The 57,671-nt window shown below is 47.8% G+C and carries 50 protein-coding genes and 1 riboswitch (2 of these 51 cut by a window edge); of the genes, 17 read left to right on the top strand and 33 right to left on the bottom strand.

From position 1 onward, the window contains the following. Together RQP52_RS22965 and RQP52_RS22960 are read left to right on the top strand one after the other, a co-directional pair. A protein-coding gene (locus RQP52_RS22965; protein ID WP_315954003.1) for a PAS domain-containing sensor histidine kinase crosses the window boundary here: on the top strand, positions 1-38 show its end. Its footprint begins 1,654 nt before the window's first position; 38 of the gene's 1,692 nt are visible here — the last part of the coding sequence; the start codon falls outside the window, past its left edge; it ends in the stop codon at positions 36-38. Then, positions 35-829, top strand: a complete 795-nt coding sequence (locus tag RQP52_RS22960) for a TIGR01457 family HAD-type hydrolase (RefSeq protein ID WP_315954002.1) — start codon at positions 35-37, stop codon at positions 827-829. Before RQP52_RS22965 ends, RQP52_RS22960 begins: the two co-directional genes overlap by 4 nt. 351 nt (positions 830-1,180) lie before the next feature. Here RQP52_RS22960 and RQP52_RS22955 read toward each other — a convergent pair whose 3' ends face one another. Together RQP52_RS22955 and RQP52_RS22950 are read right to left on the bottom strand one after the other, a co-directional pair. Continuing rightward, positions 1,181-1,759, bottom strand: coding sequence for a PadR family transcriptional regulator (locus tag RQP52_RS22955; protein WP_315954001.1), 579 nt, complete (start codon positions 1,757-1,759; stop codon positions 1,181-1,183). A 12-nt stretch (positions 1,760-1,771) separates the two neighbouring features. Further along, complete coding sequence (locus RQP52_RS22950) at positions 1,772-3,298, bottom strand: MDR family MFS transporter (RefSeq protein WP_315954000.1); 1,527 nt, start codon at positions 3,296-3,298, stop codon at positions 1,772-1,774. A 223-nt stretch (positions 3,299-3,521) separates the two neighbouring features. Between RQP52_RS22950 and RQP52_RS22945 the strand changes: the two genes are divergently transcribed. Together RQP52_RS22945 and RQP52_RS22940 are read left to right on the top strand one after the other, a co-directional pair. Then, positions 3,522-4,424 carry a LysR family transcriptional regulator gene (locus RQP52_RS22945; protein ID WP_315953999.1) on the top strand — a complete coding sequence of 301 codons (903 nt, stop codon included), beginning with the start codon at positions 3,522-3,524 and terminating at the stop codon, positions 4,422-4,424. Positions 4,425-4,450: 26 nt separating this feature from the next. After that, positions 4,451-5,257 carry a histidinol-phosphatase gene (locus RQP52_RS22940; protein ID WP_315953998.1) on the top strand — a complete coding sequence of 269 codons (807 nt, stop codon included), beginning with the start codon at positions 4,451-4,453 and terminating at the stop codon, positions 5,255-5,257. Between the two features lie 54 nt (positions 5,258-5,311). Here RQP52_RS22940 and RQP52_RS22935 read toward each other — a convergent pair whose 3' ends face one another. After that, on the bottom strand, positions 5,312-7,606 hold the full coding sequence (locus RQP52_RS22935) for a bifunctional diguanylate cyclase/phosphodiesterase (RefSeq protein WP_315953997.1): 2,295 nt from the start codon (positions 7,604-7,606) through the stop codon (positions 5,312-5,314). Between the two features lie 218 nt (positions 7,607-7,824). Here RQP52_RS22935 and RQP52_RS22930 point away from each other — a divergent pair, with 218 nt between their 5' ends. Both RQP52_RS22930 and RQP52_RS22925 read left to right on the top strand, forming a co-directional pair. Beyond that, on the top strand, positions 7,825-8,709 hold the full coding sequence (locus RQP52_RS22930) for a helix-turn-helix domain-containing protein (protein WP_315953996.1): 885 nt from the start codon (positions 7,825-7,827) through the stop codon (positions 8,707-8,709). A gap of 28 nt (positions 8,710-8,737) precedes the next feature. Further along, complete coding sequence (locus tag RQP52_RS22925) at positions 8,738-9,796, top strand: ParB/RepB/Spo0J family partition protein (RefSeq protein ID WP_315953995.1); 1,059 nt, start codon at positions 8,738-8,740, stop codon at positions 9,794-9,796. Here the strand turns inward: RQP52_RS22925 and RQP52_RS22920 are convergent. The 3 genes from RQP52_RS22920 to RQP52_RS22910 form a co-directional block, all read right to left on the bottom strand. After that, positions 9,788-10,291 (bottom strand): GNAT family N-acetyltransferase, encoded by a 504-nt coding sequence (locus tag RQP52_RS22920; protein ID WP_315953994.1) that lies wholly within the window; start codon positions 10,289-10,291, stop codon positions 9,788-9,790. The genes RQP52_RS22925 and RQP52_RS22920 overlap by 9 nt on opposite strands. A gap of 50 nt (positions 10,292-10,341) precedes the next feature. Further along, positions 10,342-10,848, bottom strand: coding sequence for a CYTH domain-containing protein (locus tag RQP52_RS22915; protein ID WP_315953993.1), 507 nt, complete (start codon positions 10,846-10,848; stop codon positions 10,342-10,344). 78 nt (positions 10,849-10,926) lie between these two features. Further along, a complete protein-coding gene (locus RQP52_RS22910; RefSeq protein ID WP_315953992.1) occupies positions 10,927-11,745 on the bottom strand; it encodes an AraC family transcriptional regulator in 819 nt (272 codons plus the stop codon). Between the two features lie 113 nt (positions 11,746-11,858). On the opposite strand from RQP52_RS22910, the gene RQP52_RS22905 reads away from it, so the two are divergent. Then, a complete protein-coding gene (locus RQP52_RS22905; protein ID WP_315953991.1) occupies positions 11,859-13,565 on the top strand; it encodes a glycoside hydrolase family 2 protein in 1,707 nt (568 codons plus the stop codon). Positions 13,566-13,958: 393 nt separating this feature from the next. Here the strand turns inward: RQP52_RS22905 and RQP52_RS22900 are convergent, their stop codons facing one another. Both RQP52_RS22900 and RQP52_RS22895 read right to left on the bottom strand, forming a co-directional pair. Next, the gene (locus tag RQP52_RS22900; RefSeq protein WP_315953990.1) at positions 13,959-14,738 is read right to left on the bottom strand and encodes an APH(3') family aminoglycoside O-phosphotransferase; all 780 of its coding nucleotides are present in this window, start codon (positions 14,736-14,738) and stop codon (positions 13,959-13,961) included. 22 nt (positions 14,739-14,760) lie between these two features. Beyond that, the gene (locus tag RQP52_RS22895) at positions 14,761-15,345 is read right to left on the bottom strand and encodes an AAA family ATPase (protein ID WP_315953989.1); all 585 of its coding nucleotides are present in this window, start codon (positions 15,343-15,345) and stop codon (positions 14,761-14,763) included. Between the two features lie 241 nt (positions 15,346-15,586). On the opposite strand from RQP52_RS22895, the gene RQP52_RS22890 reads away from it, so the two are divergent. The 5 genes from RQP52_RS22890 (at position 15,587) to RQP52_RS22870 (ending at position 21,835) form a co-directional block, all read left to right on the top strand. After that, a complete protein-coding gene (locus RQP52_RS22890; protein WP_315953988.1) occupies positions 15,587-16,870 on the top strand; it encodes an erythromycin esterase family protein in 1,284 nt (427 codons plus the stop codon). 129 nt (positions 16,871-16,999) lie between these two features. Further along, the gene (corA, locus tag RQP52_RS22885) at positions 17,000-17,950 is read left to right on the top strand and encodes a magnesium/cobalt transporter CorA (protein ID WP_315953987.1); all 951 of its coding nucleotides are present in this window, start codon (positions 17,000-17,002) and stop codon (positions 17,948-17,950) included. 30 nt (positions 17,951-17,980) lie between these two features. Then, on the top strand, positions 17,981-18,661 hold the full coding sequence (locus RQP52_RS22880) for a response regulator transcription factor (protein WP_315953986.1): 681 nt from the start codon (positions 17,981-17,983) through the stop codon (positions 18,659-18,661). Continuing rightward, a complete protein-coding gene (locus RQP52_RS22875; protein ID WP_315953985.1) occupies positions 18,658-20,040 on the top strand; it encodes a sensor histidine kinase in 1,383 nt (460 codons plus the stop codon). The genes RQP52_RS22880 and RQP52_RS22875 overlap by 4 nt, the downstream gene beginning before the upstream one ends. Positions 20,041-20,131: 91 nt before the next feature. Further along, complete coding sequence (locus RQP52_RS22870) at positions 20,132-21,835, top strand: S41 family peptidase (RefSeq protein ID WP_315953984.1); 1,704 nt, start codon at positions 20,132-20,134, stop codon at positions 21,833-21,835. A 2-nt stretch (positions 21,836-21,837) separates the two neighbouring features. Here RQP52_RS22870 and RQP52_RS22865 read toward each other — a convergent pair whose 3' ends face one another. Beyond that, positions 21,838-22,341, bottom strand: a complete 504-nt coding sequence (locus RQP52_RS22865) for a DinB family protein (RefSeq protein ID WP_315953983.1) — start codon at positions 22,339-22,341, stop codon at positions 21,838-21,840. Between the two features lie 215 nt (positions 22,342-22,556). Between RQP52_RS22865 and RQP52_RS22860 the strand changes: the two genes are divergently transcribed. Then, a complete protein-coding gene (locus RQP52_RS22860; protein ID WP_315953982.1) occupies positions 22,557-23,483 on the top strand; it encodes a phosphotransferase family protein in 927 nt (308 codons plus the stop codon). A 64-nt stretch (positions 23,484-23,547) separates the two neighbouring features. Here RQP52_RS22860 and RQP52_RS22855 read toward each other — a convergent pair whose 3' ends face one another. The 15 genes from RQP52_RS22855 to gcvH form a co-directional block, all read right to left on the bottom strand. Beyond that, on the bottom strand, positions 23,548-25,392 hold the full coding sequence (locus tag RQP52_RS22855) for a hypothetical protein (RefSeq protein WP_315953981.1): 1,845 nt from the start codon (positions 25,390-25,392) through the stop codon (positions 23,548-23,550). After that, a complete protein-coding gene (locus tag RQP52_RS22850) occupies positions 25,389-26,102 on the bottom strand; it encodes a formylglycine-generating enzyme family protein (protein ID WP_315953980.1) in 714 nt (237 codons plus the stop codon). The genes RQP52_RS22855 and RQP52_RS22850 overlap by 4 nt, the downstream gene beginning before the upstream one ends. Before the next feature lie 62 nt (positions 26,103-26,164). After that, a complete protein-coding gene (locus RQP52_RS22845; protein ID WP_315953979.1) occupies positions 26,165-27,664 on the bottom strand; it encodes an extracellular solute-binding protein in 1,500 nt (499 codons plus the stop codon). Between the two features lie 221 nt (positions 27,665-27,885). After that, a complete protein-coding gene (locus RQP52_RS22840) occupies positions 27,886-28,572 on the bottom strand; it encodes a FadR/GntR family transcriptional regulator (RefSeq protein ID WP_315953978.1) in 687 nt (228 codons plus the stop codon). 420 nt (positions 28,573-28,992) lie between these two features. Beyond that, a complete protein-coding gene (locus tag RQP52_RS22835) occupies positions 28,993-30,699 on the bottom strand; it encodes a dienelactone hydrolase family protein (RefSeq protein WP_315953977.1) in 1,707 nt (568 codons plus the stop codon). After that, positions 30,696-31,592: a ribokinase gene (rbsK, locus tag RQP52_RS22830; protein WP_315953976.1), complete on the bottom strand. Its 897-nt coding sequence runs from the start codon at positions 31,590-31,592 to the stop codon at positions 30,696-30,698. The genes RQP52_RS22835 and rbsK overlap by 4 nt, the downstream gene beginning before the upstream one ends. Positions 31,593-31,617: 25 nt before the next feature. Continuing rightward, a complete protein-coding gene (locus RQP52_RS22825; protein ID WP_315953975.1) occupies positions 31,618-33,723 on the bottom strand; it encodes an ADP-ribosylglycohydrolase family protein in 2,106 nt (701 codons plus the stop codon). 15 nt (positions 33,724-33,738) lie between these two features. After that, the gene (locus RQP52_RS22820) at positions 33,739-34,899 is read right to left on the bottom strand and encodes an ADP-ribosylglycohydrolase family protein (RefSeq protein WP_315953974.1); all 1,161 of its coding nucleotides are present in this window, start codon (positions 34,897-34,899) and stop codon (positions 33,739-33,741) included. Positions 34,900-34,980: 81 nt separating this feature from the next. After that, positions 34,981-36,453 carry an extracellular solute-binding protein gene (locus RQP52_RS22815; RefSeq protein WP_315953973.1) on the bottom strand — a complete coding sequence of 491 codons (1,473 nt, stop codon included), beginning with the start codon at positions 36,451-36,453 and terminating at the stop codon, positions 34,981-34,983. A gap of 31 nt (positions 36,454-36,484) precedes the next feature. After that, positions 36,485-37,369, bottom strand: a complete 885-nt coding sequence (locus tag RQP52_RS22810; protein WP_127458487.1) for a carbohydrate ABC transporter permease — start codon at positions 37,367-37,369, stop codon at positions 36,485-36,487. Positions 37,370-37,381: 12 nt separating this feature from the next. Further along, positions 37,382-38,266: an ABC transporter permease gene (locus RQP52_RS22805; RefSeq protein ID WP_315953972.1), complete on the bottom strand. Its 885-nt coding sequence runs from the start codon at positions 38,264-38,266 to the stop codon at positions 37,382-37,384. A gap of 38 nt (positions 38,267-38,304) precedes the next feature. After that, entirely contained in the window at positions 38,305-38,616 is a 312-nt protein-coding gene (locus RQP52_RS22800) for a DUF4387 domain-containing protein (RefSeq protein WP_315953971.1), read from the bottom strand. Between the two features lie 2 nt (positions 38,617-38,618). Next, on the bottom strand, positions 38,619-40,004 hold the full coding sequence (locus RQP52_RS22795; RefSeq protein ID WP_394358172.1) for an acyclic terpene utilization AtuA family protein: 1,386 nt from the start codon (positions 40,002-40,004) through the stop codon (positions 38,619-38,621). A 16-nt stretch (positions 40,005-40,020) separates the two neighbouring features. Beyond that, the gene (locus tag RQP52_RS22790) at positions 40,021-41,025 is read right to left on the bottom strand and encodes a LacI family DNA-binding transcriptional regulator (protein ID WP_315953970.1); all 1,005 of its coding nucleotides are present in this window, start codon (positions 41,023-41,025) and stop codon (positions 40,021-40,023) included. 765 nt (positions 41,026-41,790) lie between these two features. Then, the gene (gene gcvH, locus RQP52_RS22785; protein ID WP_315953969.1) at positions 41,791-42,180 is read right to left on the bottom strand and encodes a glycine cleavage system protein GcvH; all 390 of its coding nucleotides are present in this window, start codon (positions 42,178-42,180) and stop codon (positions 41,791-41,793) included. 161 nt (positions 42,181-42,341) lie between these two features. Then, positions 42,342-42,439: riboswitch (glycine riboswitch) on the top strand. A gap of 206 nt (positions 42,440-42,645) precedes the next feature. Here gcvH and gcvT point away from each other — a divergent pair. Genes gcvT through gcvPB form a run of 3 tightly spaced genes read left to right on the top strand, consistent with a single transcriptional unit; the run spans position 42,646 to position 46,607 of the window. Continuing rightward, a complete protein-coding gene (gene gcvT / locus RQP52_RS22780; protein WP_315953968.1) occupies positions 42,646-43,740 on the top strand; it encodes a glycine cleavage system aminomethyltransferase GcvT in 1,095 nt (364 codons plus the stop codon). 24 nt (positions 43,741-43,764) lie between these two features. Continuing rightward, entirely contained in the window at positions 43,765-45,117 is a 1,353-nt protein-coding gene (gcvPA, locus tag RQP52_RS22775) for an aminomethyl-transferring glycine dehydrogenase subunit GcvPA (RefSeq protein ID WP_315953967.1), read from the top strand. Continuing rightward, positions 45,114-46,607 carry an aminomethyl-transferring glycine dehydrogenase subunit GcvPB gene (gene gcvPB, locus RQP52_RS22770; RefSeq protein ID WP_315953966.1) on the top strand — a complete coding sequence of 498 codons (1,494 nt, stop codon included), beginning with the start codon at positions 45,114-45,116 and terminating at the stop codon, positions 46,605-46,607. Before gcvPA ends, gcvPB begins: the two co-directional genes overlap by 4 nt. Before the next feature lie 58 nt (positions 46,608-46,665). Here the strand turns inward: gcvPB and RQP52_RS22765 are convergent, their stop codons facing one another. The 4 genes from RQP52_RS22765 to RQP52_RS22750 all read right to left on the bottom strand — a co-directional run bounded on the left by RQP52_RS22765 (position 46,666) and on the right by RQP52_RS22750 (position 51,164). Beyond that, positions 46,666-47,175: a DinB family protein gene (locus RQP52_RS22765; RefSeq protein WP_315953965.1), complete on the bottom strand. Its 510-nt coding sequence runs from the start codon at positions 47,173-47,175 to the stop codon at positions 46,666-46,668. A gap of 77 nt (positions 47,176-47,252) precedes the next feature. Continuing rightward, positions 47,253-48,227: a helix-turn-helix transcriptional regulator gene (locus RQP52_RS22760; protein ID WP_315953964.1), complete on the bottom strand. Its 975-nt coding sequence runs from the start codon at positions 48,225-48,227 to the stop codon at positions 47,253-47,255. Between the two features lie 729 nt (positions 48,228-48,956). After that, positions 48,957-49,880, bottom strand: a complete 924-nt coding sequence (locus RQP52_RS22755; RefSeq protein WP_315953963.1) for a Gfo/Idh/MocA family protein — start codon at positions 49,878-49,880, stop codon at positions 48,957-48,959. A 9-nt stretch (positions 49,881-49,889) separates the two neighbouring features. Then, the gene (locus RQP52_RS22750; RefSeq protein WP_315953962.1) at positions 49,890-51,164 is read right to left on the bottom strand and encodes an MFS transporter; all 1,275 of its coding nucleotides are present in this window, start codon (positions 51,162-51,164) and stop codon (positions 49,890-49,892) included. Between the two features lie 171 nt (positions 51,165-51,335). Between RQP52_RS22750 and RQP52_RS22745 the strand changes: the two genes are divergently transcribed. Beyond that, positions 51,336-51,848 (top strand): hypothetical protein, encoded by a 513-nt coding sequence (locus RQP52_RS22745; protein ID WP_315953961.1) that lies wholly within the window; start codon positions 51,336-51,338, stop codon positions 51,846-51,848. Positions 51,849-51,901: 53 nt separating this feature from the next. On the opposite strand, the gene RQP52_RS22740 is transcribed toward RQP52_RS22745, so the two are convergent. From RQP52_RS22740 to sigI, 5 genes are all read right to left on the bottom strand, one after another. Next, on the bottom strand, positions 51,902-52,441 hold the full coding sequence (locus RQP52_RS22740) for a CPBP family intramembrane glutamic endopeptidase (protein ID WP_315953960.1): 540 nt from the start codon (positions 52,439-52,441) through the stop codon (positions 51,902-51,904). Between the two features lie 141 nt (positions 52,442-52,582). Next, positions 52,583-54,091, bottom strand: a complete 1,509-nt coding sequence (locus RQP52_RS22735) for a leucyl aminopeptidase (RefSeq protein WP_315953959.1) — start codon at positions 54,089-54,091, stop codon at positions 52,583-52,585. A 21-nt stretch (positions 54,092-54,112) separates the two neighbouring features. Further along, a complete protein-coding gene (locus RQP52_RS22730) occupies positions 54,113-55,174 on the bottom strand; it encodes an aldo/keto reductase (RefSeq protein WP_315953958.1) in 1,062 nt (353 codons plus the stop codon). A gap of 647 nt (positions 55,175-55,821) precedes the next feature. Beyond that, the gene (locus RQP52_RS22725; protein WP_315953957.1) at positions 55,822-57,261 is read right to left on the bottom strand and encodes an anti-sigma-I factor RsgI family protein; all 1,440 of its coding nucleotides are present in this window, start codon (positions 57,259-57,261) and stop codon (positions 55,822-55,824) included. 29 nt (positions 57,262-57,290) lie between these two features. Then, positions 57,291-57,671, bottom strand: the final stretch of a protein-coding gene (gene sigI / locus RQP52_RS22720; RefSeq protein ID WP_315953956.1) for an RNA polymerase sigma factor SigI. The gene runs 399 nt beyond the window's last position; 381 of the gene's 780 nt are visible here — the last part of the coding sequence; the start codon falls outside the window, past its right edge; it ends in the stop codon at positions 57,291-57,293.

Genomic DNA, 57,671 nt, shown 5'->3' with positions numbered 1-57,671 from the left:
TACAAGTTAAAATAACCGAAGGAGTGTCTGTTACATGAACGGTTTTCTCATAGATTTGGATGGTACGTTATATCGGGGACATGAACCGATTCCACATGCAGCTACTTTCATTCAGTGGCTGCAGCAGCACCAATTGCCCTACTTACTGGTGACGAACAATTCGTCCCGTACTCCTGCACAGGTCGCCGAACATCTGCTGGCGTTCGGCATCGAAGTGCCGGAGACGGCGGTCTATACGTCCTCGCAGGCCGCCGCCAAGTACTTGACCGAGCAGCGCCGAGGCCGCAGCGTGCATATGGTCGGCGAATCCGGACTACGGATCGCCCTGGAGGCGTCCGGCTTCGATATGGAAGGGACGACGCCTCCGGATTACGTCGTCCAAGGCATTGACCGCAGCTTCACTTATGCGAAGCTGACCGAAGCGGTCCGCCACCTGAAGGCCGGCGCGACCTATGTGTTAACCAATCCCGACCGCATGCTGCCGTCGGATGGAGGGCTTATGCCAGGGGCTGGCTCCCTGGCCGCTTCGATCACCGCCGCTTCCGGCGTGGAGCCGGTGGTGATCGGGAAGCCTTCGCCGATCATCATGGCTTACGCCATCGAGCGGCTCGGTCTACCTGCCGCCGATGTCTGGGTCATCGGCGATAATGTCCATACCGACATCCGCGGAGGCGTGGTGTCGGGGTGCCGCACGGCGCTCGTGCTGACCGGCGTCGCAACGCCGGAGAACGTGCACGAGCAGATGGCGTCGGCGGGCGTGACGCCGGACCTTGTTTGCGATGATTTGGCACATTTCATCGATCAGTTTACTCGGCTTGGCGGGAAATAAGCCGCAAATTTCAAAAACCCTAGCGGGAATAACGCTAGGGTTTTTACTTACGGGAACTACAGGCCTCTATTTGCAGGATAAACACGCTGTTTCCTCTTGGAGCGGAACTACAGGGCTTTATTCGGCCTCCATCACCCGATTTTCAGCTCATTCCTTCAAATAACGGACTGTAGTTCCCCTCACGGGTGGAAAATGTACCTTTCTACGAAATAGCGTACCCTAGTTCCCTTTGCAGGTGTGCAGCAGCCATACTGGGGCACTGGAAACAAAAAACCTCCAACCCACAGACGTGGAATTGGAGGTTTCTTGTGGTTAACTGTTTCCAGCGGCCTGCGGTTTCTTACGTTCAGTTCAATCCAGATGGTCCCAGTCCACCTCAGGCGGGGAGCCCTTTTCCTGCAAACGGCCTTCCCTTGCATCCTTTTGCAGCTGCTCCAGCCATTTTAACTCGCTGAACGAACGTTTATAGGTGCCAATCATCATCTGTAAAATAACGCGAGGAACTACGTTCAGATGTTCTTCATACAAGCTTTTCATTCTGTTCATGCTCATTTTCTGAGCCAATATTTTATTTTCCAAGATATCAGCTATTTTGGCCTGATCGCCATGTACGGAAAAGGGCAGAGCGACGTAGAGCGGGTGATAGTGTTTGATTTCTTCATGAAACTGCTCGATCAACAGCTCTTGAAATTTAAGCTTCCCAGCCTCTGTAATTTGAAAGACGGTTTTCTCCGGACGATTCGTATTGCGTACAACTTCAAGTGCTTCCACATGACCGTCTTTGCGCAGTTGATCCATCGCATAATAAAGCGAGCCGTCTTGCAGCTTCATATAATTATGCATGCCTCTTTCTTTCATCGTTTGCCGAATCTCATACGTATGCCGGTTGGCTTCCATCAACAGACCAAGTATGACGAGCTTCATCGACATAGCGGTTACCTCCTAGTGCCCTACAGGTGCACTCCCTTTGACAGGAGCTTTCCCCACTTCCAGCTTCGCATTCCCCATAAGTAAGATAAACGCGAGTCCAATTACAGCTAAAACAATCGTTGTTTGGAAAACAACCGCAATAGAATCAGCAAGTGCGGCCAGCAGCTTGTGCAGCACATCGGCAGGAATACTGGCACGAACCTGAGGCTGCAGCAAGGCGCGCGCATCATGAAACTTTTCAGCCATAGCCGGATCTTGTAGGGATTGTGTAATGTTATCTCTAAGTGAGTTTACCTGAATACTGCCAAACACCGCAACTCCGATGGCGGAACCTACGGAACGAAAGAAGCTAACAAGTGAAGTCACTGTGCCTCTGCGTCGGAAGTCTACTTTATGCAAGGCGGACATAGAAGTAATCGGGAAGCATGCTCCGATGCTAAGTCCCATTAGAATCATAAAAGTCGTGATGACCCAGCGCTTGGAATCAATCGAAATGCCTCCCAAAAGCGAAGTTGCCACAATCAACAATGCGACGGATACCAACATCACGTTACGGTAAGAGAATTTTCCAATGAAACGTCCGCCTAACGCAGAGCTGACAACAACACCCAGCATCATCGGCGTGAGTGTAGACCCCGCGCTTGTTGCAGAACCTTCAAATACACCTTGAATAAATAAAGGAATATACGTCCCGCCTGAAATCAAAACAGCCCCATAAGCGAAACTGACACCCATGCTTGCGGTGAAGAGACGGTTTTTGAACAAGTCGAGCGGAACGATCGGTTCGGCTGCAAATTTTTCCACCGTCAAGAAAACTGCCAAGAGTACGGCAAACCCTGCAAAAAGACTAATAATTTGCCACGAAGCCCACGCATAGTCTTTACCACCAAGCTCCAGTGCAAACATCAGGGACACAATCGCTGCTGTCAGTAAAATCGTACCGCCCCAGTCGATTTTGGCCTTGCTGTGCTCCACTGACTCATGGTAGGAGAAAATAATAAGCAACAAGGACACGATGCCGAGCGGTAGATTAATGAAGAAAATCCATTCCCATGTGACATAGTCCGTGAAATAAGCGCCAATGATCGGACCGAGTACGCTCGATAAACCGAATACGGCCCCAAAAAGCCCTTGCATTTTACCCCGTTTCTCCGGTGGGAAAATGTCAAAAATAATCGCAAAGGTAATCGGCATCAAGGCACCGCCTCCGATACCTTGGATCGCGCGATACACGATGAGTTGGGTCATCGATGCAGCGGTTCCGCAAAGTGCAGATCCGATCATGAACACGATGATCCCGATGATGAAAAACAACTTACGCCCGTACATATCCGAGAGCTTTCCGAAAATCGGCATGGCTGCCACGTTAGCAATCAAATAGGCTGAGAAAACCCAGACATACTGGTTGAATCCCCCTAGTTTGGACACAATGGTTGGCATCGCCGTAGAAACGATTGTCTGATCCAGCGCAGCCAGCAAAAGTCCTAACATCAACCCGACGACTGTCCAGGTAGGGTTAGACTTGCGTGTTAACGACATGAAATAAATCTCCTTTACCATTCAATTTATTATATATTAATTATTATAATCAAATTTGAGTATATGGCAAACAAATTCAACAGGCGATTGTCCGTGTTTTCTGAGAGACATTGCCGACCGCCTCCCTCCTATCATATAATAAGGTTAGAAAAGGTTTTTATGCCCTTTACAATTTCGATAAATTTTATTTGTAATTACAATTTGAATAGCAGGAGGTAATCGCATGAATATGAACCAGTTGGAAACGTTGCTCACGATTTCCAAGACGATGAGCTTCCGTAAAGCTGGCGAAATTCTTAATTTGACCCAACCTGCCGTTTCCGCGCAAATCAAGAGCCTAGAAGACGAATTCGGCACGATTCTCATTGATCGCAACCAACCTGTCACGTTAACCGATAGTGGAAAGCTATTTCTGGAGCATGCTGAGAAAATGCTACGGATCGCCAGTGACCTCAAGCAGCGCCTGTCAGATCTACACCAAACACCGCAAGGCCATATCCACATCGGCACGACGACCTCAATTGCCATGCAAATTTTACCGCGGGTGCTTTCTTATTTCCAAGACCAATTCCCTTTGATCAAAACGACCATTCACTCCATGACCTCTTCGCAAATTATGACCTCAGTTGAGAATAGTCAAATCGATATCGGGATTACTTATTTATTTGAGAAAAATCAGGCCTTAGAAACTTCCGTGCTGTATTATGACAATTTCGAGCTCGTTGTATCGACGCAGCATCCACTCAGCCGATTCGCCCATTTATCCATTGAAAAACTGCGCAATATTCCATTCATCATGCTTTCTCCAGAGACCGCTGGGCGACGCTTTGTCGATCAAGTTTTCAAAAACTATGATGTCGCGCCGCATATTGTCATGGAGTTGTCCAGCAGTGAAGAAGTGAAGCGCATGGTTGAGTTAAACCTCGGCGTCGCCATCATTTCCAAGCTGTCTGTAGCGGATGAACTGCGGCACGGCACTTTGAAAATTGTAAAAGTAAATGAGTTGGATATTACCCATCCTGTAGGTGTAGTATATAAGTCGGGACGTTACTTAAATTCTGCCATGCAGCAGTTCCTTCGAGATTTAAAAGGTATGCCGGAAACTCAATTTCTTGGCTCAGAATAAATAACAGGCTTAGGAGGTTTTCTCGTATGAAATTCGACCTACATACCCATCACGATCGGTGCGGGCACGCCCAGGATAAAATTCGCGACTATATCGAAGCCGCCATTGCCGGCGGTTTGACGGCGATTGGAATCTCGGACCACTCCCCTTATTTCGGAAGTCCGGAAGATCACGCACAACCTTTAATCGCCATGGCCAAAAGCGAATTCCCTCGCTATATCGAGGAAGTGCTTCAGCTTAAAAAAGAATACGAAGGTAAAATTGATGTCCTGTTAGGCGTAGAATCCGATTATTTCCCAGAGCATGTTGATATTTACCGTCAAGAGTATGCCAAATACCCATTCGACTACATCATCGGTTCGGTGCATTTGTCCGGCGGCGTCAGTATTTTCAATCGCAACAGATGGAAAAATTTGAATGATGCGCAGAAAATCGAGCATAAGGAAGAGTACTATCGCCTCATTGCTGAATCCGCCCGCTCCGGCATGTTCAATATCCTTGGGCATATTGATGCTATGAAAGGCTTCTACCCGGCATTCTCTGACATTCCGACGCCAGCCGTCAACGAAACATTGAAAGTCATTGGCGAATCCGGTGTAGCTATCGAAATCAATACGTCAGGCAAAACCAAAGACGTAGGTGGTTGGTACCCTTCGCACGCGATGTTAGAGCAAGCCCTTCACTACGGCGTTGAGGTTACGTTCGGCTCCGATGCGCATATCCCAAGCCGTGTTGGAGATGACTGGGAAGAAGTGAGCAAAACGCTGAAAGAGATCGGCTTCAAACATTGGGTTTATTTCAAAAACAAACAAAAACAAGTTGTTCCTCTATAAAAAGGAGGCTGCTCCGCAAGTAGATATTTCTACTTCGGTGCAGCCTCTTTTCATTTAAATCCTATTCATAAAATCGAGCTTCGATTGCATACTCATCTGCAAGGTAACCTGCGTCTGATCGGCCGACATCGGTTGGAAGAAGTAATAACCTTGAATTTGGCTGCAGCCATTCGCGACCAAAAATCTGGCCTGCTCTTCCGTCTCAACCCCTTCAGCAATGATTTGCAGTTGAAACGATTTGGCCACGGAAATGATCGCTTTAATCATTGCCCTGTCCTTGTCATCGGTTTGTACGCCGCGAACAAACGATTGGTCCAGCTTGATTTTGGTAACGGGAAACCTTTTTAAATAGCTGAGCGAAGAATAATGCGTGCCGAAATCGTCAACGGATATTGCAATACCTAGCTTACGCAATCGTCCGAGAGCCTCCAGCTGGTCATCACGCATCGCGACATTTTCGGTAATTTCAATTTCCAGATACTTGGCCTCCAGGCCTGTTTCCTCTAGAATTTGAATCACTTTATCGACAAAACGTTCATCATTCAGCTGTTTAACGGAGAGATTAACGGATACCGTCAAAGGTTCTTGCAACATGTTATGCCAATCCTTCATCTGCTGGCAGGCTCCCCGCATCACCCACTCACCGATGGCGACAATAAAGCCCATTTCTTCGGCAATCGGAATAAATTCTGAAGGAGATATATACCCCTTCGTCGTGTGGTTCCAGCGCAGCAAAGCTTCAACACCAATGACTTTCCCCAGTTGGCAATCGATTTGCGGCTGATAGACAATCTCAAGTTCGTTCCTATCCATGGACTGACGAAGGTGGTTCCCCATTTCAAGCTTGGATACGGAATTCATCGCCATTTGTTTATCGAAGAAGCTATAGGAGCTGCCACTCTCTTTCTTGGCCATATACATGGCGATATCCGCATTTTTAAGCAGGGATTCCCATGTCAATCCACCATACGGATACTGCACAATTCCTATGCTGGCACTGATGAAAAAAGCACGACCCAATAATAGGCACGGTGGCTTCAAGATCTCCATCAATTGCTCGCAGAAATCCCGAACGTCCTTCTCATCCGCACAATCTTCGAGCAGGATCGCGAACTCATCCCCACCGAATCTGGCGAATGTATGATAGGAAAGCTCAGATTGCTGAATCCGGTTTACAACCTCACGCAGCATCAGATCCCCCATATGATGGCCATGCGAATCATTGATCATTTTAAAGTTATCCAAGTCAAAAAACAGCACCGCCAGCGAGGTATGACTGATTTCGTTATAGACGATCTGTTCCTTCAAAACCATTTGAAAATACGTACGATTATGAATCCCTGTCAGTACATCATGATAGGCCAGATAGGAAAGCATTTGTTCGGACTCCATTAGTCTTTTGGTCGATTCTTGCAGTTCCTGTTGCCCGGCCAGCAGTTCCTCATTCACCGCCGTCAAATCTTCATTCGCGAGCTGCAATTCTTGCGTTCGTTCATTCACTGCTTTACTTAATGTGTCTCGCTGTCTAAGCATATAAAGGAAGAAAAGCAAGCCGAGAACCAATATCGTAATGAATGATGCACGCGTCACTAAAATCTGCTGCTTGATGCTCTCAACCGCACTGTTCGGAGGAAGCGCACCCAGCTCCCAATTATGATCCGCAAGCTCTATGTTGGCCTTCATGTGCCACTCTTGAAATACCGAATCATCCCCAAAAAAGGCAGGTTGGCCTGGATTGCGGATCGCAAGTCGATCATTTCTGGGGTCCCCGTTCTTAATGCCCGCTTCCGCAAGCAATTGATCCACATCGACTCCAACCGATACGAATCCCCAGAATTCCCCGTTTTGATAAATCGCTTTGCGCGCAATTAACCCGTCCATCCCCTGCAGCAGCTTAAACGGACCATCCATGGTCATCCTCTTCGTTGTTAGCGCGTTTACAATTTGCTGCTGTACGTTCGGGCGAGGGTCGTTCAACAAATCCCAATTCATTATGCTTTCATTGCCCTTAAGCGGAAAAACGTCCTTCACAATCCCTTTGGGGGCAATGAGTAGATTAAGTGCAGAAGCTTGAGCCCCAAGATATAGAGAAGCAATGTAATTCAACACTTCTTGATCATCTTTGTTTTGCAAATAATTTGAACTCACATAGGCTTCCAGACTGACCATTAAGTTAAAATTGCGGTCAATGACCGATTGCAATACCAAAGCCCTTGAGGATAATTGCGACTGTTCGGTCATTCTAAGCTCATTCAATAAGGAGTTTTTGTACTTACCGAGAACGAACTCGGAAGATGAGACCAATATGACGAAGACTAGAGCTATTATCGTGTATTGCATCGCTTTCATGAGACTCTACTCCCGTCATCCTTAAACTTTAAACGTCATAATTCGACATCTCCTCTCTATTATTTCATCTGCGAACCGCTAGATCAATCTTTTTATATGAAATGGATGTCATCCAAAATCAGGACATAGAAAAGAGTTTACAGTCCGAATAGGTCTTGCACTTTTCACAGATAGTGTGAAACAATAGAGGCAAGTCACACCCTTGTGGGGGGATGTCCATGAAGACGCATCTCGGATCTCTCGGAAATCTGCGTCCTACGGTCAATTTCAGTAATTATTTCCAAGCTCCAGCAGGTACGTTCTGGGGGCCGCGCACGATTCCCGACTGCCAGCTCATCCTCTTGGTAGCTGGATCCGCCAGTTTTGAATTCGCAGGAAAATGCCTGAATTTGCTGCCTGGGAATTGCCTGTTCTATGGCTCAGACACACCCCATCGACTAACCATTTCTTCCGACGGTCCCTCGACGCTGGGGAGCATCCATTTTAGCTGGGACTCCGCCTCGACCGAAGCCATACATCCAGAACCGACAATCATTTTACATACGAAAGAACATTTAGTGAGACCTGCCAAAACCTATACCGTTCATGTGGAAGGTCACGGAGATGTGGATATGTGGCATTTCTACGAGTTTACGCAGCTGGAAAGCCTGTTTGCCCGGATCGCCAAGGAATTCGTCCATCAGGAGCCTGGTTATGGTTCGATTGCCCGCGGTTACCTCATCCAAATCCTTACCACTTTGTTGCGCTACCAAATGGACAAACGTTTTCGAGCTGCAACCGAGCATAGCAAAATTGCAGCATCCATTGAAGCGATTCAGCAGGATACGTCCCGCAATTGGTCAACGCCCGAGCTTGCTGCTATAAGCGGCTATCATCCTACCTACTTCGCAGAGCTGTTCCGCGAAGCAACCGGCTATGCCCCTAAGCACTATTTGGTTCTGGAAAGAGTGAAGCAAGCGCAGCTGCTTTTGCTGCACGAATCCACGATTGAAGCCGTAGCCATGAAATTAGGGTATTCCAGCATTCATTATTTTTGCAGAAATTTCAAGGCGGTTACCGGATTGACCCCAACGGAGTTTAAACAACGCAATGTCGCGCTTTAGATGAAATCTGAACGATTGGAGATTTGTTATGGATATTATTGAAATTCCTATCGCATTAATTGATGAAGACACGGATCAGCCCAGATATCAATTCGATGAAGAAGCACTTCAAGAACTTATGAAAAGCATTGAGGAAATTGGTCTGCTTTCTCCGATTAAAGTACGAACGACGGCAAACAACCGCTACAAAATCATCTATGGAAACCGCAGGTACAAAGCTAGTAAAATGCTCGGAAAGGCTACCATGTCCTGCATTGTATCTAATGTGACAGATGAGATGGAAATCTATTTGGAGCAAATTGCGGAGAATTTGACGCGGGAAGGCTTTTCGCCGATTGAGGAAGCCGAGGCTTTTCATAAACTGATGAACGATGCGAAGTTCAGTTCTTCTATTAAGTACCTCTCCAGCAAACTCGGCAAACCCGAGTCCTATATCAAAAATAAATGTGATCTATTAAAATTTGGCAACGCCGTCAAAAAGCTGATCGTCAGCGGCACAGAAATTCGCAAGGACAAGCTGACCGAAGATCAGCTGCTGCCTATCAAAGATTTAGCCATCGAGCATCGTGACCCGCTTGCATTGATTATTGCAAGAGACGAAATGCCGGTAAGCGATGTGAAGAAAATCGCAAAAATGTTCAAAGATAAAGAGATTTCGGAGAGTACGAAAGGGAAGCTTTTATACAAATCGGGGCACGAATTAGTCGAAACGTGGTCTGTTTTTCAAAACAACCGCGCAGAACGGGCTAAACCTGCTCCGGCTAAGGCACCCGCCAAAGCGCAAAAAGCAGAAAAAGCCAGCACAGCGATTGATACGCCACTGTCGGAGCAAAGCGGGCTCTTGCCAAGCAGCCAATTTCAACAAGATGAGACTGCTGCAATGACAGTGACGCCTATTCAAATTAAACTGCAGCAACTTCTCTCGGTTGTACAAGCTCCATCGGAAAGCGATTTGCAGAGCGCTGCTTCCAAGCTCGACGCCGGCGAAAAAGACAAGTTTCTAAACGATGTCGATACGTTAGTCGAGCATTTGGAAAAACAGTTAAGCCAGTGGAAAAAAGTCAGAGAATTGGCTTATTCAAAATAACTTTTTCGCATAACAGTGCCTTGGTAAACCACCGTACATCGGGCGGGAGAACTGCAGCGTCAACCCAGCGGACTCTAAATTTTGGCGGCTTATCACATTGTCCGGGTGAACGGTCGCATATAAATAGAGCATGTCCTTCTCCCGCGCGCGCTGTTCTCTCCAGGCATGGAAACGCCGCTGCAGTCCTTGTCCTCTCACCGACTCGTGGACAATGGATCCTTCCAGCGAAGCAACTCTTGGCAGCTCTGCCTCCGGCACGCCAAACTCACGTCCGAGATTGCCGGCGCTTAGCCCAGGGAATGCAATCACCGTATAAGCAACGAGTGTATTCCCCTGATAAGCGCCGTACATCTCGCCTTTTTGCTCAACATATTCATATAACGCTTCTAAACGATCCGTCGAATAATAAGCACTGGACGGCAGCCGTGAAACCACATCCATCAAAAGTGCTTGCACCTGCGGCACATCCTGCTCCCCTAATCGTTGTATGTCCAAAATCAATGGATCCTCCTTCAGCAGAATGCTCTAATGTGCACTAATGTGCTCTAATCCCCCATGGCCGACTTTTTTTGCAAAGCAACCCACATCGATTTATTACGGAATTCGTCTTCTGAGCCAAGTTCGCGTCCAAACCAGGCTGGCGCTTCAAATTGCTCCGCCGCTTCAATGCTTGGAAACTCGACCTCAACCACTGCTAAATCCACTTGCTTGTATTCATCAATTTCATAATAAAGTCCCGCATGTTCTACCGTAGTACGAATCTTCTCTAACGGAATCAAGCCCGTGTGATCCAAAAGTTGTTTATAAACCGGTTCAGAGATGTTGTACTCAATTTCTTCACGAACCATCCCATGACCGGACTTAAACGTATGAGTAAAATGCGACTCGCCAGAGCTATCGACCAGCTGACGCACTCGAATTTCTTGATCCTCCGAAAAAGCCAAATACGTTTGATAAATGTACTGCTTGGACACCAGCTTAATGTCTTGATTCTCCAATTCACTCGCAGGGAATGCAGGCAATAAAAATTTTTTCTCAATTTCAGCACTCATAGGTAAGCCCCTCTCCCAAACCAATCTTTATTTTAACCACCATTTTACCATAAAAATGCTTACGTAACCTGCTGCCAGTTATTTGTACAAGGCTCTGAAACGAGCCGGAGAAATGTCATTCCATGCCCGAAACATTTTACCAAAATGAAACTCGTCGGCAAAGCCGCAAGCGACCGCGATCGCTTTCATGGGTTCCTCTGTCAGCAGCAGCAGTGTTTTGGCTTTCTCATTGCGAATTCGGTTCAAGTACTCTTTGGGAGATATGCCCATTTGCTGCATGAACATTTTCCGTAATTGGGAAACGGAGATATGAAAATTCCGCGCCAGCTCCTCCATCTTAAGTGGACGATTGTAGCAGGTTTCCATCCAAAACTTTGCTTGCTGAAAAGCTTTCATATACGGGTCCGTCGACTCCTGCGTATCTCTCATATAATGAAGCAATTTGGAAAGCACGTATTGAAACTCGGCTTGTCTTTCATGCGGATCAGTCCCTTGAATCGACCACATTTGCTTAAACTGCTCATGAATCCAAACCGCTTGCTCCGGAGAATATAGTTTGATAAAAGGCAAGTTTAGCGTGTCCAGGTACACAGGCTTTTGCCAAATGTCCTGCTCATAAGGCACATCGAAAGCATCAAATAAAAGCATACGGATGTATAGCGGTTGGTCTATGGAAGATGACATCGTAAGGGTAAAACCCGGCTTGAGATAGATCAGCGTCCCTGTTCTCACTTGAATGGGCTTCTCATCCGGTGAATGCGAGAATTCCCCCTCCCCGCTCATAATCCAGTAAAGCGAATGAACATCCATCGTATTGCGAATATCCTTCCACCCAGGCACGGGAAGCTTCTCATAGGTCAGGCGAAGATGATAAATTCTGTGCGCTTTCGATTCCATATAACCACCACCTGCAAAGCGATTTTGACAAATGATAATACCCTTTATCCATAGATTATCCCCATTCCTCCATGATACGCTTTACGAAACAGACATGAAAGGGGCTTTTTCCTTTGATCCGTACTTTTGGACAACATATCCTTCGCAAAACACGCACACTTGATGGACTATGGGATTTTGTCACAGATCCAAGCAATTTAGGCACTACAGAGGAATGGTACAAGAAATTTCCTTCCGATTCCCGTAAGCTCGTTGTTCCTTCCTGTTGGAATAATGAATTAGGCTTATTTGAATACATTGGCGTTGCATGGTACCGTACCTATTTTGATACAACCCAAGACAGCAATATTCGTTTGATCTTTGAGGGCATTCTTCATCATGCCGATATTTATGTGGATGGTCAGCATCTTGGTTATCATTTTGGTGGGTATACACAGTTTAGTACGCTGCTTCCTCATTTGGCCCAAGGCCAGCATGAACTTATTATTCGTGTAGACAGCACTTTAGACTGGCAGACACTGCCTACCGATGTGGCGGATTGGTACTCCTACGGCGGTATTATCCGTTCCGTAGAGCTGCAAGAGCTGCCTGACGTCTATATTGATACGATGAAAATCGATTACCATTTGACAGGTGATCAAGCGGATATCAGCTTGCAAGTACAGGTCAACTCGCTCAGCGATACAGACAGCGAAGTCGAGGTTAACGCTTCTACAAACGGACTCGTTTTCCCCGCTGTCACCGTACAGCTGCTAGCAGGCCAATCCACCCAATTAACCCTGCGTGGAACCCTCGCTAACATCCGTCGATGGGATGTAGGCCGCCCCGAACTGTATACGTTCACCGTTCAGGCTGGCGAAGACGACCTTATCGACCGTACAGGATTCCGAACGGTTGCGGTCGACAATGGCCAAATCCTTTTGAATGGGAATAAGCTCTATCTGCAAGGTGTTAATCGGCACGAGGAGCATCCGGAGTGGGGCTTTGCTTTCCCACCGAAGCTCATGCTGAAAGACCTTGCCATTTTACAGGATCTGGGCTGCAACATCGTGCGCGGTTCGCATTATCCGCAAAGCCAGTTCTGGATGGATCTGCTGGATGAACACGGCATGCTTTTATGGAGCGAAATCCCGATGTGGGGCTGTTTCATGAGCACAGATACGCTGGCTAGTCCTCTTTTTGCAGAACGTGGCGTTAAGATGCTGGATGAAATGATTACCCGCGATTATCATCATCCGTCAATTATTTTCTGGGGAGCTCATAATGAAATCGATACACGCACGACAGAGGCGCTTGAGTTAACGAAAAAGTTCGTAGGTAAAATCCGCAGCATGGACGAAAGCCGTCTAGTCACTTATGCAACCATGCACCCTGTTGAAGATATCGTCCTGTCCTACTTCGATGTCATCGGCATCAATAAATATTACGGCTGGTACGAAGGGAACGTAAGCGGATTCCGCGATATGCTGCAAAATTACTACCGTAATGCCGAAGCACAAGGCGCTGGGGACAAGCCTTTGATCATGAGCGAGTTCGGTGCGGCCGGTATTTTTGGAGACGCAGGCTGGGAGCCGCGCTTGTTCAGCGAAGATTACCAGGCTGACGTTGTGCAGCAGGCGCTGCATATTTTCCGCGAGGATCCACGTATCGTCGGTACGCTGATCTGGCATTTCGCCGACATCCGCGTCGATGTTCGCAGTGACCGCCCATATTTCCGCGATCGTGCGCGGAGCTTTAACAACAAAGGATTGCTGAATGAATACCGCAAGCCTAAGCTGGCTTACCGGATCGTGAAGGATATCTATCGTTCTAAGCGATAATAGGAAGGGACCCGGCCTTGGTGGCTGGGTCCCTTTTTTTGCTGCGGGATTGGCGGGCTGAATTTCGAGGGCAACTGCAGAGACTAGTAACTCGAGGGCAACTTTAGTAGCTCAAGTGCAACCCCGGTACCTCAAGTGCATCCTCAGTACCTCTAGTGCAATCCCAAGATCTCATACAACTTCAAAATTTTGCTCCAATTAAGAGTATTGGGGAACTACAGGGCGTTATTTGAGCAAAATCAGCCGTTATTCCCTTGTAGCGGAACTACAGGGTCTTATATGCGGCCAGACGGCTGTACATCGGCCGAAATCGGCAAAATAGAGGACCGTAGTTCCCTCTGAGCTGCGATCTCGCCATTTTCGGGCAAATAGAGGATTGTAGTTCCTCTTCATTCAAAAGAACTCATCCAAAAGTTGATAATAATGAACTTTAGCCTCATCTAATGTTGGCATGCCATAAGCATCCAGGAAAGTTTGCACATATTCATGACCAAAGTTATATCGGATACTGCGAATCGCCAAGGCTATATCCTGATATCGATCTGCCATCCCCGCCCTGCCCCAATCAATAAAACCGTGCACCCTTCCATCTTTGAGGATGATATTGGGTAAGCAGTAGTCGCCATGCGTAAAAACCAAATCCTCGGTCTCGGGCCTCAGGCGCAGAAGCTCCTGTGCTAAATCCTCAGCTTTTCGCCCTTGTCTCTGCGAATCAAAATCTTCTTCATCAACAAGCTGCTGTTCCACTCGTCTTGTAGCTTCAACGATCTTCGATTCCAGCGTTTGATCAAAAGGGCAGCCAACAACGGGGACTTCATGGACGCTTCTAAGTCCAATGGCTAATTGCTGCATTAATTGCGGCAGCATGCTTTCATAGTACTTGTCCGAGGCGTTGACTCCTTCAATCTCCGTCATTAGCAAGTATTCATTGGCATCGTCTTGTCCATAATATACGAGCTCTGGAACAGGCAGTTTACCTTGCAGCCAAACCAGCCTTTCCTTCTCGTGATGAAGACTTTCAACCGCCGTGCGGGACTGGATTTTTATGTATAAGTTGGAGGTGGCACCTGACAAGAAGTACGTTTGAGATTGAGATAAACCAAGGGTGATTCGTTGCCAGTTGTAACCGTTTGTCAATTTCGACAAGTCCTCTGGGAGCGCTATATTTTGCAAACTGAGATCCCCCACTTCTGATTTAGTTGATTTGAGAATGCAACAAAGTCATCTGTATCGATTTAATTAAAAGTGCATAATCAAAACTGTCAGGTGACGTTGTGTCTATTTCTATCATTGTACCACCAAGAGTTAGCGGTGTAAGGTCGCCCCGCGAGATTCTTGCTTTATTTTCCTCCTGTTCAATCCATTCCAAATCAGCATGAGCAGCATGGCGTTCTTTTGCCCCCATACGTGTAAGGAAGCGCTCAAGAAGCACTTTGCCCTCTGTTCTGCACAGGATTTGAATGGGCTCGAATCCGGAAGCACGCTGTAATTTTAAAAATTCAGCGCTTCTTAACTCAGGTCGGCCAAAAAATCCTTCAATCATCATGGATTGACCCGCTGATAACAAAGTGCTTGCAATGGCGTAAAGCATAGTAAAAGAGGCCGGTGCCATCAAAGGAGGGCAACCGTTGTTCTGGCAGTCTAACGCATCGTACAGGGTCTCATATATACCATCCCGCGAGAATAATGGGATACGCAGGTCTTGTTCAAGCCGCTTCGCTAAGGTTGTTTTTCCTGTACCAGGAAGTCCGTTAATGATGATGACGAAAGGTTTTGACATGAGCACGAGCTACACCTCCATAGATTAAAAAAGGGACCTAGCCAACGGGGCCAGGTCCAAAGTTTATATTAAAAAAGGGGGTCTTGTTTATTATAATACCCCACATATATTAGAGGACTGTAACAGAAATATTCCAATTGTGTTACAAAAAAATGGTTTTATGACGAATCGCCTTTTGATCATGCCAAATTTGTACATACTACAGAAGAAAATCCAGAGGAGAGGAGTTTGCCAGATAACCATGAAGATGAACGAGAACGTCCAAGAAGCCATCGTGGAACAAATCAAACAGCAGGCTGTTCCTCTTAACACGCCAGATGATCTAGATGTGCTTATCGAGGCCATCGGAGATAAGAAATATGTGCTGTTGGGCGAGGCAACACATGGCACATCCGAGTTTTATAAATTGCGCACGGAGTTAACTCGCAAGCTTGTACAAACGAAAGGGTTCTCCTTTATCGCCGTCGAAGGCGACTGGCCCTCCTGCTACGAGGTCAACCGTTATGTCAAACAGTATAAAGATGCAAAACCAAACATCCGTGAAGTGTTAGAAGGATTTAACCGTTGGCCGACTTGGATGTGGGCCAATGAGGAAGTAGGAGAACTTGTCGATTGGCTTGAGCGGCACAATGCAGATAAACCCGTGGATCAGCGCGTAGGCTTCTATGGTCTCGACGTTTATAGCTTGTGGGAGTCCTTCGAGGAAATCGAACGCTATTTGCTGGAAAAAGGCCTGCCTGAGCAGCTCGCGATCGCACGCTCGGCATTCGCCTGTTTTGACTCCTATGACAAGGAGGGGCAAAACTATGGCGCTTCCGCAGCTTTCTACGGAGAAAGCTGCAAAGACGAGGTCGTGAAGCTGCTGAAAGAGCTTCACGCGAAGCGCGTGCGGTACGACGAAGACAGCGAAGCGGCCCTTAGCGCGGAACTCAACGCGCTTGTTGCCGTGAACGCGGAGGACTACTACCGCACCATGGTCCGCCACGATGCGGATTCGTGGAACATCCGCGATCGACACATGACCGAGGCGCTGCGCCGCCTCGTACAGTATCATGGCCCAGACGCCAAAGTCATCGTCTGGGAGCATAACACGCACATCGGCGATGCGCGTGCAACGGATATGCAGGCCGACGGCATGGTCAACGTCGGCCAGCTCGTGCGCGAAGCGCACGGTGAAGCCGATGTGTTCGCCATCGGCTTCGGCACTTATCGCGGCACGGTCATAGCCGCGAAAGATTGGGGCGCGCCGGTGGCGGCGATGCACGTGCCCGCTGCCCAGCCGGGCAGCTGGGAGGAGCTCATGCACCGCGCCGGCGCGCACGATCAGATCCTCCTGCTGCGCAGGGAGGATCCTGTTCTCGGGCACGAGGTGCTGGGGCACCGTGCCATCGGGGTCGTGTACCGCCAAGCCTATGAACGCGGGAACTATGTTCCCTCGGTGATGGCGCGGCGGTACGACGCCTTCGTGCATGTGGATGAAAGCCGTGCGCTTCATCCGCTTACCATCGAAAAAGTGCTCGTGTGAATTCACACGAGCACTTTTTCTTGCTTTTACCACAAAAATCGCCCGATTATTGCCCAGGAAATTCTGATCTCGCCTCTTTGTATGGTAAAATATGTAGTTAATAACGTATTTCAACCTAGGAGTTTTATTATGATTCGTTCATTAGCGGTTACGACTGATTTTACCGTACATCACGATGTTCCTCTTCGCCAGCTCGATGACGCCAACATTAAGTGGTATTGGGTTGATTTTCACAATCCCAGTGAAGAAGAAGCGTTGGAGCTAAAAGACCATTTTTATTTTCACCCCTTGGCTATTGAAGACTGTTTTTATTTGCTGCAAAGACCGAAAATGGACCATTATGAAAATGTCCATTTCTTTGTCATGCATGCGATGAATGCGAAGACGCTGGATGCAGAAGAGGTGGATATGTTTCTGGGGAGCAACTTTATCGTCACCTTCCATCAGCATGACTCCAGAGAAATTGAGGATGCTTGGTGCCGTCTGTCCGAGCAAGAAAACCTGCGAAGCGAAGGCCATATTTACGCCGCCTATTTAGTGCTAGATAACTTAGTTGACCAGTATTTTCCCAGCGTTTATCAATTAGAGGATCAACTCAATGAGATTGAGAATAATGTGCATTCTGAGTCCATTGAGGTGCTCATGAATGATATTTTTGAAATTCGCTCCAAGTTGTTAAAAATACGCAGAACGATCGTGCCTATGCGCGATCTTCTATACAGGGTCATCAATACCGATCGGATTGAACAATTTCGCGAGCACATTGTATTTTTTACGGACATTCATGATCATTTGCTCAAGCTTTCAGAAATGATTGAATCCAACCGTGACATGACAGCCGATATGCGTGACAGCTACATCTCCTTGAATTCCAATCGCATGAATTCGATTATGAAAACATTGACGGTGATAACCACGATCTTCATGCCCTTGACATTCATTGCCGGCATATATGGAATGAATTTTGCGCACATGCCCGAATTAGAATGGCATTGGGGGTATTTTGCCATCCTCCTCATCATGTTCGGCATAGGGCTTGGCATGTTCGCCTGGTTCTGGAAAAAAGGCTGGTTTAAGTAGCTTATCTCATAAAAAGGAGTCAGAAAGTAAATGAGCAAAATACTTATTGTTGATGATGACGCGCACATTCGTGAGCTGATGAGCCTCTTTCTACAGAATGAAGGCTTCGACGTTATAGAAGCGGAGAACGGAGAGCAAGCAATCTCTTTACTGGAAAATACGGTCGTTGAGCTTGTCATTCTTGATATTATGATGCCGCTGGTGGATGGCTGGGATTTGTGCAAAGAGATCCGAAAGCGAGATCCTCATATCCTCCTTTTAATGGTGACGGCCAAGGGGGAATCGGCGCATAAAGTAAAGGGCTTCCAGCTAGGGACAGACGATTATTTGGCGAAGCCGTTCGATCCGGTGGAGCTCGTGCTGCGCATCAAAGCACTGTTGAAGCGATCCCGGATCTCATCCTCCAAGGTCATACAATTGGGTGAGGTTCTGCTAAATCTGGGTACCTACAAAGTCGTGCGTGGGAATGAGGAGCAAGCCCTTCCTCTAAAAGAGTTCGAGCTGCTGTTCAAGCTGGCCAGTTACCCGGGCCAAATTTTCACACGAGAGCAACTGATCACTCAAATTTGGGGGATGGACTACGAAGGCGATGACAGGACCGTCGATGTGCACATCAAGAGGCTGCGGCAGAGATTTGCCAGCGATATCAAACACTTTTACATTGAAACGGCGCGTGGTCTCGGATACAGACTTGTGGTTGTGGCAGGATGAAGAGCTTATATGTACGCATAGTGCTCACTTTTTTAGCTGCAATTGTAATCGGCTTAATCTCCTCTTTTATTATCGGAATTGCCATATTTCAAAAAGAGTTAAACGAGTTGGGACAAAACGACATGATCAAGGTAAGCGACAACATCGTTGAACTTTATAAACAAACTCAGCCTCAAGATCTGGATGCCTTCATGGAAAAAGCATCCCAGTTAACGGTGTACCCGATTCAACTATTTGCTGCCTCAGGCGAAAAGAAACTATATGGATCAGACAATAAAGAGCAGTTCATTGCTATTGATAAGGAACCCGTCCAACAGGTGCTGGAAGGCACACGATACCGATCGAAGGTTAAATCAGAGGGGGACTTGTATGTAGGGCTTCCGTTTGCGTTTGAAGGTAAGAACTATGCCCTCTTCTTGCAATCTTCCACCAAAAATGAAAAGGCAGTAATCCGGTTATTGATCACTATTCTGTTTCTTGTGCTTGTTATAGGAAGCTTATGTATTCTGATTGCCGCCCGATTCTTGGTGAGGCCCCTTAAGCTATTGACGAAAGCAACCAAAAGACTCGCTAAGGGCGATTTCGATGTGGAATTGAAGCTTAAGCGAAAAGACGAACTAGGGATCCTTGCCCGAAGTTTCAACGAGACAGCCCGTGAGCTGAAGCAGTTGGAGATGATGCGTCAGGACTTTGTCTCGAATGTTTCCCATGAGATACAATCGCCGTTAACTTCCATCTCGGGCTTTGCGAAGGCGCTAAAGCTCGACCATCTGGTAACAGCGGAGAAACGGGGACGGTATTTGGACATCATTCTGAAGGAAAGCGATAGACTGTCCCGACTTAGCGATAATCTACTCAAGCTTGCTTCTCTTGAATCCAAGCATCATCCCTTTGTAGCAAAAACGTTTAACCTTGATGAACAAATCCGACAGGTCGTTGTTTCCTGCGAGCCACTCTGGTCTGTCAAACATATTCGTATCGACCTGAAGCTGCCCATTGGCGCCAAAATCACGGCAGATGCCGATCAACTCAATCAAGTGTGGATTAACCTGCTTGGAAACAGCATCAAATTCACGCCTGACAATGGAACGATTCGTATCGAACTCCACGCTAACAACCATTCGTATACAGTTATCATTAAAGATTCAGGGATTGGGATTACGCCTGAGGAACTAAATCAAATCTTCGTGCGGTTTTACAAAACGGATAGATCGCGAAACAGTACGGGAAGTGGTCTAGGCCTCGCTATTGTGAAGCAAATTGTCTTACATCATCATGGAAACATTGAAGTAGAAAGCACAGTCGGACAAGGCACGAAATTCACCCTGCATATTCCGAGTTCTCCGCCAAACACGCTTTCAACAAAAGCCGGTACCTGATGGTGCCGGTATTTGTGGCGTTCACGCTCCGTTCATATTTCTTTTCTAATCTTTAAATGCAACGTAAAGACTTAGATGAAGGAGATGAAACATGAGCATGATTGGAGATTTTTTAGGTTCATTGAAGTGGTTCACAATTTATGAACTGCTGTTGTTTGCCATCATTTTAACTGTGTTAGTCTGGTATGCCATACCAATTCAAAAACATGTCACATGGTTTGATCTTTTGCCAAGCGCCGGTCTCCTTATCGCCATTGCTAGTGTACTAAATGGTGATACGACCCTGCTGGCATTAATATTCTACGCAGTTGCCGCGGTTCTTTTCTTATGTACGGTCAAGAAAGTATTTAGACCGGTTCGTCACATCCCTGTGCCCTTGCCCAAGTATAGAATTATAAGAGTCGCCCTGTGTCTACTCGGTATGCTCCCTCTTGTCTTTTCGTTGATACTGGCGGGTGAGTCACGTTACAATCCAGTGAGTCATTTCAGTCATATGAGCTATTCGCAAGCATTTGTTCAATTAAATGAGCGGCTATCCCGGGAGTACCCGTTTGGTGATTGGAAAAAGGTAGACTGGGCAGCAATGAAAAATAAGTATGAACCTCTATTTCTACAAGCAGAACAGCAAAAGAACAAAGATTTATACTATACAACGTTAAGATCGTATCTTTATTCTCTTCGAGACGGGCATGTCAAAATCGTGAATGAGAAATTGTACGATGATAATCACGTTTTTAAACAAGAAGTCGGTGGTGGTGTTGGTCTAAGTACGATTCAATTAGATCAGGGCAAGGTTGTGGTCAATTTGCTCTTAGTGGGCAGTCCCGCTGAAAAAAGCGGGATCCAGCTTGGGGCTGAGATCATTTCTTGGGATGGAAAAGAGGCACAAGAAGCTTACCATGCCACCTACTGGAGTGAAAACCCGATGGCTACGGATGGAGACCGGAACGATAATCAAGGAAGGTTTATGGTAAGAACGTCCATTGGGAAAGACGTCCAGGTGGCTTTTAAAAACAAAGGGGAGACTGAAATAAAAAAAGTAACTTTAACGGCTTATGACGACAATTACGAGACGCTAAAGAAAACAAGAGTGAAACCAAATAAAACGGATGCTCCAGTGGAAAGCGAAGTTCTAAGTAACGGATATGGCTATGTGAAGATCAGATATTTTCTCCCAAGCGCGACAATGCCTCATCCGGATAAAGTATTGGGAACCAAACTGAAAGAGTTTCAGGAAAAGCAAATAAATGGCCTCATCATTGATGTTCGTGACAATCCGGGGGGAAGTGATGACCTGGTTATTGCAATGGCAGGTTATTTTGTAAATAAGCCGAAACTTTATGAGTATGTGAGCTATTACAATCGAATGGCTGGCAAGTTTGAAATCAATGCTATTGAAACTCGTATAATCAAACCTGCAGAGCTTTACTATGGCGGTAAGTTAGCTATTCTGATCAATCAACGAACGGGAAGTTCCGGAGAAGGCTTACCTCTTGTGGTGAAGGGCTTGCCCCATGCTCGAATTGTTGGATTTACCTCTACAAATGGATCATTTGGGGTTGTTTCAAGCCCTATACAGGTTGAAATGCCGGAAGGCTATCTCTTGCAGCTGCCGGATGGCAGGTCGCTAAATCAAGATAAAATGATTCAAGGAGATAGTGACGACAAGGGGCAAGGCGGCGCCATTCCCGATATTGACATTCCCTTAAATGAACAGACTTTCGAGCAAAAATATATACAAGGACAAGATGTTGAGCTGAACTATGCGATTCAAGCTATGGAGAACATGCAGTAAAGCTATCCGGCATACCAGAACAGACCGTACTCCGTCATTACAGAGGCGTGCCCCATTTGGCGCAGCATCGCTGTAATATTTCCGCGGTGATAGGTGCCATGATTGACCACTTGAAGAAGCATTTCCGCACGGCTGGTTTCCCGCACCCCTGCATAAGGATTATCCAGCACAATCGTTTCCTCCAAAGACGCATGCTCATCCAAAAAAGCTTTGAACCTCTCCGATAATTGAACATACATCGTTTCAAGCTCCTCCATGCTCTTGGACTCCGCATCAGCCGTCAACTGAACCGAATCCGCCATGGCTTCGTTCATGCTTTTACCTTGCATCATGTCTAACCAACCGGCATCCACAACATAGATGTGTGCGATAACCTTCGACACCGTAGGAAAAACACTTTGTATCTCACGTGTGTACACATCTTTTCCTAACTTTTTCAAGTGGGTCAGCATCGTTTGATTCGCCCATACATGGAAATCATACATGTTCCGTATCTGCTGCGTCATAAGTATCTCTCCTTTAGCTCAAGGCCATTTCTCATTGTTATCATAATCATACAGGAGGATCCCTGACAGCATACTGTCAGTTATTATTTCAGAAAATTGTTTTATTTTTCCTGTTTTTAATTTTCGTGATAGACTAGAAAGTATCCTGCTTTCATGTTTCATATAGCCAGGCTGCGAATAAAAAACATAGGATGAATAAGGGACGGTGATGGCAAATGTCCGGGATTAAACCCAACATGGATACCCGATCAGCAGAAGCTTTCTTGCAGCAGTTTTTGAACAAACCCGTGACCGATGTCCGGCCGATTGAGCAAGGCGAAGTGAGCAAAGTGTTCAGCTACTCTCAAGACGATGAGGAATTTATCATTCATTTTAACAGTGGCCGTGAAGGGTTTGTCAGAGAGCGTTATGTGCATGAAACATTTTCACCCCAGGGTCTGCCGGTTCCTCGAGTTCTGGAGATTGGCCGTGCGAACGAAGAGCTATGCTTTTCCATTGCCGAAAAGGTACCGGGACGTACCGTCATCTCCTATCCGGAAGCTGAGATCAAGCGGATTCTTCCCGATCTCCTCCACCATTTTAAAAATATGAATGAAGTCCAGCTTGGTGAAACCAAAGGGTATGGCTGGATTCAACCTTCGGGAGACGGCACTCACGAGAGTTGGCCTGATTTCCTGGCTTCCTTCTTTCGGGAGGAGCAGACGGGCTTTTGGCATAACTGGTATACGCTATTTACGGACACTTTCTTGGAAAAGGATGTTTTTCAACGCTTATATGACATCATGATGGAGTTGTCGACCTATTCACCGCAGCAGCGATATCTCGTACACGGTGATTTCCATCTGGGGAATATGCTGACGGATGGGCATCGCGTTACGGGAATCGTCGATTGGGAGATGGCCTTCTATGGCGACTTCGTGTTCGACTTGGCGACGCAACATCTATGGACGCCACAGCTGCAAATTCCAGAAATGGTGCGCAGCGCTTGGGCCAGTGAGGAGCGAGACATCCCGCATTTCGAGGAGCGGTTGAAGTGTGCGCTGCTTTTCAAAGGTGTAGACGGCCTCCGATTTTATGCTAAAAAAGGCGACCGGAACGCTTACGAGAGTGTGAAGGCGGAACTTTTGCGGTTGGTGGATTGAGGAACAAAAGAGCTAAGCGATATGAAATTCGCTTAGCTCTTTTGTTATGGCATCCTTACAACGATCACAAACCCACTCTAATAATCGACAACTCTTTAGACTTCACAGTCCCTCGAATTAGGTCATATCCCTCCAGCTGCTTCACTTGCACCGGAAGATCATCCCACAACTCTGTAACACTCATGATTCCCAAGCTTGCGCTTTTCAACAAATCCCCACGAATCTCATTATCGGTATCATTATAAATCGTATAAATAATGCTCGTTCCATCATCGGACGGGAAGGCATTGCAATATAATCCACTCTGTAGCATCGGATACAACGGAACAGGACTTGAGCTCTGGTAGTTCGCCTTATGCTCCCGCCAGATGTGCTTCCACTTCTTTATTGCTGCCTGCTGCAGTTTGTTATAAGGCAGCCAACTGCCGAAAACATCCTGCCAGACCAGTATGCCAGTACCATTAAAAATAGCCCGTTTGATGAGCAAATCCTTGCGAATGCCTACATGCCAACGCGAAATAATCGGCGAGAAATGCTCGGTCATCACATAGCGGAAGATATCGGTTTCCGGCATCGATTCTTTATTTTTAAACTGGTTCCACGAACCCGTAATGATTTCAATTTGATGTTTCTTTTTCGGACGCCCTTCGGAACAGAACACGAAGTCAGGTTTGATTTCATGAACAGCATCACGGAAACTGTCGGGAACACTGTCCATGGTGTCTAGGAATACACCGTCAATATTCGTTTCTCTCACGATCTCCACAATACTCAGGGTGGACTGTTTCACCGACTCGTCAAAGCCAATATCCCAGGGTTTAAAAGGTAAAAATACTTTTACACCGCGCTGGTGGAATTGCTCAACCGTTTTAATCAATCCCGGCATGCCTCCAGGAAATTGCCCGAAAAAGTCCCACTGATTTCTGCTGTCTACACCAAGGCGCGGATATTGATGCCATAACAGCACGGAATCGTAGCCTCCGAATGCTTCACCTTGCTGAAGTAAACGTTCCACATCGATCTGATTCTTCTCAAAATCATACACTTCTTTGCTGAAGATGTACGTAAAATGCTGCAGGAACATATCTTTATACCATTTCAATTCCGGCCGCTCATACTCTTTATAAGATATCGGCTTACGAGCATTCTGCCTCCAACTAGTGAAGAACTCCACCCACCCGCGCTCGATCGCCGAGAACTTGATTTCCATCACATCCGCTGGCACCGGATCAGGACGGAGCAACAACCAATGATGTTTCAACTCCGTAAGAGAGGTAATTTGTTTTAACTCCATGTTGCGGTTTTGCACCCAAATAAACCAATATTCGTTCAAATTGGGGAACTCCAAGCTGAAACCATGCTGCTGGTTGGGATGGAAAATCCCGAGTGGCATCGTAAACTCAACGTGCATCTGCATAATGCTGCTGCCATCTCGTTTCGCTTGCGGATTAGACGGAAAATAGTAATGATTCGCCTGTTCTTCGTCCCATCTAAAGTTCGCCAGGAATGGCATGTGTAAATAAACTTCCTTCGGCCCCATTTCATCCCATTTAGCGCCAAGCTGAATCAGGTATCGAATCGATTGATCCTCCAGATGATGAAGGAAAATGACTTTGGCCATCAATTCATCCTGCCCACATTGAATCGATAGTGAAACGGATACCAGTTCTTCCGTTTGATCACCGCCCGACTCCATTCCCGTAATGAGCCACTGGCTGCAAGGAAGCAGGTGCCCCCCTTCAAGCTCCATCGTGAACAGCTCAGCTTCTTCAGCCGTCAGTTCAGCGCGCTGCGAGATGGCACGATGAAACACCTGATGCAAAGAGAGATGACCGTTATGCTTGACGGCAAACCCCATCTTCTCATTTTTAATCGTCGTGATGTGAGTGGCTTTATCGCTCAAAATCATCGTGTCACCTCGTAAACGCAGCGGAAACCAACGGTTTCACAGCGGTTTAACCCTTCATTCAGCAGTTGGAATTTCAGATGATAATCTGTCGGATGTGGGCCGCCCTCCGCATGCCATGTATGTGGCGCTTTATAGTAAGATCCTCCCCGCAAAAAGGTGAATTTGTGCTGTTCATCGTTTACGGTATCATCCATCCATTCCCAGGTATTACCAGATAGGTCAACACAACCATAAGGGCTACTGTTGGAGGAAAAAGCATCAACCGGCATTGTATCCGAACCGGAAGAATGGCACTTGTCGGCGTTAAAATGATCGCCCCACGGCCACTTTAATTTCTGGCTGCCTCCAGCCGCGAGCTGCCATTCCGTCTCTCTCGGAAGCCTTCCGCCCTTCCATTTGGCATATGCTCTTGCATCCTCTTGACTGACCCAGATGACCGGATGATTCTCTTTACCCTGAGGGATGCCGTTTTCTTGCCAATGCTTGATGAAATTGTGACTGTCTTCAGGATAATAGCCGCTTTCGTCCAGAAACAGTTTGTACTGCTCATTCGTAACAGGGTATTTGTCTATATAGAAAGCCTCTACCGTAACCAGAAAAGGCCCGTGATCACACTGGCAATCCCCTTCCATTATGCGATGTTGAACACGATAAAAGTACGATGTTTCCGGAATGAACAATCGATTGTCATCTCCAGTATGAAATTCCATTGCTTTCACCTCTCTATTCATGGGTAAAAAGTGGGGCTTGCGCCCCACTTGCCGTCTGTTGTTTATTTAATCGTTTTGTTAGCGTATTCTGTCATTTCTTTACCGCCTGCTGCGTTCCACTCTTGAACAAACTTATCGAAATCCGCCGCGCTTTTCTTACCGGTTACGAGATCTGCCGCAAACTCTTTGTACTTGGCAGAGGCAGCATCCCACTTGGCAGCGAGTTCAGCAGGAATCACAAAGCTGTTGTCTTTGGTCGACATGGAAGCGAACATTTGTAGAGATTTACTTGCCGGCTCAGAGAAATATGGTGTTGCTGGATCAAACTCTTTATCCGGTTTGAAGTTCACTGTCGACTCTACAAAGTGCGGGAACCAAGACGCAAATTTATCTGTTAATTTGATTTTGTTATTGACGATTTGGTATTCGTCGCCTTCAACGCCTAACTTATCCAGCATCTGACCTTTTTGGCCGGCCATATATTCCAGCACAGCAAAGGCCATTTCTTTATTCTTAGATGTCTTAGCGATGGCAAAACCGCGGCTTTCTTTACTGATATCAACCGGGGTATATCCTTGTGCTTTCCCTTTCGCCGGCGGCAATGTCATGACTTTGGCGGCCGCTCCATTTTGACTAGTCGACTTGTTATTATAGATGTCGATTACCTTGCCTTGCGTACCTGCCATGATAGCAGCTTGCCCATCATAGAAGGCTTTCTCTTTCGTGTCCCACTTCTTGGTCAGGAACTCAGGATCCAGCAAGCCGTCTTTGTACAATTTTGCGTAAAATAGGAGCTTATCTTTTTCAAACTGAGTTGTTTTACCATAAGTATATTTACCGTCGTCCCCTTTGATCCATGTGGATGTCAGGCCGAAGGATTGACCGAACATGACGTCAAGCTCATCGAGTGTGCCGGCCACCGTGTAGGCGTATTTAGCACCGCTTTTCTCCTTCAAGTCCTTGAAGAAGGTATAATAGTTGTCGCTTGTCGGATTGGCAAGCAGGTCTTTGCCCGATGCGGTTTTATCAAACCAATCCTGGCGAACCACAGGTACAGCGCTATTCGGAGGCGACAGCCATAGCAGATATGGATAGTTCTTCATTCTTTCTTGGTTATAAACGTTCATCGATGCCTTCACGTTCGTCGACTTATCGATAAAAGGCGTCAAATCTTCCAGAATTTTTTGCGTTACAGCAAACTGGTAATCGCCGCCTTGGAAGTAAATAAGGTCAGGAATATTACCGCTTTGCAGCAGCAGGCCAAGCTTCTCCGAGTAGGTCCCGCTTTGAACAGGGACCACTTTCAGCTTAATGTTTTTACCTTCCGCTTTCATTCCTTCTTCGATGCCTTTCACCAGCTTCTGAACGCCGGGGTCATCTCCCATTAAATCTTTCGCTACGATGGAGAGAGTGACCGGTTCTTTACTCGCCTCCCCTGAGGTTGTTGCTGCTGGAGCGGACGTCGGAGCTGATGTGTTGCTAGAAGACTTACTGCCGCCGCTGGAACATGCGGTTGTTACAACCATTAAAGCCGAGACCACCATGAGAAGTGCCTTTTTCATTCTATTTCCTCCCTTTTATTCTTTCTATTATTCTTTGAAGCCGTCTTCCATACTTCATTCGTATCGTAGTCGTGCCTGCCTGTAGAAGAATGGGATACGGAACGAGAATCGCCATTAATGTTCCTGTAGCCGCTTACAATTTAGTTAAAGCGATTACATGAATGATTTGGGTAATTGGATGATCCAATTAGTCAAGACGGATAACCTTCATCCGTTTTTGGCTATTTCATTTGAATATTTTGTTTGACCTGCTTCAAGTGGTACAGCAGCGTTTCTTTGGCCTTATGCGGATCTCTCTCTTTTATAGCCTGGAAAATGTTAAAATGCTCCTTATACACTTCGTTTCTGCGACCGGGTATCTCAACCGTCTTCGTAGCCGTTCGTTTCAACAAATCCATGTTAAGATCGATAAGATTTACCAGCACCACATTATGTGTAGCCTTAGCTATGGATAGATGGAAAGCTTGATCTGGAGAAACGGGATCATCCGATTCCGTGTCAATGGTCCCCCATTTTTCGAGAGCGCTTTCAATTTCTAGAATATCCTGTTCGGATGCTCTCAAGGCTGCCAATTCCACGATACCAGTTTCAAAAATTTCTCTAGCCTCCAGCAGCTCAATAATCGTAGCTCTCTCAATATTATCGAGGATTCTCGTTTTATCTTCCGCTTTGCTGAGGTTCTTGTTAAGAAAACGGCCGCCGCCGGGACGAGTTTCAATCAGCCCTTCTCGTTCCAGAATTCGGAACGCTTCACGCAAAGTTCCGCGGCTGATCCCAAACGCTTGGGCAAGCTCTCTTTCCGTAGGCAAAACGTCTCCAGGCGCAAGATTGCCTTCAAGAATCAGTTTTTCAATCTGCTCAATAACATCCTCATACACTCTGTGGTACTTGATTTTCTTTATTGTCATGATGAGTACCTTCCGTCTGGCAATATGCTGAGAATTGGATCATCCAATTACCCACACTTTTATAGTAGTAAGTAGCTCAGATTGTGTCAACAGTTATTTTGACAATTTAGGGCGCAGCCATGCGCCTTGGAGTGCCCGTCGTCATATAAAGAGACTACGGATTTTCTCCGTAGTCCTGTTAAGCACTTCTATCAATCCTTTAACCCGGCTTAGTTTACGTAGAAGCAATAACTACCGCTATTCCGCGCTGCACCTTGGCAGGGAACGAAATAACGGTAGAATCTACATCTATATCGAGGTAACTGAACGAAATTTGCTAGATTCGGTGATTTTAGCGGTACAATTTCCAGTTATTTACTCGATATTGGCAAAATCACAGAAAATAGCAGGAGCAATCGGCGTTAATGGTAACCCGCCATCTTAAACAAAACGAACCGAGCCAAGAGCCGGCCTACAACCGCTGCTTGCGTTCACCTGCTCTGGGACAAAGCACACGGAGATCTTGTGCATTTTATCCCAAGATGAGAGCCCTTTGCCGCCTGCACTGTCAAACGACTGCCTTGCCAGTCGTACGTCTGTCCAGCCGAGCACTCCCTTTACCTCGCTCACCCAAACAATCTGACCCGCTTGATCTGGACGATGTAAAACCGAAATCTCCCACACGCCCGGAACATCCGTGTACAGCCTGAGCTGCAGCTGCAAATGGTCTTTGTCCGCTTGCATCATCGGATCGACCAGCTTATGCGTAACCAGGGCAAACTTCATGCCCGGTTCGTCCAAGGCAAGCGCCTTGCCGCCCTCCGGATCATCCACAAATACGTAGCGGAAATCAGGATCGAATGGCTCCGTCCGCTGCTCCGGACAATGCCATCCGTCCAGCCCGCTAGTGAAATCAGCCAGCTCCAGCGTTAAAGGCATAGCAGATGCAACAGCTCCCAGATAAATGGGAGAGAATCGCAGAGGGAAGCTGCTCGTTTTTACCCCATCTGCATAAATGGCATCCACATAAACGAAACCGCTTATTGCAGGATCAATAACCGGTATTTCCACGCTAAAGCCGCTGTCTGGCGAACAATCGATTTCCTTCACATGCCAGTATCTGCCCGGCGGAAGCACTTCGCTCCAGTCATACCAAGACCAGCAAAAGCGGAGCTTTTGAGGAAGCGCGGACAACTTGTCAGCGCTAAATACGGCGCTCACCCGCAAGGTTCCCTCGTGAACCGAAACTGCAGCCGCCGGGGCTTGCGGCCAATGCCTATCACCCTTGACCAGGGCATCCATCCAGCAATCCAACGTGGCGCCTGCCCAGCCATCCAGATGATGGTTCTGATTGGCTGCAAAAAATAACCCGCGCTTCGCCTTCGGGAGGTGGGCAGCTCCTTCACAGATCGCGTCCATCCAGCCCCAATAGTCATTCGTAGCTGACATGATCAGCATTGGCGACTGCTCCCGCTCGGCTAGCCTCCAACCGCTAAGCAGCTTCTCCCATTCGTAGGTGTCCTCCAACGTATGCGGCCTTCGAACGTTGCGGTTCAGCCGTCCCGGCGACATATGCTTGCCACAGCCATAAATAGGAGCCGCCGCCTGCAAACGGTTATCCCAGGCGTTAAGCAGTCTCGTTACCGTGCCTCCTCGGGAAATACCGAACGCCCCCATCCGGCCTGCGTCCACTTCTGGCAGCCCAGCCAACCACGTGACCATTTTCTTCGCATGAATAAGGCGCGTGAACATGACCGATTGCAGCGGGTCAAACTCTTCTTCCATGTCTTTCGTAGGCATGTCCGCCAAATCGGAGTAATGCGCTTGCCCGGAGAGTTCCTCTTTCCAGTCGTAACTAAGCGCGACATACCCTTTGCTCGTCCAATGCCGGACATGCTCCAAATTCGCCGTCTGCGAACCTCCCCCGTGGATGTGCAGCATAGCAGGAAAAGGCGTTTCCCCATAAGGAACGCCTATCCAGAAATACGTTTTCACCCACTGGCCAGGAATTAGTTCGGTCTCTAGATACACAGCAGCATAGTCACCATGCTCATCTGACCTATTTTCCACCGTACTGATACGGTGTTCACCTAAGTGCTCGGCAGTTTTCAACAACTCATGAAAACGGATCTCCCCTGTGCTCATCATAGACCTGCAAGCTCCGATAAATACGGGATCGAATTCTGTGCGCCCCTCCGGGTAACCGAAATGGAAGACGCATGCTGCGCAATGTTTACCGCTTCATCGAGGGATTTACCTGAAGTAATCATAGCTGCAAGCGTCCCTGAGAACGTGTCTCCAGCAGCCGTTGTATCTATGGCCTTCACTTTACGGCCTTCCATGTAAACATTCTCGGTGCCGTTATAGTACACAATGCCTTTCTCGCCAAGTGTAATCAACGGGAAGCGAATGCCCTTGCCGCGTAAAATATCCAGCGCCGCAAAAGCATCTTCCGTGGTTTTCACTTCCACATTCGTGTACAACCGGCATTCGATCTCGTTCGGTGTGAAATAATCCACACCATCCAAAATCTCATCATCGAGTGGAACGGCAGGCGCCGGATTCAAGAAAATCGGCACCTTGCCTTTCACAAGTCGAATGGCTTCATAGACGGCTTCCAATGGAATTTCCAGCTGCAGCATGACCGCTGAAGCTGCGAGCAACTGATCTTTGTAGCTTTCAATATAGTCAGGTTTAACTAGGTTATTGGCGCCGCCGTCAAGAATGATCGCATTATTCCCATCGCAAACCGTAATCGCGGCTACACCTGTTGTAACTTCAGGTTCAATTCCTACATAATCAGTTTTTACACCGAACCCTTTGAGGCTGCCGATCAACGATTGCCCAAAAATATCGTCGCCAACTTTCGCCATAAACCAGGTATCAGCGCCCATTTTTGCGCAAGCAACTGCCTGATTGGCCCCTTTGCCTCCGGCGGATAGCATAAATCCATCGCCCCGCATTGTTTCGCCCATTTCTGGAATACGGCTAGTCTGCATGACCATATCCATATTTGCACTGCCAATTACGATTATTTTCATAACGTTCCCCGATCCACCCACAAATTCAAATTTCCGTAAATCTAATATGTTTAAAATAAGTTCTCGCTGCAGTTCTTGTGCTTACACCAAACATACCGTAATCGAATGTATCGTCAGTGTGCTTCAAAATTTCTTGCCCGTCAATAGCAAATGTTAGGGTATTTCCCTGAACCGTCACTTTAAAATCATAATCTTTGCCTAGCTGCCAAGGGAACTCCGCACCCGCCAGCTTCGTGAACCCGAAATTGTTGATGTACAGAGACACTTGATTCGCTCCATCAAATCCTACGTGATAACCTCTCATTGCGCCTTGCGCACGAACAGCCACTAAGTGGGAATGTCCGCTTTGAGGGTTGAGCCGGGCAGAGACGGAGTAATCTTTGGCAAAATAGTTACCTGTATACGCTTCGCTTGGCTCCGCCGTCATGAGATACATCGCGCCATTCTCCAAGCTCCAAGCCCCGTTGTTATGCGCAAATGGCGTGATGCAGCCAAAATTGCTTAATTGCTTGTTGAAATCGATTGTGTAATCAGCGTTGCCGTAGATCCGGAATTCATCGATGAAAATACGTCCCAAGCTTTTCGGTTTGCGAGTCGAATAAGCTTCCAACACGATACCGACCTCATCAATCAGTTCGCCTTCGGAATCCGGAATGACAAATTCAATATGAACCCACTCTTGATCAACGAGCTTCACATAACCTTGTACAAGCTCTTTTTTGCTTTTGGACAGGCGCACATAAGGTGCGATACCCATTGTTTCGTTGCCGCCCCACTGATCCAAAAAGATTTGCATGGATACTTTTTGACCGGAGGATGCTTTAGGCGCAAATGTCGGTGAATATCTTTCGTCACTGAAATCATCGCGTGTATAAAATGGTTTGTAGAATATTTTTGATTTTTCCCCACGAACCATGCGGTCAAAGACTACTTCCAGAGAGCCTGTTCCTTTGAATGATTTCTCCGTGGAGTGCTTCGCCTGACAGAAAAACGGATCCGAAATACGGATGTTATGTGTGGAACCTGGCAGCTCGAAGTCGAAATAAATATCGTGCTCCGTGAAGCTCTCCACAAGGCCTTCCGGGCAGGGAACATTCGCCAAGCGATGTCCGAGAATCGCCAATTCTTTCGCATAGGTCGGAATATCAAGAATGTTCATGAAACCTGAAATCCCTGACATGACGATGGAGTCGTTGATCGGTTTGCGATACTTATCCGCAATACCTTCCAAGCCACAAGCTACACCAAGCACAGTACCAACGTTACCAGCGTTGCAATCCGTGTCCCAACCACACATTGTTGCAATCTCAACGGTTCTGTTGAAATCGCCTTGGCCGTAAATCATGGACAGTACGCAGACGCCTGCATTAGGAATGATGTGGCATACGCCGGTATATTTGTCGTAACCCCAGTCTCTTTCCAGCATATCTCGGCATGCTCTGAAATCATTCGGATGCTGCGCGTGGAACGCAAGAACCGCTCTGGACACTTGAGCATAGATCGAGTCAGCTGGAATTTGAGCCAAACCGGCTTCAATAATTTCATTGATGTCGCTTGTTTCGAACGCTTTGGAAATAGCTGCGCAGAAAAATCTTGCGCCTAGCACGCCTTCGCCATCATGAGAAACACGAGCTGCCGCTTCACCGAAATCGGCCGCTTTTTTCGGATTGCAAGGATTGACGAGACCCCATGTGTCGATGAAAATTTGACCGCCGATTTGTTCGGCGATAATAAGTCCATTTTGCTCAATCGAACCGGACTGTGGAGCTTCAATCCCTTTTTTCAAATTGATGTAGGCTGTATGCTCTGTACTTACGCCATAACCGCCCCACCAGAACATCCCGATCCCCTCACGGGCATAGTTCAACCAAGCGCGAGCGACATCGTTAGGCGTAATATCGCGGTCTTTCGCATCGTCATACAGCGCGCGCAAGAAGTAGAAAGGACCATTCGCATCGTCGTCCGCCGCAAAGTTTTTAAATTCTTTGACATAGTCGGTGATGTCGCCATATGTGCTTTGTATTCTTTCATAAGTCCAAATCGTCGGTTCTACCGGAGCGCCCAGTCTTATGCCAATGTTCATACCTAAGTAACCTGAATAAAGTTTTTCCAAATAATTAGAAGGAATCAACGATTACACCACCTTTTAAATAATAGAACGAATCTGTTGTTGTCTACGGTTGCTCAATGCAAGATCTTGCTCAATAATAAATGAGGCAGCTTCAATAAATTCATTGCAGTGTTTCTCGATTTCTTGCTTATTAATCTGTTCAATAATAGCAATCTCATCTTGCGGAATAGCTGCAACGCCATGCATAGCTCCGAGAATGGCACCGGCCATAACACCAATAGAATCCGTGTCGCGTCCCGAGCTTACCCCGTCTTTTACAGATTCCAATAAATCCCCATTATGCAAAATAATGTAAGCTAATGCTAAAGGAAGTTCCTCAATCGAGAATAATCGACTTGGGGTATAGTGATTAGAAGGAATGCCTACTTTATGAATGCTTCGATTGACATCATCGCCCATTGGCGAGTATTTAGCCATTGCCGCATGCAGCTGCCCAACAACTTCGGCCCGATTATTCTTGATTGGCTTGAGGGATCGAGCGGTGTCACACAGATCTTGAATGGCTTGCTTTGTACCATCTTTTGCATACGTTAAGGCTGTTTGAATGATATCTTCTACCGTCACACCGGGTTCAAAAGCTTTCGCAACACAAGCAGCCAATACGCCCGCCGCTTCCAAGCCATAACTGACTTGATGACCGGATGCAAAAAGGATCGCTTCATCATACGCTGCCTTCGGATTGCAGGCATTCACCATACCGATCGGCGAGATATACATGGCAGCGCCGCAGTTAACCATATTGCCATAGCCGCCTTCACGAGGCTCGCAATTGGCAAGCACATGACGGTTGAAGATATGCTTCTCCGGATAAAACAAACGGTCCATCACCATCGCGACTTTCCCCAACTCGGGAATGTATTTGGGACGGAACGAGATTTCTTTGACAAACTCATTAGCCAGATCGTAAGCGTCTAGATGGCGGCGTTCAATGCCGTATACATTCATAAGCGCTAGCGTCATTAGCGTATCATCAGTAACGATGCCCTCGCCTCTCATCCTGCCTAGTCTCTTGTCTTCCGACCAATCCGCTTTCCACCATTTGGTCATCGTCGTTTCAACCCGACCATACTTTTCATAAATTTCATTAAACGTCATTTTCTCAACGACAGCGCCCATTGCATCGCCATACGCCGTACCGAAAACAACGCCTTTCACTCTATCAGCAAAAGTAACCATTTGACTTACTCCCTTCTACAGGGAGTGCGGGGCTGTTACGCCCCACACTTTGCAGTTCATTTATTGGCATCAAAGCCCGATTTACTTAATTGTTTTATTCGCGTAATCCGTTACATCTTTACCGCCTGCTGCGTTCCAGGCTTGAACGAATTTATCGAAATCAGCACCTGTTTTCTTACCCGTTACGATATCAGCCGCGAATTCTTTGTAGACTGCTGTAGCTGCATCCCATTTCGCTGTCAAATCAGCTGGCATAATGAAGATATTGTCTTTGGTTGAATTGCTCTCGAACATTTTGAGCGATTTCGCTGCCGGTTCCGAGAAGTAAGGTGTCGTCGGATCAAACTCTTTGTCCGGCGTGAAGCTGATCACGGACTCGACAAAGTGTGGATACCAAGCGGCAAACTTATCTGTCAATTTGATTTTGTTATCCACGATTTGGTACTCGGAGCCTTCAAAACCAAGCTTATCCATCATTTGACCTTTTGGACTTGCCATGTATTCTAATACGGCAAAAGCCATATCTTTGTTTTTGGACGTTTTGGAAATCGCGAAACCACGGCTTTCTTTGCTTGTATCTACCGGTGTGTAGCCTTGTGCCTTGCCTTTTGCCGGCGGCAGAGGAACGACTTTCGCGCCTGCGCCATTTTGTGCAGTTGATTTGGAGTTATACAAGTCGATTACTTTCCCTTGTGTACCCGCCATGATAGCTGCTTGACCATCATAGAATGCTTTTTCCTTCGTATCCCATTTCTTCGTCAGGAACTCAGGATCAAGCAAGCCCTCTTTGTACATCTTCGCGTAAAATTCTAGTTTTTCTTTTTCAAACTGGGTTGTTTTGCCGAATTCGAATTTACCGTCTGTACCCTTGATCCAAGTTGTCGTCAATCCGAAGGCTTGCCCGAACATAGCATCCAACTCATCAAGATTGCCCGCTGTCGTATAGGCGTATTTCGCACCGCTTTTTTCTTTTAACTCTTTGAAGAACGTGTAGTAGTTATCGATTGTTGGGTTTTCCAAAGCTGCTTTACCGGATGCTGTTTTGTCCATCAAGTCTTGACGCACGACAGGAATAGCACTATTAACCGGTGATAACCATAGCAAGTAAGGGTAGTTCTTCATTCTTTCAATGTTATAAGGATTCATAGAAGCCTTAACATATTTGGATTTATCAATATATGGAGTCAAGTCCTCCAAAATTTTCTGAGTCGTTGCAAATTGATAATCTCCACCTTGGAAGTAGATCAGATCAGGGATATTGCCGCTTTGTAAGAGCAAGCCCATTTTCTCGGAATACGTTCCGCTTTGAACCGGCGTAATTTGCAGCTTTACATTTTTACCTTCTGCTTTCATGCCGTCTTCGATGCCTTTAATCAACTTCTGAACGTTAGGATCATCTGGTGCAAAATCTTTAGCCAAAATGGAAACCGTCGTAACCGCTTGGCCGTTTTGCGTTGCGGATGGTGCAGATGTGTTCGTTGAATTGTTCCCCCCGGAACTGCATGCTGTTGTGACCAGAACGACTGCTGCCATTGCAAAAAGCGCTTTTTTCATTTGGATTGCCTCCCAAGATAATGTTTGAATACTATTCTTTTACGCCGCCTTCCATTACTCCTTTGGTATAATGCTTCAGAATAATGGGGTATAGCATTAGAATCGGAACCATAGCAATAACAATCGTAGCCGCTTTCAAGGACGAGAAGTCCAATTGTGCGATATGATTATTTTTCATCAAATCAGCCGCGCCGACCAAGGTCGTTGTATCTCCTTCAACAACGAACTGCCTGAGCAGTACTTGCAGTACGGTGTTGCTTCGGCTGGATAAGAAAATGCTCGATTTGAAAAACTCATTCCATCTAGCCACCGCATAGAACATACCGATGGTCAAAAGCGGAATGCGGGACAGCGGTAAGATAATCCGCATGAACACGGTCATGTGCCCAGCGCCATCGATTTTCGCAGCCTCAACCAGGGAATCCGGTATTTCTTCAATAAACCGCATCATAATGATCAAATAAAAGACGTTAATCGTGCGGTAGAGGACCATCGCCCAAAGATTATCCAGCAAGTGCAGGTCTTTGATGACCATATATTCTTGCACGATCCCCGGTTCAAAAATCATGATAATGATGAGGAAAATCATAATCGGCGTTTTACCGACCAGATTTTTACGCGTTAATACGTAAGCTGTAATGGTGGTGAAGAAAATGCTGAAAGCCGTTCCGACAATCGTAATAAATAAAGAGTTCATTAACGCTTTCCCGACGATCGGATTGCTGAGCACGACCTGGAAATTGATGAACGAGAAACCTTTTGGCAAAATGTCATAGCCGTGCAGCATATGAACTTTGTTAGGGTTCGAGAAAGCTTTGGCGATCAAGTTCATGATCGGTACAAACATCGTCAGCGATATGAGGATGAGTATGGCACCGAGCACTAATTTGGTGAACGAAAATTTTTGGACACTCATGCTAGCTCCTCCTTACCATGCGCCTTTCGAGGTCAGTTTCTTGGAAATGAAATGCGTGGAAAGCACCAGCACGACCCCAATCATACTTTTGAACAAATTAGCCGCTGTTGCGAATGAATATTGACCGTTGATCAAACCAACGCGGTAAACATAAGTATCAATGATATCAATCCGGCTATTAACGGAATCATTCGTGAAGTTCAACACCTGATCCAGCCCTGCATTCATAATAAATCCGACATTCAGAATGAAGATGGTCACCATCGGAATATACAGATGAGGCAATACAATTCGCGTCACAATGTGCCAGCGGTTGGCTCCATCAACGTGTGCCGCTTCATACAAACTTTGATTCACACCCATGATGGCGGCAAGGAAAATGATCGAATCCCATCCGATATTCCGCCAAGCTTCACTGGCAACAAGCACCCATCTGATCGCTGATTTATCAGTCAGAAAGTCGTGCGGTTGAAACCCGAAAACCTGAATGATCTCGTTGACTACACCGTTTGATTTGGATAAAAAGTCGAACCATACCCCGGCGATAACGACCCAGGACAGAAAGTGCGGCAAATACGAAATGACTTGAATCGATTTCCGGAACTTTCCGTTAATGAATTCGTTAAGAATGAGCGCGAAGATGATCGGAATTGGAAAAATAAGAAACATTTTCATCGCACTGATAATGAGCGTATTTTTTAATACTTGCTCGAAGATTGGCGTGCTGAAGAGCTCACGGAAATATTTCAATCCAACAAAAACGTTATCTCCAAGAATCTGATAATCGTAGAAGGCTAGTTTCATGCCGATAATCGGCCAGATGTGAAAAATGATAAAATAAGCGATTCCCGGCAAAAGCATCAAGTAGAGCACTTTGTCACTCCACATTTGTTTCATTTTCGAATGCGTTCTGATTTGAATCGACTCCTTTCCCATCATACGTCGACTTCCAATTCCATCAGTGGGGCATGCTGTTGAGCTCCGTATACGTCACGATCCAAGAACGTGCCTGAAGAAACTTTCCGCGCGAACGTAATTTTGAAGCCGAGCGCTTGATCGAAAAAGACGATATGCATGATCTTATCTTGCTCAATGTTGTAAAGCTTCGATACCAAATCTTTGTTAATGACGCCGGAACTCTTGATTTTGTAATAAATCTCCGGATCTGTAAAAAGGGCATCCACCGTAATTTCAAACGGTCCGCTATTTTTACTTCTCAGTACTTTCGCTGCATCTACTAGCTTCATAATTACACCTCGATATACTCGTTGCGGAACATCTCCACGCCATCCGCAACTTGCATCAAATGATAAACAGAGAATTCATACACAGCGCCGAAAGGGATATCACTTGGGGCAAAAGGGAACGCCAGATTACCCGCTGTCGATTTCCTGCCCTCATAGCCGTAATGCAAGAATGTTGATCTGACCGAGCTGCAAATTGTGTTCGCTAGCTCTTGTGTCTTTGCAATAACTTCGAAGACGACACCTAATTCGTGACCGGCTGTTTTTTGCGGCTCCAATTCACCCAACACGCCGTTAAGGCCGTAATTGATGAAATTGATTTCATAATCCTCTTGCGGTATTTCGCTGTAATACTCCCAAACCTGCTGTTTGACCAAGTCCTCAACTTCTTCAATCCGTTCGATCAGAAGCGGATCGCGGATACCTGCGACGACGAGCGTACGGTAAGCGACTTTCATTGCCCCTTCGAGCTTGATTTTATATTCAGGAGTTGGCAAGATCCGGCTGCCACGCACTTCAACGCTATCGTCTCCCAATTCCTTAAACTCACAATGTTCAAGATCCAGAACAAGTCCAGGACCATGAAGCAGATAAGGATGATCCTTCTCATAAAACGTGTGCGCAGCTACGGAAACGGCCGTACATTTACGTTTGTCGTTCAGCGGTTTGACGATAAAGGAATCTTTGGTCAGAATGCCCAGCATGCAATCTTTCGTTGTCCCCGGTTCTGCACAAAGCGCAGAGCATTCAAGAATTTTACCCAAATGATAAGCAAGCGCTGTATCAAAACCATGATACATCGCGACCGCGGCAAACGGCGAAGGGTCGTAAGCGCGACCACAGATGATAATGTTAGCGCATTCTTGAAGCGCCGCGATAATGGGTTCATGTCCCATTTGGGCGACAACACCGTTGGTAGCTTCCAATCTTTCCTTCGTAAGCGTCTTCACTGCAAGGCCAAGAGGTTCACATTCGCCTGCTGCTAATTTAGCTTCCACGACATCTTTCGGAATATCCGCCCAGATTGTCGCGACTTTCAGACCGTTAATGTTGTTTTCTTCAAGAATCTCCATAATGATCGCTCGCGTCCATTCAACATGGACCTTTGCGCCGCTTCCTCCGGCAGATCCGATAATGACCGGAATCTTGGCCTCAGCGCCCGCTACGATCATCAGTTCCAAGTCTTTCTTGCAAGCTTGTTTGCTGACAATCGCCGTACCCGCTCCTAATTTATGAGGACCGGCATCCGTTGATCCGGCATCTACGACGATCGCATCCGGCTTATGTTCCATCCCTCTTATAAACGATGACTTCGGAAATCCGTAGCCTAACATCCCACAGGGCGCCAAAATTTTGAATTGTTCCATTGCTTTACAACCTCCACTGTCCATCATCCGATTCGATGGTTCATTCTTTTCTTTTTCTTCTCGTTGATTCGCGAGGAATGAGTTTGACATCGAATAGATGCGTTTGATCTTCGCTGTTGTCACCTTCGATTTTCTTAATAAGAAGCCGTGTTGACAGCATCCCCATATCATAAATCGATTGTGCGACCGTCGTAATTTCCGGCTCTACGATGACCGTAAGGTCGATACCGTCAAAACCGCACAACGCAACTTGATCAGGGACGCGCACGCCCATTCGCTGCAATTTTTTAAGCGCTCCAACCGCCATCGTATCGTTGCCTGCAAAAATTCCATCGATATCAGGATGGCGTTTCATCAGGTTTTCAACCGCTTCCATTCCGCCGTCGACGCGGAAATAACCCGGTTCGACGAGGCTTGGCGAATACCAAGGAAAATGTTTCACGGATTGCTCGTATCCCATGAATCGCTCTCTTCCGGTTACCGTATCCTGCGGGCCGTAGATATGAGCAATTTTCGTGCAGCCCTCATCGAGCAGATGCTGTACAGCTTGCTGTGCCCCTTCCAAATGCTTGGAGCTGACGACCGTGCAAGAAGTCTCGCGCGGCGCTCTATCCAACATAATGAAAGGAATTTTCTCGTTGTTCAGAGCATCAACATCATCGGAGCGAAGGCTGTAGGAAGCAAACAAAATGCCGTCTACATACCGCTGCTTCAGCACCCTGATGTAGGTTTGCTCCTTATCTGCCTGATTATCCGAATTGCACAGGATTACTGTATACCCATACATGCGGGCAACATCCTCAACCGCTCTGGCCAGCTCCGCAAAGAATGGGTTCGTGATATCGGGGAATATTAAGGCGATCGTTCCTGTCTTTCTTCCTGCAAGCCCTCTAGCCATCGCGTTTGGTTCGTACTGAAGCGTTTTGATCGCTTGCTCTACTCGCAATTTTGTTTCTTCATTGACATATCCGTTTTTGTTCAAGTATCGGGAAATGGTCGCTACGGAAACGCCTGCCAACTTTGCTACATCTCTGATTGTTGCCACTGGTTACGACTCACTCCTACTAAAAAGCAAACCCGTACTCTTAGCAAAGAAATCCTTGCGTAGGGTACCGGTTACATGCTCCCGAAATTTTCCTTTATCTCGATAAATACTATTATTTACACATTGCATATAAATTATTAATGTTACTGTGATACACGATGTGTAACCGGTTACCTATTTCATGTTTCTTATTATATGCCTCCTCTTTAAAAGCTGTCAAGTCCAAACTCAGTTTTACCGACAAAAATCGACTTTTTCCTTGGGGGCGATATTTACACCCTGCATACCCGAACATCGCAGTTGGATTGGTGCACGTTTACCTTCGGTTTATCCATTTCCGTCAGCGTGCAAGTGCGTGTTCGGGCTCGTGTTCAAGTGCATTGCGAGTTCAAGTGCAGTGTGCGTTCAAGTGAATTGCGCGTTCAAGCGCAGTGTGCGTTCAAGTGAATTGCGCGTTCAAGCGCAGTGCGAGTTCAAGTGCATATTGCACTTTGTGCAACTTGAGAGCGCTTTACAGGATCCAACCCTTCGCTTCATTGCACTTAATACAACAATTTGGACTCTAAAGGGCTGTTTTGACACCTTCTCCTCTAAAATGGTTGTATTTTGTACAACGAAGCGGCTGTTTGCAGAGAAAATATGTGTTTTGGTTGCAATAAATACAACCTACGTTGGACAATTGTTTACCACATTCCGGCAAACAAAAAAAACGAGTCCTACTATCGAAAAATCGATAGCTAGGAACTCGTTTTATGCAAATACGTCTTACTCGTTGCCGATATACGAAGCATACTCAGCAGCCGTCAGCAAACCTTCAAGCGCATCCGCGCCGGATACCTCGACCTCAACCATCCAGCCTTCGGCAAACGGCGCACTGTTTACCAGCTCCGGTGATCCTTCCAATGAGCCGTTCACAGCCGTTACTTTGCCGGATACGGGCGAGAAAATATCGGAAACCGTTTTGACGGATTCCACACTGCCGATGCTTTCATTTGCGGTAATGGATGCTCCAGCCTTAGGCAATTCAACAAACACAATATCTCCCAATTGATCTTGGGCAAAATCAGTAATACCTACACGAACTACCGTGTCCGAAAGCTTTTCTACCCACTCATGTTCTTTGGTGTATAACAAATTGGCTTGTACGTTACTCATCGTTTTACGCCTCGCTTACCAGCAAATTTTGCTTTTAGCTTAATCTAATGGGAACATCAAAGTCAAGGCGGACGAAGGTAAATTTTATGAAAAGTTACAATTGACAATTCACACCTTCATAGGCAAAAATTAATACAATACTACAAATTGAATATTGGCGAATGATGGTGCAGGGAGAGACCGCAGAGAACGATCGCGGCGCCGAAGGAGTAAGCCGAATAACGGTGAATCTCTCAGGCAAAAGGACTTGTACCGGACGCAACTCTGGAGAGCTTCGAGTGACCGCGCATGCGGAAACTCGAACACCAAAGGGGAAACTTGACGGCCGCATAACAGGGGTCTAATCGAGGTAACTCTCAGGTAAAAAGGACAGGGCAAAAGGTATGTTTGTGTTGCATATCTTTTGCTCTTTTTTGTATTTTGGGCAAGATATGGGATGTACAAAATCGAAGGTGAGGTAAACGCATGCTGAAACGAACACCGCTCTTTCCTGTATATGCGGAGTATGGAGCGCGAGTTATTGACTTTGGAGGCTGGGAGCTGCCGGTGCAGTTCACGGGTATTCAAAAAGAGCACGATGCCGTCAGACAGCAAGCCGGGCTTTTTGATGTGTCACATATGGGAGAAGTCCGGGTTACCGGGGAAGACGCCCTCCCTTTCCTGCAAAAGATCACCACGAACGATGTGGCAAAGCTCGAAAACGGGCAATGCCAATACAGCCTCATGTGCTACCCGGACGGCGGTGTCGTTGACGATCTGCTCGTTTATAAACTAAGCGACAACAACTACATGCTGGTCATTAACGCATCCAACATCGACAAGGATGTGGCATGGATGCAGCAGAATCTTATTGGCCGCACTGAAATCTCCAACATATCCGATGAAACCGCTATGCTCGCATTGCAGGGTCCTCACGCCGAACGGATTTTAGCCAAATTGACAGACGCGCCTATTCAGACTTTGAAAACATTTCGTTTCCTAACCGACGTGAAGGTAGCCGGTATTAACGCCTTACTATCCCGTACAGGTTATACCGGAGAAGACGGCTTCGAGTTGTACATCGATGGGCACGATGCCGTTCAACTATGGAAGCTGCTCCTGGAGGCAGGTCAAGAACAAGGGCTCGTACCGGCTGGTTTGGGCGCTCGCGATACGCTGCGTTTTGAAGCGCGGCTTCCCCTTTACGGGCAGGAGCTCACCCAGGATATTTCGCCGCTGGAAGCTGGACTGAACTATTTCGTGAAATTAGATAAAGGAGATTTCATAGGCCGTGATGTGATTGCTGGGCATAAAGCGAACGGCACGCCGCGCAAGCTCGTTGGCATTGAAATGATTGAGCGTGGCATTCCGCGGCCGCATTACAAGGTTTTCTCGACGGAGGGTGCGCCTATCGGGGAAGTCACAACGGGCACACAGTCCCCTACGTTCAAAACGAATGTGGGCCTCGCTTTAATTGATTCCGCCTACAGTGCGCTAGGCACGGAAGTGAATGTGGAAATTCGCGGGGCACAGGTCAAAGCGAAAGTCGTGGCCACCCCTTTTTATAAAAGAAAGCCGTAACCCGGAGAGGAGCAAGCCCCCACCATGAAGCATCGTTATTTGCCTATTACCGAGCAAGATCAGAAAGATATGCTGGCGACAATCGGCATCTCCTCGATGGAAGAGATGTTTCAAGATATTCCGCAAAAGGTTCGCTTTCAAGGCGAACTGAGCGTATCGAAGGCGCTGGATGAGCAAGGACTGCTGCGCTACATGCGCGGCCTTTCCAGCCGCAACGCCGACTTCGACCGCTACCCCAGCTTCCTCGGCGCTGGCATCTACGATCATCACCTTCCCGTGGTGATCAATCATGTCATCTCGCGTTCGGAGTTCTACACCGCGTATACGCCCTATCAGCCGGAGATCTCCCAAGGGGAGCTGCAGGCGATTTTTGAATTTCAGTCGTACATTTGCGAGCTTACCGGCATGGCCGTAGCGAACGCCTCGATGTACGACGGCGCCACGGCGCTGGCCGAAGCCGGCGCCCTGGCCAGCGGAGCGACGAAGCGCAGCCGTCTTCTCGTCTCTCGCGCGGTGCACCCGGAGGCGCGCGCCATCTTGCGCACGACCGCCCGCGGGCTGAACTTGGAAGTGGTCGAGATCGGCCTCACGCCGGAGGGCGTGACGGACCTGGATGACCTCGCTTCCAAGGCCGAAGGCGCCGCCGCCGTCATCCTCCAATCGCCGAATTTCTTCGGCTGCATGGAGGATATCGGCGCGGCGGAGCCGATCGCGCACGGCGCGGGCGCCCTGCTTGTCGTGAGCGCGAATCCGCTCACACTAGGGCTGCTCGAAGCGCCGGGCAAGCTCGGCGCTGACATCGTTGTCGGCGACTGCCAGCCGCTCGGCATCCCAGCTGCGCTGGGCGGGCCGACGTGCGGCTACTTCGCCGTCGCCGAAAGCTGGATGCGCCGCATGCCGGGGCGCATCGTGGGCCAAACCGTCGACCGCGCCGGCAAGCGCGGCTTCGTCTTGACGCTCCAAGCGCGGGAGCAGCACATTCGCCGTGAGAAAGCCACATCGAACATTTGCTCCAACCAAGCGCTTCTCGCGCTCTGCGCATCCGTGTACTTGTCCACGATGGGCAAGCAGGGCATCCAGGACGTTGGCAAGCTCAACGTCCAAAAAGCTCACTACGCGGCGAAACGCCTCACCGTGTCCGGTAAGCTCTCGCTGCCATTTGCCGGCAGCTTCTTCAATGAATTCGCCGTCAAGCTTCCGGACGGCGCGAATGTGCAGGAGCTCAGCACCAAGCTCCTGCAGCGTAACATCATCGGCGGCTACGACCTTGGCCGCGATTATCCCGAGCTCGCCGGCCATATGCTAATTGCCGTCACAGAGCAAAGAACGCGCGAAGAGATCGATGCCTTCGCTGATGCACTGGAGGAACTCGTATGACAACAAGTACGAATGAGAACAACATTACCGTAAAAAATGACGGCAAAGCCCTCATTTTCGAAATGAGCCATCCGGGCCGTGTCGCTTATTCCCTGCCGGAATCCGATGTGCCGGAGCTGGACTTGAACGACGTCCTGCCTTCCAAGTTCCAACGCAAAAGCGCCGCGGAGCTGCCGGAAGTATATGAAGTGGATGTCATCCGCCACTATACGGCCCTCTCCCGCCGTAATTTCGGCGTGGACAACGGCTTTTACCCGCTTGGCTCGTGTACCATGAAGTACAACCCCAAAATCAATGAAGACGTCGCCCGCTTTCCAGGCTTCGCCAAAATACATCCGTACCAGCCGGAAGAATCGCTGCAAGGCGCCCTGGAGCTGCTCTACAACCTCCAAAAAGACCTTGAAGCCATCACCGGCATGGATCGCGTCACCCTTCAGCCCGCAGCAGGCGCACATGGCGAGTGGACCGGACTCATGATGATTCGCTCTTACCATGAAAGCCGCGGCGAGAAGCGGACCAAGGTCATTTGCCCTGACTCCGCGCACGGCACGAATCCTGCCAGCGCTACAGTCGCAGGCTTTGAGACCATCACGATCAAGTCCAACGAACGCGGTCTCGTGAATCTCGATGAGCTTCGCAAAGCCGTTGGACCGGACACGGCCGCCTTGATGCTCACCAATCCAAACACACTCGGCCTATTCGAGGAGCAGATCGTAGAGATCGCCGAGATCGTTCATGCTGCAGGCGGATTGCTCTATTACGACGGCGCTAATGCGAATGCCATTATGGGCATTACCCGCCCCGGCGACATGGGCTTCGACGTCGTCCATCTCAATCTGCACAAAACAATGAGCACCCCGCACGGCGGCGGCGGTCCCGGCGCCGGCCCAGTCGGCGTCAAAGAAAAGCTCATCCCGTTCCTGCCTACACCGATTGTGGCACAAAAGGAAGACGGCAGCTTTTATTTCGACTACAACTATCCGCAGTCAATTGGTCGCGTGAAAGGCTACTACGGCAACTTCGGCATCCTTGTCCGCGCCTACACCTATATCCGAACGCTTGGTCCGGAAGGTCTGCGCAAAGTATCCGAGTTTGCCGTACTCAACGCCAACTATATGCTGGCTAGGCTGACGCCTTACTTCGATGTGCCGCATCCGCGCTTCTGCAAGCACGAATTCGTGCTGTCGGGCAACCGTCAGAAGAAGCTTGGCGTGCGCACTCTCGATATTGCCAAACGATTGCTTGACTTCGGCTATCATCCGCCGACCATCTATTTCCCGCTTAGCGTCGAAGAATGCATCATGATCGAGCCGACCGAGACGGAAAGCAAGCAGACGCTAGACGAATTCATCGATACGATGATCGCCATTGCCAAAGAGGCCGAAGAAAATCCCGATATCGTTAAAAATGCGCCATACACCACCGTGGTCAGCCGTATGGACGAAGCGCTTGCCGCCCGCAAGCCTGTCCTGAATTGCAGCTGCGGATAAAAGATGTGGCTGCCCTAGAAGTCTTATGATCCATAGACTTTTAGGGCAGCCCTTTTTCTTACTTATTGACCTCATATAAATAGAAGACGAAGTCGCTTGAAGCCCCCGCATGTCCCAGCTGACGAAGCATCGAGGAAATATTGCCTCGGTGGTAGGTGCCATGGTTCACGATATGCTGAATCAATTCTTGAATGTTGGCATTCAGCACGCCAAAGGTTGGATGCGGAAACTGCTTTTTCGCTTGCAGATCGTCTACACGGTTCAGGAAAACGCGATAATCCTCGGCTTTTTCCCAATATACTGCTTGCAGCTCCTTCAGGCTTTTACCCGCTGTCTTAGCTTCAATCGTGCCTATCAGCTCTACAATCTGCTCATAGCTGTTCCCCATCATGCCTGACAACCAAACCGTATCCACCTGGTAAATGTGCACCAGCCCTTTGTAAATCGTCGGAAACACATTGCCAAGCTCCTGATGCAGGACTTCCTCCGGCAATTCCTCCAGTCGTTCAAATACTTTTTTATTGGCCCAGACGTGATAATCATAGGTTTTGATCGTTTGTTCTCTCATGCTTCATCATCCTCCTCAGAATGGAACTCTGTGTTAACTATGAGCTCATTGTACCTCGGCTTCACTGACAAAAACGGTCAGTCAATTGGCAGCGACGAATAATAATGATGTAAATTCAGCGTAATGTCCCGCAGCATCTTGATAAGCATTTGAGGTTCCTTAACTTGAATTGTGCCTCCATAACTGAGGAGTTGATATGGAAGATGAGTGTGGATGGCTTTCTCCTGGACTTGAAAATGGGCTTCATATTGCGAGCGCTCTACTAGGGCATGGGCCAGGAACCAATGCCCGCACAGGTCGTCCAGCGCTTGCTCACTCCCGGTGATTTTAACGGAGATCCGTTCTTCCGGTTTATCTGCTTCAGGCAGGACGCTTGTGAGAATAAATTGGCGAGCCGAGAAATCGATCGGCCTCTCAAATGTCGTATCCATCTTGGACAACTCCCGGATGCGATCCACTCGAAAGCTGCGGACTTCGTTCCGCAGATGACAGTATCCAACGACATACCATTTGTTTTTCCAGCAAACGAGTCCATACGGATTCAGATCGCGGGTTTCTGCTGCCGCACCGTAGCCTTTTTGATAGTGCATGCGAAGCGTGACTCGTTTGGCGACGGCCATCTCCACTTCTTGCAGCAAGGAAGATTTAGCGGCATCCGCCTGCGGCGATATAACGTCCAACCCCTGCTCATGAAGATGGATTTGCTCCAGCTGCTCCCGATTGGTGTATAACTTAAGCTTGGCAACAGCTTGATTCAGCTTCTCTCCATAGGGATACCCTGCCTCCAAGGCAAACGAAGCAGCGTGGATAAGCGCCTTCTGCTCATCCAGATCGAAGACGAGCGGCGCCTCATTAAACTGCCCGAGCAAGCGGTAACCGCCATGATGCCCGGAATCCGATATGATCGGAACACCGCTCGCGCATAGCGCATCGATGTACCGGTACACCGTGCGGATGTGTATCTCCAGCTTTTCGGCTAATTGCTTTGCCGTTATTTGTTTATGTGATTTGATGAGCCATAGAATGGCTAGCATTTGATCCGCTTTTGACATTCGGGGCTAGTCCTCCTAGGGAAAGGTTACGTGTGGTTTTATCATAGCATGTTCCGGTCTGAGGTTACTCTTCAAGATTCGTTTCGCACGCGCATTTGCCTAAGTGGCTGGCCATACGATTCAAATTCAAGTTACATTGGAAGAATTCCAATGAGAAGGTCATTTTAGGCTCGTAAATCAGCTTCCCATTGGATTATTTCCAATAAAGCCTCTGAAATGAGCCATAATCAGGTCATTTCCAACCATCTCGTTGGAAATAATCCAATGAACTACACGAATAATCCGCCAAGACGACCTGCTCGTTGGATTTACTCCAACTAAACTTTATTACCAGATCTACGTATCAATCTTCCATCGGACCAAAGTGCCTCAACAAGTGCCTACTGAGTAAAATTAGCCGCTATCCCAGACGAATCCTCATAATAGGGAACTACAATCCCCTATTTTGCAATAATCCGCTAGCTCAGCCTTCTAAGGGAACTGTGATCCTCTATTCCGCCATTTTCAGAGCGAATAACAGCTTTTCCCATCAATTAAGACCCTGTAGTTCCCCAGTGACCCAAAATCAGCTCATTCCGCTCAAATAGCGCCCTGTAGTTCCGCTCCCCTCTCCCGCACAGCAAAACACACCTTTGATACGAAGCTACCCAACTAGCTCAGCTAAACCAAAAAGGGACTCCCCTCAAGTAGAACCTACATTCTACTCAAAGACAGTCCCTAGTAACATTTCTAAACAGACAGCCGCTCAACCAGCTGATGAGACGCGAGCACAAGGTCGCCCCGGATCGTGCAGGCATTCGGGTCAGCCAAGCTGTCCAGGAAATGCTGAACGACGCTGGCAAATCCCCTTCTCTCCAGCACGGTGTCCCAGCTTCCGAAGGAACGTACGCGCGGCGCGGCGCCTTTTTCATAGAAGACTGCTGACTCCAGATTCGTCACCTCGACCGAACGGCCGCTGCCATGCAGCTCGACTTTTTCCAGATCCACGCCCGCCAGCCTTACCATGCTATAGGTACCCTGCGAGGAGCCGAAAGACAGTGCACCTGAAGCGTGAAGCAGCCTTCCAACTTCATCCACTTGTTGATGATACGAAGCCACTTCATAGGGGCTTCCCCCCAGCCAGAGCAAAAGGTCCAACATATGGATCAAATCATCATACAGCGTCTCTTTCGCGCCATGACCCTGCTGTTTAATCCGGTGTTTAACCGCTGAACACCAATCAAAACCGCCTGCTCCCTGCAGCCAATCACGCGCTTCGAGATAAAGCGGAGCAAACCTGCGGTTAAAGCCCGCTGCAAGGAGCACCCCTTTTCGTTCCGCATAAGAAGCCATCTCTACCGACTGCTCCCAATCGTAGGACAATGGCTTATCTACATAAACCGCAACACCCTGCTCCATGCTTTTCATAGCAATTTCATAATGGGTTGGAGTCGGACTGTGCACGAAAACAGCGTCCAAATCAAGCGCGAGCAACTCCTCCAACTTCGTTGTCCCGAATGGGATACGATACTTGGTCTTCATTCGTTCAACGGTTGCCGGTGTGGAGCTCATAATGCCAGCGATGTCCACTTGTTCATTAACGGAAAGAAGCGGCAGATATACTTTTTGCGCGATATCCCCAAGCCCGATGATTCCGATTCTTTTTCTTGTCATTTTAAAAAGTCAGCTCCTTATTTGTTTCCCGAGTACCAGGCGTCCTACCACGAATCCAAGTATCATCAGCACAGCGCCCACAAGTGTCGAAACGCCATAAATCTGCATCCACATCGGGGCCTCCGCAATGAGCTCATATACTTTTCCCCCAACGATCGGTCCTAAAAAGGCCGCAAAACCCGTAATCGCCGAATACGTTGCAATGTACATAGGCCGTTCACTTTTCGGTGTATCACCAATTGTAAATGTAAAGACCATCTGGTTAAACCCGCCGAGTCCTATACCAAGCACGATATGAACCGCATAAAGCACGACAATCGCCGGAATGAGGGCAATCGCCCCCCACAAAAGACAAGCGAGGGCAATGATCGGTAAAGACCATAACAGCAAGGTTTGCGCTGAATAACGTGCGTTTAGGTTACCCCAAACATAGTAACTTGCCATCATGACCAACGTATGGACGACGGTGATGTAGGAAACTGTTTCATAATTAATGGCCATGAGCTTTAGCATGACATAGGAAAATAGCGGTACGGTCAAACTTTGCACAAATAAAAACACAGCTAAGAAAATAATCGCTTTTATAAAAGCGCGGTCCTTCAATGGCTTCCCAATCATTCCTATCGGATTCGATTCCTTGGATGGCTCGAAAGGCGGATTCGGATATAAGCAATAAGCCAATATATTGAGGAGCGCGCAAACGCCGACAATCATAAATAAATAGGTAAAACCCTGTCCGCCAGGATATTTATCCAGAATCTGACCGCCTATAAAAAGAGCAAGGGAACTTACTCCGCCTAGAATCGTATTGCGAATTCCAAAATACCGCCCGCGAACCGGGCCCGGAACCGCATCGCTGATCAACGAGGTCCATACGACACCGCCTGCGGCATTGCCTAAATGAGCCACCGTGTACAGAATGATGTACATCACGACCCACCAATCTTGCGGGAACAGAAACGGGATCAAACCTACGGAAGCCCATAACAACCTGTGAGAGGAGCCGAAAATGAGGAGCATCCGCTTGCGGTTCCTGAATTTCTGCATCGCTACAGCCATACCGATTTGGATGATATTCACCACTGTCGTGATGGCTAATATAAACCCGATCTCCGTTGATGTCGCACCAAGGTACAATAAATACCCGGTCAAGAAAGGACCGCCCAAAAGCTGAAAAATCACAACAGCCGGGAATCCCTCCAGCGTAGCAATGAGAAGACTTTTTCGGTAGTAGGAGCGTTTTTTCCGGGGATTCCACAAGCTGTCCAGCATTTTCATAAGCATGCTCGCCTCCATTTTGTAAGGGTAAAACCTATTGAAAGATCTAATAGTTTACAAGATATAGGGCGCTTATGGTAAAATGGGACAGACTACCTAATCTATCATGTCAGGCGGGATCATCGACATACTATGAAACCAAACCATTTTGGTCTTATCACAAGCTCAATACTCTTTTTGACCTTTATTGTACTCTCTCTTGTGTTTCAGTCAACAACTTATTTGTATATCGCCAGTGTAGGCCCGCTTCTCATTGTTCCTTTCCTTCCTGATATTCGTTCAGGCCAGTACATCAAGCCAAATCAGGCCAAAGGCGCTGTCCGACTTATTACGATGGAGAACAAAGACAAGTCAGGTTCCGATTTCCTAGTGATCTTGTTCGAGCAAGGTTTTGTTAAATGGGACCGTAGGCAGCTCTATTTCAATCTGGATGATGTCATGAAAGATGTCTATATCAAACCAGATCCATTCGCCGCCACAATGACGGTGCTCAAATATGACCTGTCCCTGCATCGCAAAAAGAAAAACTGGATCGGCATCTCCTTGCCCCAGCTTCAGCAGCGTATGAGCCAACTCTCTTATACGACGAATGAAATCAACAGAATCGTCATTCAATTGTCTGATGTGAATGAGCTACTGCAAAAAACGGTTTCGCAGCCTGCTGCAGCCGGTAGAAGTGTCGGTGCTTAAACGACAAACGAGGCTGTCCTACGGTCATTGGATGACTTGGGGTAGCCTCTTTTTTATGGAGCCGATTTTTTAAGCCGATTTCTTGTACTTGATCCAAAAAAATATGCATGGTAACGCTGTGTTGAAGCGATAAAGAACAATAGCGATGGCAGGCCCGTGAGCGGCATATACTCAGCACCTTTAAGCTGAATTAACAATTGATTACCAATAGGACCGTCAGAGAAGACAATTGCCGATGTTGCATTCCAACCAAGATGGCTGCCTACTGCGATGGCCATGGAACCCGATTTTGAGTACGCATACGCCCATACCAGTCCCATCACAAAAGTAGCTGCAAACATCAAGATCATGACAGGAATATTACCGAACAAACCATACGAGAACCAGTGATAAGCCCCAAACGCGGCTGCCGAAAGAACAATTCCCAATCGAACACCCAGCCAGTGGATCAGTATGACAAGCAATGCATCTCGAAATAGCAGCTCTTCAAACCAAACAAACTTCAAACTCCACCAACTAGCGGAGAAAAATTCAGACCATTGATAGCCTGAATTATTTCCCAGCCTGCTGACGTAACCACAGATTCTGTCCATTTTACAAATCCCCTCCCTCTTTATCCATCAATTCTTTCACGCATGATTGTTTTTTGGAGTTCAAGAATTTGCAACGCAAATAGGCTCTCCCTCGGTCATTGGATGACTTTTGGGACAGCCTCATTTTTATTAGAAAAGCATTTATCTTAATTGATCGCCGCATAAATAAGCAGCTAATGTCCGCACCATAACGCCTGTTGCTCCCTTGGGCTCGATGCCTTTGGCTGACCATAACCACGCGGTGCCGCCTGTATCGAGATGAATCCAAGGCGTTTCTTCGGCGAAGTACCCGATGAAAAGCCCTCCGGTAATAGCTCCCGCCCAGCGATCTGAGGAGGCTTGGTTTTTAATATCCGCCACGTCGCTTTTCAGCATTTCGCGATACTCCGGATAGTTAGGCAGCTGCCAGAGCTTCTCTCCCGCTTCGCCAGCCGCTTGAAGCAGTGGCTTCAGGAACTCATCATCGTTCGTCACAGCCCCCGTCGCGACATCGGCGAAGGAAATTAAGATAGCTCCTGTCAAAGTAGCGACATCGATCAGACGATTTGCTCCGAGCTTCTTCGCGTAGGTAATTCCCTCCGCCAAGATAATACGGCCCTCTGCGTCCGTATTCAGCACTTCCACGGAGTGTCCGCTAAACATCTTCACAATATCGCCTGGACGATACGCCGAGCCGGACGTCATATTTTCCGCCGACGGGATGACGACGACCAAGTTGATCTTCGGTTTCAACTGCCCGACGATGTGAAGAGCTCCAAGCAGCGTGGCGGCTCCTCCCATATCGCTGATCATCTCTTCCATGCCGTCGGGGCTTTTCATCGAGATGCCGCCGGTATCGAAGGTCACGCCTTTGCCGACGAGGCCCAGCACGTCGGCTGAGTCCGGATCACCCTTGTACTGCAGGGTGATCATCCGTGGCGGGTTGGCACTGCCAGCGCCAACCGCGATCAGGCCGCCCATTCCGCGGGCGGCGATCTCGTGCTCGTCCAGCACTTCGCAGCCGAAGCCGTAGTGCTGGGCAAGCTTCATGGCTTCCTCTGCGAGGGTAGCCGGAAGCAGCTTGTTGGCCGGGAGGTTCGTGAGATCCCGGGCATAGTTCGTGCCCTCCGCAACCGCCTCAGCGGCTGCGATCGCCGATGCCAGAAGCGCTGCTTCCGCAGCCGCTTCTGTGAGCAGTACCGCCCGGCGCAGCTCTGCGCGCGCCGGCTCGTCTTTGCGGTACACCGCGATGCGGTATGTACCGAGAAGCAGCCCTTCGGTCAGCGCCGTGACGGCGGACCGGCTGTCGAAGCCGCTTGGCAGCTTCAGCGCCAAGCTTTCGAGCTTCAGTGCGATTGCCTCGCGCGCTGCATGCACGGCGGCTGCTCGCAGCGTATCGCGTGAGGTTGCGGGGCCGAGCCCCGCAACGAGCACGTACGCGTACGGCAGCAGCCCGTAGGTGGGCAGCGCCTCGAGCTCGCCTGAGGCGCCCGTAAAGATGCCCTTCGCGCGCATGCGCTGAAGGGCTTGGTCGAGCTGCGGCTCGCCGAGGACGGTGTCCTCGCGCAGCTCGACTTCACTTAGGCAGACGACGATGGCGTCTGCCCCTTGCTCGTTATGCGTGAATGACGTGAACACGCCCGTCGTAATTGCTGTGTTTTTTTCAAACATAGTGTCATTCTCCCTGTTAGCTTAATAAAAAGATGCTGCCTTCTGAATAACGGACTGCATAGGCAGGTGATATGGGCATTTCTCTTCGCAAATCGGCTTCTCTTTGCACGGATCATGGTCAGCACAGCCTATTATTCTATCCTTTTGTCTTTCGAAAAATCCCTCGCCCTTCGGCAGCAAACCAAATTTTTCTCTGAATCTGCTCGAAATCATCACATCCGGAATGGCGATTTCAAGTGGGCAGGAGCAGTAGTTGCACCGTCTGCAATCGTGCTGACCGAGTTCAATTGCCAATTGTTCGAGCTCTTGACGCTCTTCCGTGCCAACCTCTTGTTCTTGTGCAGCCAGGTTTTCCTGCACTTCCTTCACACTGACCATCCCCGAAATGGTTACATGAACGTTCTGGCTGTACGGATACCGGATGGCCCGGTCAACGGGTTGAATGAATCCGCCTGATAGCGGCTTCATCGCAACCTTCATCAAGTCCATCTCTGTTGCTTTCGGAATAAGCTCCTCTAAGGCAAAAGGCTGCGCTAAATTCAAATGAAACAAAATTTGATCGAATTGCCCTTTTGCGATCCATTTCGTCAGCAAATCCGGCCGATGTCCGGAAATGCCGATGAAGCGGACTTTGCCTTCTCGCTGAGCTTCCAGCGCTGCCTTGTAAGCGCCTTCGATATCCATTGCCTTTTTAAATTCAGTTACGTAGTTCACATAGTGAATTTGCAGTAAATCGACATGGTCCGTTTTCATACGCACCAGGCTTCGCTCGATCTCCGCCTTCGCCGTTTCGTAATCGCGCGCTCCTGTCTTCGTCGCCAAGAAGTACTCATCCCTGCGATGCGAAATGCATTCGCCGATGATCTCTTCGCTGTTACGATAGGCGGCTGCGGTATCGATATAATTAATGCCGTGATCCAAGGCATAGTTCAACGCCTCTCTAGCCTGTTCCAGGGGTACATTGGGAAGATTCATTGCCCCAAAGCCCAGTGACGATACGTTATAACCGGATTTACCGAATCTCGAATATCTCAAGCCAAGATCACCCTTCCATTCCGTTAACGAAGATATGAATAATTGCACATGCAACCATTGTAATACAACTCTATCCTACTTTCCACGAGATCGTGCATGCTTAGAGGAACTATAGGAAGCTATATCATTAGAAAACAGTATATTGGAGTGCATATGGGAACTACAGGGCGCTATTCTCTTAAAATAAGCAGCAATTCGTCGTAAACTAGAAAAATAAGGGATCAGAGTCCCCTTGCATCTAGCCAATCGCCTGTTTTACTACAAATAGTGAACCATAGTTCCCCTATGGGGAGACCCTGTAGATTTCGTAAGCAGGTTGGGGTAGCAGGTCGAAGTAGACCGTTGGCGGAGTTGGTTATGGCCGTTTATCAGTCTAGTCTCTTGGTGGAGTTAGCTGGGGCAGCTTGTCAGTCTACTCTCTTGGTGGAGTTAGCTGGGGCAGCTTGTCAGTCTACTCTCTTGGTAGAGTTAGCTGGGGTAGCTTGTCAAACTAGTCTCTTGGCGGAGTTGCTGGAGCAGCTTGTCAGTCTAGTCTCTTGGCGGAGTTAGCTGGAGCAGCTTGTCAGTGTGCACCGGTTGCGTCGTCGCAGCGTTAATCGATCCGAGTAAATGATCGGGGTAGACGGCCCCCCTGCCACCGCTCCCCCCAATAAAAAAACCTGAGACACTCAAAGTGTCTCAGGGTTATTAACTCATCAATCATCCTTGCCGTCTTTCTTCTGTCCCCAATCCCGATTGCCCCAATTCCAATTAAAATTGTTATCATTGTCTGACTTTGGAGTCGATGTCGGCTTTGCCGTCGGTTTCGCTGTCGGTTTTGCCGTCGGCTTGCTCGTGCTTGTTGGTTTGACGGTAGGCTTTACACTAGGCTTTGGGGTCTCTTGTGGCTTTGACGATGATCCATTTTTCGGATCATCGTCATTGTTGTCCTTACGGCCTGGTTTTGATGAATTTTTGTCCTCATCGTCATTATCCTTGCCGTTGTTATCTTTGCCGTTTTTATTATCGTTGTCGTTTTTGCCATTCTTGTCATTATTGTCATTATTGTCATCTCTATCGTCACGACCGTTTTTAACATCCTGGCCGTTCTTGCTGTCATTGCGATTGTTTCTTGGCGTAGGCGTAGGTGTCGGCTTCACACTAGGCTTGCCATTATTTTCGTTTTTACCGAACTTGGTATTGTTATTATTGCCATTGCCATTTTTGTCGTTCTTGTCACTCTTATCGCTCTTATCGTTTTTATCATTGCTTGCATTGCTTTTGCCTTTATCTCGGTCATTTTGAATTTGCTGAATTCGCTCACTCAATTTCCCTGATTTTTCATCGGCGACAAGTCTTTGCAGGGAAGACTTATCGATAGGCTTCGATGATGGCACCAGCTTGTCGATCCCGCCGTTTTCTTTGGCCAGCTGATGAATGGAGACGCTTTTGATGTCATCCAGCGATACTTTTGCCCCGTTGTCTACCGCATTGAGATAGATGGCATATTTCCCTGCGGATACACCGCTGGCCTTAGCTTCTTGTCTCACTTCTTGCGGTGCTGCGAACGCAGTCACTTCATAGTTTTTGACTTGATCGGGATGCGATTGTTCAATATGTTTGCTCACCTGATTCTTCAATTTGGTGGCAATCGCCTCATCATTCACCGCTGCTTTTTGTTCTACGACTGTAGATGAGATGATAATATCACCTTCCCCTTTTGCAAGGGCACCCTGCTCCGCTTTATCCAAGATGTCTGAGGTAACAGCTTCTAACGACTTGCCCTTGTACTCCAAGGTGCTGATTAACTCATCGCCGTCTGAGTTTAAACCCTGCAGATCTTGAACAACCTCTTCGTTATCAATCCCAATTTCGATACTTGGATTGATATCTATGGTTACGTAAGCAACCACTTGGCCACCTGGCACACTTCCCGTTAAAGTGGATACCAAGACAAAGCACACGATAATTGCGGCGGCCAAACCAGAAAGAATCCCTATTTGCGGTACCCGGAAACGTCTTGTCGCAGGTGCGAACAGGATTTCTTCTCCTACTTCACAATTTCGTGTTCCCTTAGGGAGCTTCTCAAATCGACCCTCTGGACTCATGACAATAATGGAGCTGTCGCTAATTTCCATTACGATTCCCTTGTTCATGCGCTGTTCTTCCTTTCTTAATGCCGTCCTCATTCTCGAATCTGTAAATAATCCCGCAAGTAAGGGTATGGTCCGTTGTAAATGAGAGCGATAGCTATCAAATACTTACGGTTGCGCTCCAAGGTTTTTCTAGAAACCTGTACTTGCTCCAGCAGCTCTTTAATGGGTAGCTGCCGTTTCGTTAGAAGAGTCCGCATAAGTTCCGCATCCTGTGCCAGCGTCCGACCGATGCCGAAAAGCATCTGTCTGGAATCGTCATGTTTAGGAGAGGCTTCCGTCAACTCAGAGAAATCGATATCAAAGTCACTTAAGCAGCGACTGAAATCCATAATTTCACTTCGCCGTTCTTCAAGTCCTTTTTGCTTTTCATAAGCTTCTATCGCTTGATGAACCTCAATCGGATTGAGTAG

Origin of the sequence: Paenibacillus violae (genome assembly GCF_032461945.1) — a bacterium.
In the GTDB taxonomy this organism is placed as follows: domain Bacteria; phylum Bacillota; class Bacilli; order Paenibacillales; family NBRC-103111; genus Paenibacillus_E; species Paenibacillus_E violae.
This window is presented reverse-complemented; position numbering and strand designations above follow the sequence as displayed.

Bases quoted from the DNA above. Each gene is read 5' to 3' on its own strand.
- RQP52_RS22765 (WP_315953965.1), bottom strand. From the start codon at position 47,175: ATGAGAGAACAAACGATCAAAACCTATGATTATCACGTCTGGGCCAAT.
- RQP52_RS22795 (WP_394358172.1), bottom strand. From the start codon at position 40,004: ATGGACAGTGGAGGTTGTAAAGCAATGGAACAATTCAAAATTTTGGCG.
- rbsK (WP_315953976.1), bottom strand. From the start codon at position 31,592: ATGAAAATAATCGTAATTGGCAGTGCAAATATGGATATGGTCATGCAG.
- RQP52_RS22815 (WP_315953973.1), bottom strand. From the start codon at position 36,453: ATGAAAAAAGCGCTTTTTGCAATGGCAGCAGTCGTTCTGGTCACAACA.
- RQP52_RS22835 (WP_315953977.1), bottom strand. From the start codon at position 30,699: ATGATGAGCACAGGGGAGATCCGTTTTCATGAGTTGTTGAAAACTGCC.
- RQP52_RS22805 (WP_315953972.1), bottom strand. From the start codon at position 38,266: ATGAAACAAATGTGGAGTGACAAAGTGCTCTACTTGATGCTTTTGCCG.
- RQP52_RS22755 (WP_315953963.1), bottom strand. From the start codon at position 49,880: ATGACAAGAAAAAGAATCGGAATCATCGGGCTTGGGGATATCGCGCAA.
- RQP52_RS22945 (WP_315953999.1), top strand. From the start codon at position 3,522: ATGAATATGAACCAGTTGGAAACGTTGCTCACGATTTCCAAGACGATG.
- RQP52_RS22740 (WP_315953960.1), bottom strand. From the start codon at position 52,441: ATGGACAGAATCTGTGGTTACGTCAGCAGGCTGGGAAATAATTCAGGC.
- RQP52_RS22750 (WP_315953962.1), bottom strand. From the start codon at position 51,164: ATGCTTATGAAAATGCTGGACAGCTTGTGGAATCCCCGGAAAAAACGC.
- RQP52_RS22870 (WP_315953984.1), top strand. From the start codon at position 20,132: ATGAGCATGATTGGAGATTTTTTAGGTTCATTGAAGTGGTTCACAATT.
- RQP52_RS22810 (WP_127458487.1), bottom strand. From the start codon at position 37,369: ATGAGTGTCCAAAAATTTTCGTTCACCAAATTAGTGCTCGGTGCCATA.
- RQP52_RS22840 (WP_315953978.1), bottom strand. From the start codon at position 28,572: ATGACAATAAAGAAAATCAAGTACCACAGAGTGTATGAGGATGTTATT.
- RQP52_RS22950 (WP_315954000.1), bottom strand. From the start codon at position 3,298: ATGTCGTTAACACGCAAGTCTAACCCTACCTGGACAGTCGTCGGGTTG.
- gcvT (WP_315953968.1), top strand. From the start codon at position 42,646: ATGCTGAAACGAACACCGCTCTTTCCTGTATATGCGGAGTATGGAGCG.
- RQP52_RS22855 (WP_315953981.1), bottom strand. From the start codon at position 25,392: ATGATTTTGAGCGATAAAGCCACTCACATCACGACGATTAAAAATGAG.
- RQP52_RS22910 (WP_315953992.1), bottom strand. From the start codon at position 11,745: ATGGAATCGAAAGCGCACAGAATTTATCATCTTCGCCTGACCTATGAG.
- gcvPA (WP_315953967.1), top strand. From the start codon at position 43,765: ATGAAGCATCGTTATTTGCCTATTACCGAGCAAGATCAGAAAGATATG.
- RQP52_RS22880 (WP_315953986.1), top strand. From the start codon at position 17,981: ATGAGCAAAATACTTATTGTTGATGATGACGCGCACATTCGTGAGCTG.
- RQP52_RS22800 (WP_315953971.1), bottom strand. From the start codon at position 38,616: ATGAAGCTAGTAGATGCAGCGAAAGTACTGAGAAGTAAAAATAGCGGA.
- RQP52_RS22960 (WP_315954002.1), top strand. From the start codon at position 35: ATGAACGGTTTTCTCATAGATTTGGATGGTACGTTATATCGGGGACAT.
- RQP52_RS22895 (WP_315953989.1), bottom strand. From the start codon at position 15,345: ATGTCAAAACCTTTCGTCATCATCATTAACGGACTTCCTGGTACAGGA.
- RQP52_RS22925 (WP_315953995.1), top strand. From the start codon at position 8,738: ATGGATATTATTGAAATTCCTATCGCATTAATTGATGAAGACACGGAT.
- RQP52_RS22725 (WP_315953957.1), bottom strand. From the start codon at position 57,261: ATGAACAAGGGAATCGTAATGGAAATTAGCGACAGCTCCATTATTGTC.
- RQP52_RS22845 (WP_315953979.1), bottom strand. From the start codon at position 27,664: ATGAAAAAGGCACTTCTCATGGTGGTCTCGGCTTTAATGGTTGTAACA.
- RQP52_RS22760 (WP_315953964.1), bottom strand. From the start codon at position 48,227: ATGTCAAAAGCGGATCAAATGCTAGCCATTCTATGGCTCATCAAATCA.
- RQP52_RS22935 (WP_315953997.1), bottom strand. From the start codon at position 7,606: ATGAAAGCGATGCAATACACGATAATAGCTCTAGTCTTCGTCATATTG.
- corA (WP_315953987.1), top strand. From the start codon at position 17,000: ATGATTCGTTCATTAGCGGTTACGACTGATTTTACCGTACATCACGAT.
- RQP52_RS22735 (WP_315953959.1), bottom strand. From the start codon at position 54,091: ATGTTTGAAAAAAACACAGCAATTACGACGGGCGTGTTCACGTCATTC.
- RQP52_RS22930 (WP_315953996.1), top strand. From the start codon at position 7,825: ATGAAGACGCATCTCGGATCTCTCGGAAATCTGCGTCCTACGGTCAAT.
- RQP52_RS22955 (WP_315954001.1), bottom strand. From the start codon at position 1,759: ATGTCGATGAAGCTCGTCATACTTGGTCTGTTGATGGAAGCCAACCGG.
- gcvH (WP_315953969.1), bottom strand. From the start codon at position 42,180: ATGAGTAACGTACAAGCCAATTTGTTATACACCAAAGAACATGAGTGG.
- RQP52_RS22915 (WP_315953993.1), bottom strand. From the start codon at position 10,848: ATGAGTGCTGAAATTGAGAAAAAATTTTTATTGCCTGCATTCCCTGCG.
- RQP52_RS22940 (WP_315953998.1), top strand. From the start codon at position 4,451: ATGAAATTCGACCTACATACCCATCACGATCGGTGCGGGCACGCCCAG.
- RQP52_RS22820 (WP_315953974.1), bottom strand. From the start codon at position 34,899: ATGGTTACTTTTGCTGATAGAGTGAAAGGCGTTGTTTTCGGTACGGCG.
- RQP52_RS22860 (WP_315953982.1), top strand. From the start codon at position 22,557: ATGTCCGGGATTAAACCCAACATGGATACCCGATCAGCAGAAGCTTTC.
- RQP52_RS22850 (WP_315953980.1), bottom strand. From the start codon at position 26,102: ATGGAATTTCATACTGGAGATGACAATCGATTGTTCATTCCGGAAACA.
- RQP52_RS22875 (WP_315953985.1), top strand. From the start codon at position 18,658: ATGAAGAGCTTATATGTACGCATAGTGCTCACTTTTTTAGCTGCAATT.
- RQP52_RS22865 (WP_315953983.1), bottom strand. From the start codon at position 22,341: ATGACGCAGCAGATACGGAACATGTATGATTTCCATGTATGGGCGAAT.
- RQP52_RS22890 (WP_315953988.1), top strand. From the start codon at position 15,587: ATGAAGATGAACGAGAACGTCCAAGAAGCCATCGTGGAACAAATCAAA.
- gcvPB (WP_315953966.1), top strand. From the start codon at position 45,114: ATGACAACAAGTACGAATGAGAACAACATTACCGTAAAAAATGACGGC.